We start from the raw sequence: 57,671 nt of genomic DNA on the forward strand, positions 1-57,671 counted from the left end.
CCCCTGCTCGCCGGGTCCCGTGCGCCGCCGCGAGCGGCTTCGCCGCTTCCGCGGCGTCGCCCCGGCGGGCTCGCTTCGCTCGCCTGTTCGCGAATCATGATCGGCGGCTCAGGCACGCGGCCCTCGCGCGGCGGCCGCTCTGCCGCAGCGCGAGGGGCCGCTCCGGCTACAGCGCCAGCAAGGTCGAGAGCTCGAGCTGGTTCGCCGTGTACGTGTCCGCGCCGGTCACCGTGGCGGTGTCCGTCACGTAGCGCGTCGCCTCGAGGCCGAGGCGCCAGCGCGAGGTGAGGTTCACGAGCGCGCCGGCGGAGAGCTGGCTGTTCCGCCGGATCGGGCTCGAGGTCGCGCTCGCGGCCGGGAGGGTCGCGTCGCGCGGGTCCTCCCGCCCGGCGCCGAGGAGGAGGGTGTACCCGGGCACGGGCGTCACGGCCGCCTGCGCCCACAGCCCGCGCGTCTCGACGTTCGACACGCGCGCCAGCGCGACGTCCGCGACGACGCCCTTCGCGTTCACGGCGTAGAGGATGTCGAGGTTCTCGCCCGCGAACGCGCCGCCCACGAGCTGCACGTAGGGGAGGTCGAGCTTCAGGTCGAGCGCGAGGGCGCGGCTCTCGGCGGTGACGTCCTTCGCGGCCCGGTCGGCGGTGGCCGCGAAGGAGTACTTCTCGCGCCCGGCGTGGCCGGACACCCCCAGCTCCGCCGTCGCCTTGCCGCCGGGCCGGTACACGCCCGCGACGCGCGCCTCCACGTTCGGCGTCCCCGAGCGTTCCCCCGCCGGCCCCGGCGCGCCGTTCGCCGCGTCGGCGGTGACGCCGGCGCGGTCGAGCGGCGCGAGCGCGCCCAGCTGGTAGACGACGCCGAACGTCCGCCCCAGATCCCCGGAGACGCGCACCTGCGGCGCGCGGCGGTAGAGGAAGCCCGCGCCCGCGAAGCGCGGCGTGGCGAGGTGCGAGAGGCTCTGCGCGAAGTACGGCCCGCCCACGATCCCCCAGGTCTGGCCGGCGAGCACGGTGAGGTTCGCGAGCTCGGGCCAGGCGGCGGAGACCCACGCGTGCCTGAGCCGCACGAGCGGCAGCGACGGATCGTCGGACCCGACGGTGTTTCCTCCCATGAAGTCGAGCTCCACGAGCGCCTTCAGCTTCGCGTTCGCGAGGAGGCCGTCGGAGGGGATGCCGACGTTGAGGCGCAGCCGGCTCTGGCGCACGCCCATGCCGAGCGCCGCCTCGCCGTCCGGACCGCCCCGCGCGAAGCGAGGCAGGTCGTTCGCGTTCAGCGCGCCGGAGCTCGCGTAGGTGTTGAGGAGGAGCCAGCCCGAGGTGTCGAGGGTGAGCTTCTGCGGCTCGTCGGGGAGGGCGGCGAGCGGTGAGGCGAGGAGCAGGGCGGCGGCGAGCAGCGGGGCGGGGCGCGTCATGGGTCCTTCTCCGCGGGGCAGGGGAAAGGATCGATGCTAGCGAGTCCCGAGTGGGACTCACAACCCTCCCGGGCTCGACCCGGGAATCACGCAGCGCGTCGAGTGGAGAGTGAAGCTCGGGCTGCGGTCCTTCGGGGTGATCCACGCGTGGTCTCGGTACCCACGTCACCGGACCGCTAGAGTGACGCGCGGTGTCAGCTCGCGTCGAGCCGGCGTGCTCGACGCGAAAAGACTCGGTCTCGCTCCCGTCATCGTGCGCGACGCGCCCGATGACGGGTGTCGAACAAGGAGGGGATCCCGTGACGAAGACCCACCTGCGACGCACCTCCCTCATCGCCGCGGTCGCGCTCGCGCTCTGGGCCCCGCCGAGCGGCGCCCGCGCCTCCGGCTTCCAGCTGGTGGAGCAGAACGGGAGCGGGCTCGGGAACGCCTACGCCGGCCAGGCCGCCGCGGCGGAGGACGCGAGCACCATCTTCTTCAACCCCGCCGGCCTGACCCGGGTGCCGGGCCTGCAGCTCGTGGCGGCGCTGGACTTCATCCGGCCTTCTCCCGACTTCACGGACAGCGGGAGCACGCGGGCCACGCCGCTGCAGCCTTCGCTGGGCGGCAACGGCGGCGACGGCGGCTCCCTGTCGCTCGTCCCGAGCGGCTACGTCTCGTTCGAGACCGTCCCCGGACTCATCTGGACGGGCCTCGGCGTGAGCGTCCCGTTCGGCCTCGAGACGAACTGGGACTCGGGGTGGGTGGGCCGCTTCCACGCCCTCAAGTCCTCGGTCGAGACCATCAACCTCAACCCCACGGTGGCGTGGAAGATCGCGCCGTGGCTGTCGGTCGGCGCCGGCGCGAACTACCAGCGGCTCGACGCCGAGCTGACGAACGCCGTGAACTACAGCGCCGCCGCCTTCGCGGCCGGCGGCGCCGCGGCGCTCGCCGCCGTCGCGGCCTCCGGCTGCGGCACCGCCGCGGGCGGCTGCGAGGGCGTCGCCAAGGTCTCGGGCGACACCTGGACCTGGGGCTGGAACGCCGGCGCGATGCTGGAGCTGCCGACGCAGACGCGCGTCGGGGTCTCGTACCGCTCGACGATGAAGCACCACGTGAAGGGAGACGTCTCCTTCAGCAACCGGCCGGCGCTGCTCGCCACCGGGCTGCCGAACGGCCCCGTCAAGACGACCATCGAGATGCCGGACACGGTCTCGGTGGCGGTCGCGCAGAAGGTCCTTCCCGCGCTCGAGCTGCTCGCAGACTTCACCTGGACGGGCTGGTCCTCTATCACGGACCTCTCCATCTACAGAAAGAGCGGCGCGCCGCTCTCGAGCACGCCCCTCGAGTTCGACGACAGCTGGCGCGTCGGGCTCGGCGCGAACTACCAGGCGACCCAGATGCTGAAGGTCCGGCTCGGCACCGCCTTCGACAAGACGCCGGTCCAGGACGAGTTCCGCACGCCGCGCCTGCCCGACGAGGATCGCTGGTGGGCGGCGGCCGGCCTCCAGTGGGCGTTCTCGAGGCAGGCGGCCATCGACGTCGGCGGCGCGTACCTGTTCATCAAGGAGGCGAGCAGCAACCTCCCGAACGTCGATCCGCGCCCGCCGACGGGCTTCCAGCCCTCGCCGCGCGGCGCGCTCGTCGGCTCGTACGACGCCAGCGTCTGGATTGCGAGCGCGCAGGCGCGTTACTCGTTCTGACCGCTCCTCTTGGGTGGCGCGCGTCCTGTCGAAGGGCGCGCGCCACGCGATCACGTGAGCGTCGGAGCCGCTCGCGCTCAGGTCTTTCCTCGCGACCGAGAGCCGAGAGCTCCCGTGCGCGCGCCGCCTCGCGTTCGCGCCGAGGATGACGCGGCGCGCCGGGCGCTCTTTCTTGACTTCACGTAGGCTGACGCGCAAATCGGTCCATTTGTCCCCGTAGCTTTCTCTACTCCCCGTCCGCGTCACGAGGAGACATCGATGTTCCATCGCCGCGCCACGATTCTGGCCGCCGCGGTTCTGGCGGCCGCCTGCACGCAGTCGGTCGAGCAGAACGGACCGCCCGACGTGCTGGTCTTCGCGTCCTTCTCTCCCCCCGCCATCCCGCTCCCCAACGACCTCGCCCTCCAGAGCGCCCCCACGCTGCCGGCAGGGCTCCAGAAGGAGCTGCTCCAGTCGTTCGTGGTGAAGGGCGGCTTCCCGAGCGACCAGGAGGTCGCGATCACCGTCCCGTTCCACACCTCCACCCGGAACGTCGACGACGGGACCTACTCGCGCTCGGCGACCCCCCCGAGCCTGGACCTCAAGACGGTGAACGAGAGCACCGTCGCGGTGCTGAAGATCACCGCCGGCGCCGCCGAGCGGATCCCCGTCGAGGTGGGCGGGTACGCGAACGGCGTGCTCGCCCTCCGCAAGGTCGCGGACGCCGCCGGCAGCCGCCGCTGGGCGCCGGGGCGCTACGTCGCCGCGCTGCGCGGCGGTGAGCACGGCGTGAAGACGACCGACGGCCGCGCCGTGGCGGCCGAAAGGCCCATCGCCCTCGTCGCGCAGGGCGTCGATCTCACGAGCCACGAGAACCAGCCGCCCGGGATCACGCCGGCGCAGGTGCAGCAGCTCAGCTCGCTCCAGGCGCTCTACGCGGGCTCCGTGGGGTGGAAGCCCGTCGAGACGCAGACGCCCTCCGGCCTCACCGTCCTCTGGCAGGCCTCGACCGTGCCGGGCCAGCTCTCCGCGTTCGCCGCGGTGGACACGGTCTTCCCCCACCAGGAGATCGCGAGCGTCCAGACCTTCGGGACGCAGCCCTCGACGGCGAGCCCGCTGACCGACAGCGGCTCGGGCCAGATCCCCTTCCCGTCCGACTTCCTCCTCGACCCCGCCTCCGGCAAGGTGCGCAACAACCCCGCCTTCGGGCCGGCGGCGGCCGGCCTCGCCACCCTCGACGGCTTCTCGACGACGGGCATGATGCTCGTCCCGCTGACGGCGCCGGTGAAGGCCGCGACCGTGAACGCGAACAGCGTCCTCGTCTTCGAGCTGCCCGCCGGCGGGACCCCCCGCCGCATGCGCGACGTCGCCGCCGCGCTCGGCGCCGGGGCGCCCGGCTCGGCGGAGTACCTCACGCAGCCGCCCGCGCTGAACCGCGACGTGCAGGGGACGAGCGTCACGACCGCGCTCGGGCTCCAGCCCGGAATTCCGGTCCCCACGCCGACGCCCGCCGGGATCGTCTACGTCCCGCCGCTCAAGCAGAAGACCCGCTATGCCGTCATCGTCACCGATCGCGTCAAGGACACGCAGGACGCGGCCCTCGTGCGCAGCACGCTCGCCGAGATCGTGTTCGGGTTCCAGAACCCCCTCGTCGTGGACGGCAAGTCGCAGATCCCCGGCGTGAGCGACGCTGACGCGGGCGGCCTGCAGGCGCTCCGGACCGGGCTCGCGCCGCTGCTCGACAACCTCGGCGCGCTCTCCGGCGACGCCTCGCTCACCCGCGACCACGTCGTCCTCGCCTACACGGTCACCACCCAGACCGTGACCGACGTGAGCGTCAAGCTCTCCGCGGCGCCGTACGATCCGAACGGCGACGGCAACATGGCGGACAACGCCGCGTTCACCACGGTGGCGGCGGCGCCCCTCGACCTCGCGAGCTTCGGCATCACGGCCGCGCAGCAGGCGGCGCTGTTCCCGAGCGTGGCCGCGTTCCTCGACGCCCGCTTCGTGAGCCTCGACGCCATCAACCCGGCGAACGGCGCGCTCAACCCCGACCCGAGCGCGTGGACGCCCGTCCAGCTCTCGGCGACGGTGGCCGTGCCGAAGTGCGGCGCGCCGCCCTGCGTCGCGCCCCTCGTCGTGTGGCACCACGGGCTGAACGGCGGGCGGCTGCAGATGCTGGGCGTCGCCGAGTCCCTCGCCGCGAAGGGCTTCGTGGTCATCGCCACGGACGCGCCCTACCACGGCGATCGCGCCTTCTGCTCGCAGAACTCCGACTGCACCACCGACGGCACCGCCGACGGCGTGTGCACGCCCGACGCCGCGCGCGCCGGCCAGGGTGACGCGGTCGCGCCGGGCACCTGCACGACGGGGCACCTGCGTCTCGGCAACGACTTCACCACCGAGGCCTCCGGGAACTACTTCATCTCGGGCAACTTCTTCCGCATCCGGGACGGCATCCGGCAGGACCTCTTCGACCACGCCGCCCTCATCCTCGCCGCCGCCCGGCCGCCGCCAGGAAGCGGCTTCCCGCAGCCGCAGGTGAACGCGCTCGCGGCCGCGCTCGCGGGCCACGGCGTCGGGATCGACCCGACGCGCGTCTACCTCGAGGGGCTCTCGCTCGGCGGGATCAACGGCACGGAGATCGCCGCCACGAACCCGCGCGTCTCGCGCGCGGTGCTCTCCTCGCCGGGCGGCACGCTCACCGACATCTTCACGAACGCCCCGGCGTTCAAGGCGGCGGTCGATCAGCTCTTCCTCTCGCTCGGCATCGACCGCTCGAAGATCGCGACCGATCCGGCGGTGGCGGCCCGCTACGTCCAGACGCTCATCCTGGCGAAGTGGATCCTCGACCCGGCCGACCCGATCAACTACGCCCAGCACGTCCAGACGAAGCTCCCGAGCCCGCTCGCCGCGCTCGGGCCGCTCGCCTCCTCGACCACGGCCACCTTCGGTCAGCTCTCGAAGTGCGACCCGGTGGTGCCGAACCGGACCACGGTCGTCGGCGGCGTCCCGCTCGCCTACGGAGACCTGCTCCTCGACCTCGGGGCCATCGACGCGACCCTCTACGACAGCCGCTCCGCCGCGGGCGGCTGCGTCGACCACGGGGTCATCCTCGACACCTTCGCGCCGCTCTTCGGCGGCACGTCCATCGGCGGTCCGGTGCGCGAGGACGCGGCCCGGTTCCTGCTCGACCGCACCCTTCCCGCTCCCGCCGTGACGCTCGACTGACGAGGAGACGCCACCCATGCGCAAGACGATCCTGACGGCCCTCCTCCTCGTCCCGTCGCTCGTGCTCGCGAGCGGCTACGAGGTCATCAACGTCAACCCGCGCGACCTCGCGCTCTCCTCGTCGGCCGTCGGCGCCCAGGTCGACGCCGGCGCCGCGTTCATCAACCCCGCCGCGCTCTCCAAGCTCGACGGGCCCGCCGTCTCGGTGGCGGGCTCGTTCCTCGACATCTGGACCGACTGGACCGCGCCGGCGGGGAGCACGAGCCTCACCGGCAGCTCCACGACGCGCTTCGAGCCGGTCACGCCCGTCAACGTCTACGCGGGCTTCGGCACGAAGCTCGCCGGGCGCGGCCTCGGCGTCGGCGTGGGCTTCGGGAGCCCGTTCGGCGGCAACCAGTTCTGGAAGGACGACTGGCAGGGGCGCGCGCGCATCATCGAGGTGCAGCGGCGCTTCTTCGGCACCTACCTCACCGCCGGCTACGAGGTCATCCCGCAGGTGCGGGTCGGCGGCGGGCTCGTCTGGTACTACGGGTTCGAGTACCTGAAGCAGGGCATCCAGCCCTTCCCGGACGCCTACGGCGAGCTCGACACCAAGGGCGGCGCGCTCACCTACGACGTCTCCGCCGAGATCCAGCCTCTGCTGTCCGTCCCGCTCACCATCGGCGTGGACTACAAGCACAAGGCGCACGCGACGCTGAAGGGCGACGGCAACTTCGAGGTGCCGCCGGCCCTCGAGGGCCCGGAGACGCAGGACCAGGGCGTCACGCACGACGTCACGATCCCGAACCTCCTCAACCTCGGCGTGGGCTACCGCGTGGCGAAGCCGCTCCTCGTCACGCTGCAGTGGTCCTGGTCGCGCTGGGTCGTGTACCGCGACGACACGTTCGTGGGCGACAAGGGGCTCACGCTCTCCGTGCCTCGCGACTACCGCAACGGCAACGTCATCCGCGGCGGCGTGGAGTGGGAGGTGAGCCCGACGCTCGCCCTCCGGCTCGGGCTCATGCGCGATCAGTCGGGCCTCCGCAAGACCACCTACTCGCCGACGCTCCCCGACTCGAACACGACGGGCGCCTCGACCGGCCTCACCTGGGCGTTCGGCAACCGCGGGCTGGCGGCGAACGCGGCGTTCTTCTACGGCCGGCGAGACAAGGTCACGCCGGAGGGGACGACCGCCTTCCCGGGCACGTTCCAGACCGACGTGGTCATCGTGTCCGCGGGCCTGTCGTGGAACACCAACCTGCACCTCGCGGGGCAGACGGCGCCGATGCCCTAGGGCGCCTTCAACGCTCAGCCGAAGACGAAGGGCGGCGGTGGAGACACCGTCGCCCTTCGCTTTTGCATGCGAGTCGCGGCTAGGCCTGCTCCGGCTCCTCGTTGTAGCGGCGCGCGGCGCGATCGCCGAGCGCGGTCAGGATCGAGCGCGCGAGGCCGCGGCGGAAGAGCTCACCCGGCAGCGCGATCGCCTCGCGGGCGCCCGGCTCGGCCGGCGGGAGGAGCCGGTTCACGACCCCCAGCGTGCGGACCACGGTGCCGGGGAAGAGCGCGTGGGCGATCCGGAGCGCCTTCGCGGGCACGCCCACCACCACGAAGCGCTCGTCGTTCTCGATCGCCCGCACGATCCGGCGCGCGGCGCGATCGGCGCTCGAGGTGACGAGCGGGAGCGACGCGGCGAGCGCGAACAGGCTCGCCTCCGCGTAGCGCTTCCCCTTCACGAGCGCGTGGCCGAAGGAGCCGGTGCGCATGAGCCCGGGGACGACCGTCACGACCCGCACCCCGTGGCGGATCGACTCCGCCGCGAGCGCCTCCGACCAGCCGCGCAGCGCGAACTTGGCCGCGTCGTAGGGCGCGAGGTGGGGGAGCCCCACCGCGGCGCCGATGGAGGTGACGTTCACGATCGTGCCGCGGCGCCGCTCCCGCATCCCGGGCAGCACCGCCTCGGCGGCGTGGAGCGCGCCCCAGAACATCACGTCCATCGCGCGGCGGTAGTCCTCGGTCTTCATCGTCTCGACGGGGCCGACCTGGATGATGCCGGCGTTGTTCACGAGCACGTCGATGGGGCCGAGGTTCTGCTCCACGTCGGCCACGAGCCCCTGGATCCCGTCCTCGTCGGTGACGTCGCAGGGGAGCGCGGTGACGTCGATCCCCTCGGCCGCCAGGCCGCCCCGGGCGCGCTCGAGCTCCTCCTCGTCCCGGGCGCAGATGACGACGCGCATGCCGCGCCGCCCCAGCTCGCGCGCGACGAGGAAGCCGAGCCCTCGCGAGCCGCCGGTGACGAACGCGATCTTCCCGGGCAGCCGGACGCGCCCGATGCGCCGCGAGAGGGCGAGCGCCGTGGCGCCACCCAGGATGGCCAGCGCGGTCCAGGTCTCGAGTCGCCGCACGTGGAATCTCCTCGGTCCGGCGGAAGCATGCGCACGGCGGGGCGGGGCGGCCGTCATCCCGCCGCCGGAATTGCCGGCCCGCGCGCACGTCGGGCAGGCGGCCACCGGGGCCCCCGGTCGAGCGGCGCCGTCCGGCGGGCGGCGATGGCGGAAGCGGGATAGCGTCTGTGGGTGACGCTCGAGCACCTCGTCCGCGCGCCGGCGCCCGCCCGCTCCCACCCGCCGCTCCTGCTCCTCCTGCACGGGCTCGGCTCGGACGAGCGGGACCTCTTCGCGCTCGCGCCGTGGCTCGACCGCCGCTTCCTCGTCGTGTCGGCGCGGGCGCCCTATGCCATGACGCCCTCCGGCTTCGCCTGGTACGTGCTCGACCGGAGCGCGACGCCCACCACGCTCGATCCGGCCGAGGTCGAGGCGAGCCGCGAGGCGCTCGCGGAGGCCGTCCCCGAGCTGTGCGGGGCGTACGGCGCGGATCCGGCGCGGGTGTTCTTGTTCGGGTTCTCGCAGGGCGCGGTGATGAGCTACGCGCTCGCCCTCGCGCGCCCCGAGCTCGTGCGCGGCCTCGTGGCCCACTCCGGCCGCGTGCTGCCGCAGAGCCTCTCCCGCGCCGCGCCCGCGCCCGCGCTCGCCCGGCTCGAGGCGCTCGTGCTGCACGGCAGGGACGACGCAGTCATCCCCGTGGAGCGCGGCCGCGAGGCGAGGGCGCTCCTCGCGCCGCTCCTCGGGACGCGCGTCGAGTACCGGGAGTATCCGATCGGCCACACGATCTCCGAGGAGAGCCTCGCAGACGCGAACGCCTGGCTCGCCGCCCGCGCGGGCGAGTGACGGCGCGGGCCGCCGGAGGGAGGGGCCGCCGGATCGACAGGCAGGCCCGCCCGTGCTCTCCTCCGCGCGTGCCTGCGCTCCCGGCGGCCCTCCGCTCCCGCGACTTCAGGAACCTCCTCTTCGGCCAGGTCGTCTCGACCACGGGCACGCAGATGCAGCACGTCGCCATCGTCTGGCAGCTCTACGTGCTCACCCGCTCGCCGCTCGCGCTCGGGCTCCTCGGCTTCTTCCGCGTCGCTCCGGTCATCGCCTTCGCGCTCGGCGGCGGGGTCGTGGCGGACGCGGTCGACCGCCGCCGGCTCATGCTCGTCACCCAGACGCTGCTCGCCTCGGTGTCCGTCACGCTCGCGGTGACGAGCCACCTCGGCCTCGCGACGCCCGGCCTCCTCTACGGCCTCGTGGCGGTCGGCGCGGCGGCCATCGCCTTCGACAACCCGGCGCGGCAGGCGCTCGTGCCGCTCCTCGTGCCGCCCGAGCACCTCTCCGGCGCGCTCTCGCTCGCGTTCACGGGCTGGCAGGTGGCGAACGTCGTGGGCCCCGCGCTCGGGGGCGTGCTCCTCGCCTGGGGCGGCGTGGTCACGCTGTACGCGCTCGACGCGGCCTCGTTCCTCGCCGTGATCGGCGCGCTCCTCGTCATGCGCCACCGCGCGCCGCCGCGCGCGACTCCGCTCGGGCTCGGCGCCGTGAAGGAGGGCCTCGCCTTCCTGCGCCGCGCCCCGGTCATCCGCACGACGATGCTGCTCGACTTCTTCGCGACGTTCTTCGGCGGCTCGATGCTGCTCATGCCCATCTTCGCGGACCAGCTCCTCCGCGTCGGCCCTCGCGGCCTCGGGGTCCTCTACGCCGCGCAGCCCGCCGGCGCGGCCCTCGCGGGCGCGTTCCTCGCCACCCGCTCGCTCCCGCGGCGCGAGGGGCGCGCGGTGCTGTGGGCGGTCGGCGCCTACGGCGGCGCCATCGCGGTGTTCGGCGCCTCGCGCTCCTTCCCGCTCTCGCTCGCTGCGCTGGCGGCGGCGGGCGCCGCCGACACGGTGAGCACCGTCATCCGCCAGACGCTTCGCCAGCTCCTCACCCCGGACGCGCTCCGCGGGCGGATGGGCTCCATCAACATGATCTTCTTCATGGGCGGGCCGCAGCTCGGCGAGGTGGAGGCGGGCGCGGTCGCGCGCGCGTTCGGGCCGCGCCTCTCGGTCGCCTCGGGCGGCCTCCTCTGCATCGCCGCCGCGCTCGTCACCGCGCTCGTGGCACCGGCACTGCGCCGCTACGAGCGCGGCTGAAGTGGCGCGGGCGCTCGGGCCAAGGGGCTGCGGCCCATGGAGCGCCCCACGTCGCGCGTCCGCTGCGCGCTCCCGCGCTTGAGGCCACTCGACGCGGCGCGGCCCGCCGAAGCCCGGCCCCCGGCGCTGCGCCGCCTTAAGGTTCGCGGGGTGCGGGAGACGGTGCGCTACGGCAGCCGGGCGGGGAGGGGCGTGCTCCTCGTGGCGATCCTCGGCTCGGGGCTCGCGTTCCTCGACTCGACCGTGGTGAACGTGATCCTCCCGGTCCTCGGCCGGGAGCTCGGCGCGGGCCTCTCGGCGCTGCAGTGGACGCTCGACGGCTACCTGCTCACCCTCTCCGCGCTCCTCCTCCCCGGCGGCGCCCTCGGCGATCGCTACGGGCGCCGCCGCGTGTTCACCATCGGGCTCGCCTGGTTCGCGGTCGCCTCGCTCCTCTGCGGCGTCGCCCCGAACGCCGGCGCGCTCGTCTTGTTCCGGGCGGTGCAGGGGGTGGGCGCGGCGCTGCTCGTGCCCGGGAGCCTCGCCCTGCTGCGGAGCTGCTTCGCGCCGGAGGAGCAGGGGCGCGCCATCGGGGCCTGGGCGGGCCTCTCCGGCGTGACGACCGCGTTCGGGCCGCTCCTCGGCGGCTGGCTCGCCGAGGCCGTGTCCTGGCGCGCCGTCTTCCTCGTGAACCTCCCGATCGCCGCGCTCGGCATCTGGGCGGCGGTGCGCTTCGTCCCGGAGTCCCGCGCGCCCGTGGCGCGCCGGCTCGACGTCGCGGGCGCGGTCCTCGCCGCCCTCGGGCTCGGCGCGGTCACCTACGCGCTCATCGAGGCGACCGGCGAGGGCGGCGGCGGACGGGTGACGGTGGCTGCGCTCGCGGGATCCCTCGCGCTCGTCGCGTTCGTCCTCGTGGAGCGCCGTCCGTCGGCCATGCTCCCCCTGTCGCTCTTCCGCTCCCTCCAGTTCACCGGGGCGAACGCGGCCACGCTCGCGCTCTACTTCGGGCTCGGCGGCGCGACCTTCCTCCTCATGCTCCAGCTCCAGCGGAGCCTGGGCTGGTCGCCGCTCGCCTCCGGCGCGGCGCTCCTCCCGCTCACCGCCTGCCTCCTCGTGCTCTCGCCGTGGTCGGGCCGGCTCGCGGGGCGCGTCGGGAACCGCCCGCTCATGGCGTCGGGCGCGCTCGTCGCGGGGCTCGGTCTCGCGCTCCTCGCCCGGGCCGTGCCGGGCGTGAGCTACCTCGGGGGCGTCCTCCCGGGCGTGGCGACGCTCGGCGTGGGGCTCGGCCTCGCGGTCGCCCCGCTCACCGCGGCGGCGCTCTCCGCCGTCGAGGCGGAGCGGGCTGGCGTCGCCTCGGGCGTGAACAACGCCGTCGCGCGCGCGGCCGGTCTCCTCGCCGTGGCGGTGCTGCCCCTCGCCGCCGGCATCGCCCCGGCGGACGTCGCCTCCGGCCAGCTCACAGAGGGTTTCCAGCGCGCCATGGCGATCTCCGCGGCCCTCTGCGGCGTGGGCGGCGCGCTCGCCTGGGCCACCGTCGAGCGCGGCCGGGGAGGAGCGCGCCCCCGCGCGCGGCGGGCCGCCGTGGTCCCGCGCGTCGCGGCCGGACGGCCGAGGTGAGCGCCGAGGAGGGCGCGCAGTATCCCGCCCGGCTCGCGCCGGCGCCCGCCCCCCTGTCCGGCGAGGGCCAGCGCCGCCGCACGAGGAGCCGGGCCGCACCCACGGGTCGGTCGATGACGTTCGGTGAAGCCTCCACGGAGGGTGTCGTGTTGTCCTCCGCGCGCGTTATCTCCACCCTTGGCGAGGCTCGAACGCTGGAGGGTTCATGCGCAGGCAGCTCCTCGTGTCGCGCGGCTGGCTGCAGGCCGCGCTGCTCGTCATGCTCGTCGGCTTCGGCATCCTCGGGGTGCTCGCCTACCGGACCTACACGGCGACGCCGCCCATCCCGGAGCGGGTCGTCGGCCCGGCGGGGCGGGTGGTCTTCACGCGGGACGACGTCCTCTCGGGGCAGGAGCTCTTCCTGGGACGGGGCCTCATGTCGTACGGCTCGGTCTTCGGCCACGGCGGCTACCTCGGGCCGGACTTCACCGCCGACTACCTCCGGCGCACCGCCCGCTTCATGGCGCGCCGCAACGGCGAGCCGGAGCGGGCGGGCGGCCCGAAGACCTGGGCCGAGCTGCAGACGAACCGCTACGACCCGGCGAGCGACACGCTCCGCTTCACCGAGGGTCAGGCGCTCGCCTTCGAGCACTACCGCGAAGAGCTCGCGGCGTTCTTCGCCCAGCCGAGCGCGCGGACCGGGCTCGCGCGAGACGTCGTCTCGGGGCCGGAGGACGTCCGGCTGCTCACCGCGTTCTTCGCCTGGAGCGCCTGGGCGGCCGCCGCCCGGCGCCCCGGCCAGGACTATTCGTACACCAACAACTGGCCGCCCGAGCCCCTCGTCCAGAACGTCCCGACTGGCCCGATGGTGGTGTGGAGCGTGCTCTCGCTCATCGCCCTCCTCGCGGGGACCGGGCTCCTCTTCGCCGCCTTCGGCCGCTGGCGGTTCCTCGGCTGGCAGGGGCGCGAGTCGCAGACCCTCACCTTCCGCCGCCCCGAGGAGGTGCCGCTCACGCCCTCGCAGCGCGCGACCGGCTGGTTCTTCCTCGTCATGGCGCTGCTCTTCCTCCTGCAGACGCTGGTGGGCGGGGCGACGCAGCACTACCGCGCCGAGCTCTCGAACTTCTTCGGCGTGGACCTCGCCGCGCTGCTCCCCTTCAACGTCGTGCGGAGCTGGCACCTGCAGCTCGCGATCTTCTGGGTGGCGACGAGCTACCTCGCCGCCGGCATCTTCCTCGCGCCCATGATCGCCGGGCGCGAGCCGCCCGGGCAGCGCGCGCTCGCCTTCGCGCTGCTCGGCGCGCTGGCGGTGGTGGTGGTGGGGAGCATGATCGGCGAGCTCGCCGGGATCCACGGCTGGACGCGGAGCATCTGGTTCGGGAACCAGGGCTTCGAGTACCTGGAGCTCGGCCGCTTCTGGCAGGTGCTGCTCATCCTCGGGCTCTTCGCCTGGGTGGCGATCCTGTTCCGGGCGCTGCGCCCCCGCCTCGCGCGCGAGCACCTCGGCAACATGCCCTGGCTGTTCTTCTTCGCCGCGCTCGCGATCCCCGCGTTCTATGCGGTCGGGCTGCTCGCCCACCCGCGCGGCCACTTCACGGTCACCGACTACTGGCGCTTCTGGGTGGTGCACCTGTGGGTCGAGGACTTCCTCGAGCTCTTCACCACGGTCGTCGTCGCCTACCTGTTCGTGCTGCTCGGGGTGGTCGCCGAGCGGATCGCGCTCCGGCTCATCTACCTCGAGATCATCCTCTACTCGGTGGGGGGCGTGGTCGGGACCATGCACCACGTCTACTTCTCGGGCGAGCCCGCGGAGCACATGGCGCTCGGCGCCTTCTTCTCCGCGGCGGAGGTCATCCCGCTCACCCTCCTCACCTTCGAGGCGTGGAGCTTCCTCTCCCTGGGCCGCGAGCAGCAGGCGGGCGCCGTGCGGTTCCCGCATCGCTGGGCCGTCGCGTTCCTCGCCTCGGTGGGGTTCTGGAACTTCGTCGGCGCCGGGATCTTCGGCTTCCTCATCAACCTGCCCATCGTGAGCTACTACCAGATCGGCACGGCCCTCACCGCGAACCACGGCCACGCGGCGATGATGGGCGTCTACGGCATGCTCGCGGTGGGGCTCGCGCTGTTCGGGCTCCGCTACCTCGTCCCGCCGGAGCGCTGGTCGGACCGGCTCGCGGCGGTGAGCTTCTGGTCGCTCAACGTCGGCCTGGGCTGGATGGTGTTCGCGACGCTCTTCCCCATCGGCGTCCTGCAGCTTCACCGCTCGGTCACGGTGGGCTACTGGGAGGCGCGCGCGCTGGAGTTCCTCACCGCGCGGCCGCTGACGTGGTTCGAGTGGGCGCGCCTCCCCGGCGATGCGCTCTTCATCGTGGGCGGCGTGCTCCCGGTCGTCATCCTCGCCTGGCGCGGCGTGCGCGCCCGGACGCGGCCGCTCCCCGCCGCGCTCCCCGAGAGCCCCCTCTTCACCGACGTCGCGGGGGGCCCGCCCGGCGGCGCGCCCGCGCCGGGGCACCCCGCGCCGGAGCGGCTCTAGCGAGCGACCCGCCTGGGAGGAGGCGACGTGGGGCGAAGACGCACCCCGTCGCCTCCCCGTATGAGAGGGAAGAGCCCGCCCGCTCGCCGGGTTGCCTAGCTGCGTGCCCGCTCGTCCGGTGACCGGCTTCGTCGCCGCCATCCTCGCCATCGTCGTGGCGGTGGGGGTGTACCTGGCGGTCGCGAAGTCGCGTCAGGAGAACGCCGCGCGCGCCGCCGAGTCGACCGACGCGGTGCTCGCCCTCGAGCGGCTGGACGCCGCCGTCCGCGAGGCCGAGAGCAGCCACCGCGGCTATCTGCTCGTGCGCGGCCCCGCCGAGCTCGCCCGGCACGAGCGGGCGGTGGCCGCGATCCGCGTCGAGCTCGCGTCGCTCACCCAGCGGGCGTCACGGGAGCCGCAGCGGCGCGCGCCCACCGACGCGCTCGTCGGGCGGGTCGATGCCGCGCTCGCGGCCATGGCCGAGGAGCGGCGCGCCCACGACGCCGCGCTCCTCACCGGCGCCTCCTGGCACCCCACCACCGACCCTCACCTCCTCGACGACATGGAGCACGCCCGCGGCGAGCTCGTGGCGCTCGAGGTCGGCGCGCTCGAGCAGCGCGAGCGCGCCTGGTCGGGCAAGACCGCCCTCGGCGACGCGGTGTTCCTCGTCGCGAACCTCGCGCTCGCCGCGGTGCTCCTGCTCGCCGCGCGGAGCGTCCGCCAGGCCCTGCGCGCGCACGAGGAGCGCGAGCGCGAGCGGCGCGTCGCCCTCGAGGTGCAGGCGCGGATCCTCGGCATCGTCGGCCACGACCTGCGCACGCCGCTGTCCGCCATCGAGGCCGGCGCGACGCTGCTCTCGCGACGGACGCTGCCGCCGGCGGAGGCGCGCACGCTCGCCCGCATCCTGTCGAGCTCGCGCCGCATGGCCCGGATGATCGGCGACCTGCTCGACTTCACGCGCGTGCGCGACGCCGGCGGCATCCCGCTCGCCCCGCGCGCGATGGACCTGCGCGAGGTCTGCCGCCCGGTGGTGGACGAGGCGGCGCTCCGGCACGGACCCGACGCGGTCGCGCTCTCCCTCGACGGGAACCTCTCCGGCGCGTGGGACCCCGACCGGCTCCAGCAGGCGATCGCGAACCTCGTCTCGAACGCGCTCCAGTACCAGCCGGCGGGCACGCCGGTGCGCCTGCGCGCCGCCGGCGAGGCCGACGCGGTGCGCGTGGAGGTCGAGAACGACGGCCCGCCCATCCCGCCCGAGGCGACGCGCGCCATCTTCGAGCCGTTCCGGCGCGGCGACGTCCGCCAGGCCGGCGCCGACGGGCTCGGCCTGGGGCTCTTCATCGTCCGGACCATCGTCGAGGCGCACGGCGGCCGGGTGGACGTCGCGTCGGGCCCGGGCCGCCCGACCCGCTTCACCGTCCGGCTGCCGCGCACCGGCGGGCTTCGCCCGGCGGTGTACAGCGCCGGCGCCCGGTGAAGCGGTCCCGCAGAGACGCCCGGACGCCTTTCGCCACGCAGCGCCGGGGCGACCTCGGAGACGGCGCTCGCGAGGCCACCGCGGCGGGCGCGAGGGCTCACCCCGCTCGCCGGCGCGTCGGAGCGTGGAGGGACGGTCCGGCCCGCAGCGGACCCGCCCGCGAGTCGGACGCGCGCGGCTCGATTTCGAGCACCTCGGCGAGGGGACGGCGGAGCGCCCGCGCGGCGGGGGGTGGCGCGACGGCGAGGCGGAACAGCATCGGCTCTCCCCGGCCCGAGGCCTCCGGGAAGACCGAGGCGAGGCGACCCCGCAGCGCGCGCAGCGTGGCGACCTCCGGCGGCGCGAGGCCCTCGCCGTCGCCGAGCTCGAGCCGCGCGAAGAGGTACGTGAGCGGCGTCATGGGCTGGAACGCGAGCCCGAGGGCAGTCGCCTGGAGCCACACGCGCTGCATGGCGCGGCCGCCCGCGAAGTAGGCCTCGCGCGTGCGGCCCGCCACGGACACGAGCCCCGCGGCGCTCGCCGCCGCCATGGCCTTCGCCGCCGGCTTCTCGAGCGCGCGCCCCCCGCCGAGCCGGCCGACGAGCTCCATGGCGGGCCAGGAGGACATCACGCGGAGACCGGCCAGGTCCGCGCCGGAGAGCTCGAGCGTGGCGACGTCCAGCCCGTCGCCCCTGCGCACCTCGTCGGCGCTCCAGCGCAGCTCGCCCATCATCTCGCGGTGCATGGTGCGGGAGAGGAAGCGGAGCCGGTCCCCGCGCCCCAGCACCTCGCCGAGCTCGCTGAGCCGCTCCGAGTCCTCGACGAGGTGCAGCGCCGCGCCGGAGACGTCCGCCGCGGCGCGGAGGAGCAGGTCGCGCGCCTCCCGGGCGAGCGGCGCGCGCGGGCCGAGCTTCCGGTTCGTGGCGCGGTCCGGGATCGCCGCCGCGAGGGAGAGGACGCTCGCCGGGGCCGGCGCGCGCGAGGCCGCGAAGCGGAGGTCGCACACGAGCGCGGGCTCGCGCGGATCCGGGGCGAGGTCGACCGCCATGTCGAGCCCCATCGCCGCCGAGGCGAGCGCGATGTTCTCCACGGCGGCGCCGAAGGCGAGCCAGCTCGCGAGGTCGCGGTAATCGAGGAAGGACCGGGAGCGGGCGGCGTCGTGGAGGAGGCGGAGGCGCTTGCCGTCCCACGAGAACCGCCACGGCTGGCAGTTCCCGCCCGAGGGCGCGAGCGTGGCGAGCTCCACGAGCGCCCGGATTCGCTGCGTGTCGAGCGCCGCGCCCGCCCGGACCGCCGCCGGGGCGACGGCCGCGGCCGGGGGCGCCGCACGCGCCTCCTCGAGCGTCGCGGCCGGAGCGGGCACAGGCTCCGCCAGGAGGGGCTGCACCGCCCCCGCCCCGTCGCGCACGAGCTCGCCGAGGTCCACGTAGAACCGCCCCGACGACCTGAGCTCGCCGAGCGCGATCCGGCGGGCGGTGTCGGTGACGACCGCCGCGCCGAGCGACACGGCCGAGGCGAGCTGCGGCCAGGTCTTGAGCGTCGCCTTCACCTCGACGAGCGAGGCCGCGAGGCGCGGCGAGATGGACCGCTCGCCGAGGATGCGGAGCACGATCGGCACCTTCTCGGAGGTGTCGAGCCCGCGGAGCTCCTCGGCGTCGAGCGCGCCGACGAGGCCGTGGAGGATGGGACGCTCGGGCTCGAGGTCGAAGCGCTCGACGTCGAGGAGGCCGCGGTCGCTCGTCTCCATGAGCACGGGGATGCGCAGCGCCCGCGCCGCCTCCCGGACCCGCACCTTCACGTAGAGGTCGTCGCACTCCTCCACGAGGAGGTCGAGCGGACGCCCGTCGGGCCGGAGGAACCGGTCCATGTTCGCATCGGTGATCCCGTCCAGGAACGGCCACACGCGCAGGTACGGGTCGAGCTCGGCGATGGCGCGCGCGGTGAGGACCGCCTTCGGGACCCCGAGCTCGTGGACGCCCGCGCGCAGCCGGTTCAAGTTCGAGAGGCTGAGCCGGTCGTGGTCCGCGAGGTAGAGCTCCCCGCCGACCTGCTCCATGGCGAGGGCGATGGCGCTCGCGCTCCCCACCGACAGGCCGACGACCCCGAGCCGGACCGCGCGGAGCCGCTCCTGCTCCTCGGAGGAGATCTTGTTCCGGTTCCGGCTCGAGCGTAGCTCCCGGAACTCGGGCTCCGGGAGCACACGCACCACCCGCCTGGACCACGGGTAGAGGAACCAGGTGCCGTGGTACGCGAGCGGCAGCCCCTGGAGATGGGCGCCCATCCGCTCGGAGAGCGCCTCCGGCCCGAGCTCGAGCGCCGGCTCGCGCGTCTCGAGGAGCTCGACGAGCTGCTCGCGGAGGGTGTCGTGGACCGTGAGGCCTTCCTCCACCACGCGCGCGGCGAGCCGCAGGCGCGCCGCCGGATCGCCGGCGGGGAACGCCTCCGGCCGCCAGGAGTCCGCCTCGGCGCCCGGGCGCAGGACCTCGTCCGGCTCGGGCGGCGGGCCTCCGGCGGCGGGCGCGGGGGGCGGGCGTCCTCGCAGTGAATGCACGCGGTCCAGAAGCTCGAACTGATGGTGGCTGGGCATGCGCTGTGCCTCCCGTTGGGTGTGCGAGCCAGTGTACGGCCGCGGCAGACGATTGGACGCCGTCACCGGGGACGGGACGTGGTAGACGAGGCGCGATGTGCGCGATCCGCAGGGATCTTCCCGACGCGTTCGACGACGTGCTCCTGCTCGTAGCCCCCGACGATGCGCACCGCCGCATGATCCGCGAGCGGCTCGCAGAGGTCAGGGGGAGCCCGCGACCGGGCCAGCCCGGCGCTCACCCGCGGTTCAAGCTCCTCACGGCCTCGAGCGGCGCCGAGTCGCTGAAGCGCGCTGCCGGGGCCACCATCGCCATGGTGAACCTCGAGCTGCCCAAGGGACCGGGGCTCGAGACGATCCGCGAGCTGCGCGAATCCCACGAGCGCCTCGCGATCCTGGCGTACGCGACGGCGGCGGGGGCCTCGGATGCCATGGCCGCCGTGATGGCGGGCGCGGACTTCTTCTTCGACTGCCACGACGAGTCGAGCGCCGCGCTCGGCCACGCCGTGGATCTCGCGGTCGAGCGCCGGCGGCTCACGCACACGATCGAGCAGAACGAGGCGGACGTGGAGGAGGCGCGTGGCAGGCTGGCGCAGCTCGCGGGGGAGCTCGTCGGCACGATGCCCGGGCTGTGGCCGCTCCGCTCGCGCGAGGACGTCCTGCCGTTCCGCGAGGCCGCGCGCCGCTATCTGCTCGCCGCGACCCGCTTCTTCGCCCGCGACCCCCGCGGCCTCGCGAAGGCGCTCGGGGTCTCCTACTTCTCGCTGCGCCGCCTCCTCGCGCGGTACGACGTCCCGTTCCCCGCCGCGCGGTCCCGCAAGTAACGTACACGCACGGTCTGGTGAAGCCGCACGCTGAGTGGTAGTGTGGGATCGTGCCGTTCTCGCAACCCATGTTGCGGTTTCCGCAACTTCAACTCAGGAGCTCCTCATGCCGCGTCTCGCCGACAAGTTCGCCCTGAACCTCAAGAGCGAACGTCTCCGCCGCAAGCTCTCGCAGGAGGCCCTGGCCGGGAAGGCGCGGCTCTCGGTGTCCTACATCTCGATGCTCGAGCGCGGGCAGCGGACGCCGCCGCTCGAGACGCTCGAGAGCCTCGCCAAGGCCCTGGCCGTCTCGCCGACGTCGCTGCTCGAGTAGTCGACCGCTCGCGCGCGGGCGGCGCGACCGCTTCAGCGGTCGACGCGCATCACGAACTCGGGGAAGAGGGCCGTGAGCGAGCTCGCGAGCTTCTTCTGCCACGGGACCGCGGCGCTCCCGAAGAGCGTGACCTGACAGCGCTTCTCGCGCGCGAGCAGCAGCACGTCTGCGAGCGCGCGGATGCCGGAGCTGTTCAGGAACACCACCTGCGAGAGATCGAGGGAGATCGCGGGGAGCTTCGTGAGCGAGGCGACGATGGGCTCGAACGCCCGCGCGTAGGCCTCGGGCGACTCGAGGCGCATCACCCCGCGCAAGAGCCAGGTCCCGGGCGACTGCCCCGCGTCCACCGAGTAGTCCGGGCGTGGCGCCTTCATCGCTGCTCCACCTCCGCCGCGCTCATGGCCACCCGCAGGCAGACCGTGGCTTTCCCTCCGGCGTCGGCGGGCTCCACGGTGGCCCCGACGGTCGCCCGGTAGTCTCGCGCGAGCAGCGCGAGGCCGAGGCCCCGCCGGTCCTGCAGCCGCTGCCGGAACACGGCGGTCGCGTCGTCGTGCGCGAGCACCGGGAGCAGCTCCTTCAGGCTCGCGACGTGCTTGTCGCTCGCCTCGTTCCGGATCTCGAGCAGCACGACCTCGCCGTGATTGCGGATCGAGGCGCGCGCCGGCGTCCGCGCGTCGGCGCTGAACTTGGCGGCGTTCTCGACGAGCTCGTTCATGACGGTCGAGAGGACGCTGCGTGCCGTCTCGCGCCGCTCGAACCCGTACACCATGTAGTCGGCCATGAAGTCGGCGATCATGCCGCATCGTCTCCACTCGGTCACCAGGTCTATCGGCACCACCTCCATCTCGATGGCGCTGAGCGGCTGGGCGGGGGCCTCGTGGAACGCGCCGAGGACGGTGAGGTTGCTCATCGCTCGTCTCCCAGCCACGGGCCGAGCGCGTGCTCGCCCGGAATGCGCAGGTCGCGGAAGGCGGCCGGTACGTCGAGGTGCGGGATGACGAGGTAGCTGTCCATCGGGTTCCGCTCCGACCGGTAGTGTTCGTGGACCTTGTAGTGGGGAAACGGCTTCAGGTGTCGCGTGCGGATCCCGTGCCGCTCGACCAGGCGCTTCATCGATCGCACGACGCAGAAGGTGACGAGCGGCGGTCGCGGGGCGTCGAGCTCTACGAACGCCCGCGCGTGGGCGAACGCGATGAACAGCGGGCCGAGCCCCGAGTTGAGCAGCCGCGGGGCGATGACGAGCTTCGTCAGCTCGCGCCGCTCGGCGGGCTCGTACTCTCCGTCCACGCCCGCCTCGCGCAGCCGGGCGCGGACCTCGTCGTCGTCCACCAGCCCGAAGCGCTCGACGTAGGTGTTCCGCACGTACAGCCCGGACACGGCCGCGAGCTCGTCGCGGACGAACCCCATCAGGAAGCGGTGCGGCCAGGGCTCGATCTTCCGGTCGAGGTCGTAGGTGTCGCTCGAGAACACCACGCCGTAGCGGCGGTGGTACACCTCGCCCACGAGCTGCCTGCAGCGCAGCACGTCGGCGGAGCGCGCGGCGATCTCGAGCCTCAGCTTCACGCCAGCGCTCCCTCGGGGCGCGCGCGCAGCATGAAGAACGCCACGTCGTCGGCGTAGCGCCGGCCCGTGAAGTCGTCGAGCTGCTCCACCAGCCGCCGGCGAATCTCGGACAGCGGCTCGGCGCCGCACGCGGACAAGAGCTCGCCCACGCGCTCGGCGCCGAACAGCCCGAGCTCGTGCCGGCCGAGGCGCGGCGCCTCGAACACCCCGTCGGTGGCGACGAACACCAGGTCTCCCGGCCTGAGCTCGAGGGTGGCGTCGCCGATGGTCTCGAGGGCCAGGTCCGGCGTGAAGCCGACGCCCAGCGGGAAGTGCTCGAGGGCGAGCGTCTGCACCTCGCGCGAGCGGGCGCGGTAAACGAGCAGGTCCGCGTGACACCCGCTCACCACGAGCCGCCCGTCCCGGTCGTCGCGCCGCATCGCCACGATCGTCATGTAGCGGCGGTCCTCGAGCTGGGCGAGGTTCCGCCACAGCACCCGGTTCACGAGCTGGTTCAGCTCGCGGGGGGTGATCTCGGGGCGGGCCTCGATGATCGACGAGAGCGCGCTGTGGGCCATGAGCGCGAGCAGCCCCGCGTGGAAGCCGTGGCCGACGACGTCCGCCGCGAAGAACCACTCGCTGCTCCCCGTCTTGAAGTGCTGCAGGTAGTCCCCGCCGACCGAGTCGGCCTGCCGCATGTGGCAGGCGAACTCCAGGCGATCGAGCCGGGCGTCCGTGGGCGCGAGCCGCGCCTGGAGGGTGCGCGCGATCTCGAGCTGGGCGGCGAGGCGCGCCTGGCGCTTCGTGACCATCTCGAGCAGCGCCGCGGGCGCGCTGATCGAGATCGCGAAGATCACCAGGAACGCCAGGGTGAACCCGACCGGCGCGAGCGCCTCCCGCTCGCGCAGGAAGACGAAGTCGAGGTTGTGGACCGAGAAGAGGATGCAGGAGAGCGCGAGCGCGCGCCCCTGCGCGTGGAGCGTGGACCAGCGGTCGCGGAAGACCTTGAAGCCGACCGCCACGGTGGGCGCGGCGACCGCGAGCGCTGTGGGCGCCGAGACGAGGACGAACGATCCTCCCGCCGCCGCGACGAGGGCCGAGGCGGCGAGTCCCGCCGCCAGCAGCAGGACGAGCCTGCGCCACGGCACCGTCACCTCGGCCACCGCGGCGAGGAGCTGGGCGAACGCCGCGTTGTTGATGAAGACCGAGGCGAAGCCGATGGTGACGATGAGGTGGTTGTGGGTGAGCGCGCTCTGGAGCAGCGCCGACAGGATGACCGTCGCCCACGCGACGAAGAGCATCCGGAACAGCGCGTCGCGCGTGCTCCGCCACAGCGCCGCCGCGAACACGGCGTTGAGGAGGGCCGCTCCCGCCAGGAGGACGAGGAGGTTCTGCACGACTTCGGAGCGCATTCCGGACTCGCGCAGTATGCCTCACCGACGGCGAACGCGGCAGGGGCTCACACCGGCTCTCGCCGGGCCCGGCGGCGAGGCAGGCGGGCCGACCGCCGCGCGGCGGTCGCCACGCAGGCTCGGCAGGTTCCGGTCGCACGCGGCAGGGAGGCGTCGACTCGTGGTCCGCGTGCGCAGCGCGCTCGCGGCAGCTCGCGCGATCCGCCGCGAGGGACGCCGCACCAACGGTCAAGGCCGGGAGGAGCCCACGCGTGCGACTCGCGCCGGGCAGAGCACGGCCTCACGCTCGTGCGTCTTCCACCAGGCTGCGCGCCGATCGCAGTCGCCCGAAAAGACTCACACTCGTCGTCAACGCCTGATCGCCTGTCTCGTGCGGTGAAGTTTCGCGCCCTGACGAACGAACCCTCGCGGGCTGATCCCGAATTCGGGTGAGGCGCTCTCCGGCAGAGTGGTCTGTCATCCGACCCCACTACAGCCATCCGAGCAGGCGCATGGAGGGGTACACGATGAGGCTACGCGTCGCGCTGTGTCTTTCGCTGCTGGCGGTCGTCTCCTGCGGTCGGCGAGCCGAGCCCGAGCGCTCCCACGAGGTCACCCGTCCTGTGGAGGGGGCCGTCCAGGTGAACGGCTACGCGCTCGACGTGAAGGGGAAGCCGCCCGCGCTCCCGGCCGAGCTCACGGCCGAGGAGGAGCGGGACCTCCCCGCCGTGGCCGGGATGACGCTCGACCCCGCCGCCGAGGTCGTAGAGGTCTCCGCTCCGGCCGCGTCGCCGGCCTCGCGCGGCGATCGCCACGCGGCCGCCGCCGCGAAGCGGAGGAAGTGGATCGTCCAGCTGGACGGCCCCATCCACGAGGCCGACAAGGCGCGGCTCGCCGCGGCCGGGGCGCGGATCGGCGACTACCTCCCCGGATTCGCCTTCGTCGTCTCGATGGACGACGACACGCGCGCGGGCGTCGCGAAGCTCTCGAAGGTCCGCGGAGTCGCGCGCTTCCAGCCGGCGTACAAGCTCTCCCGCGCGCTCAAGGACGAGCATGGCGCGGTCCGCAAGGACCTCGCGAAGTCCCTGCGGCTCCGCGTGCGCGTCGACGCCGCCGACGGTCTGCCGGCCCTCCTGTCCGAGGTCCTGCGTCAGAAGGGAACCGTGGTGCGGGTCGCCAGGGACGTCGCGCAGGTCGAGGTCCCGCCCGGCCTCATCGCCCAGCTCGCGCGGCTCGAGGAGGTCCTCTGGATCGAGGAGGCGCTGCCGGTGCAGCTCCTCAACGACACGTCGCGCTGGGTGATCCAGTCGTACGTCCCCGGCTCGACGCCGGTCTTCGGCGCCGGGCTCGACGGCGCGGGGCAGATCGTCGGCGTCGGCGACACCGGGCTCGACATGGACATGTGCTTCTTCCGCGACCCGAGCGGCGCGGCCGTCGGCCCCGCGCACCGCAAGGTCGCCGGCTACGTGGCGTCGGCGGACGCCTGGGACGGGAACTTCGGCCACGGCACGCACGTCTCCGGCACCGTGGCGGGGGACCAGCGGCCGGTCACGGGGCTCTCTACCGCAGGCGGCATGGCCCCGAACGCCCGGCTGTTCATGACGGATCTCACGCCGGGTGAAGCCAACTACCTCCTCGTGCCCGAGGACCTCGCCGATCTGTACGTCCGTCCCTACGACGCGGGCGCCCGCATCCACACGAACAGCTGGGGCTCCGGCGCGAACTGGTACGACGGGCTAGCGTGGAGCACCGACCGGTTCATGTGGGAGCACAAGGACCTCCTCGTCCTCTTCGCCAACGGGAACGCCGGTCCGACCGACCTCCGCGTCGGCTCCCCCGCCACCGCGAAGAACATCGTCAGCGTCGGCGCGACCGAGAACGGCGACCAGGCCGAGAACGTCGCCTACTTCTCGAGCAACGGCCCGGCCTGGGACGGCCGGCTCAAGCCGACCCTCACCGCGCCCGGCGTGAACATCGTCTCGGCCGACTCGGACGGCCTCCCCGACACCAACAACTGCGGCACCATCGCCTATAGCGGCACGTCGATGGCGACGCCCACCACGGCGGGCGCCGCCGCGCTCGTGCGCCAGTACTACGTGGACGGCTACTGGCCGTCGGGGCTGGCGAGCCCCGCCGACGCCTTCCTTCCCTCCGCGGCCCTCGTCAAGGCGACCCTCGTCAACAGCGCCCAGTCGATGAGCGGCCTCTACACGCGCGGTCCCATCCCCACCATCGCCCAGGGCTGGGGGCGCATCAACCTGTCGAACACCCTGCGCTTCGCGGGAGACTCGAGGTTCCTCGACGTGGCCGACGTCCAGCCGGGCGTCGCGACCGGCGACACCTTCACGAAGTCGCTCTTCGCGATCGGCGGCGCCCCGCTCAAGGTGACGCTCGTCTGGACGGACTACCCCGGCGCGCAGTACGCCGACGTCGAGCTCGTGAACGACCTCGACCTCGAGGTCGTCGCCCCGGACGGCGCGACGTACGCGGGGAACGCCTTCTCGGGCGGGGTCTCGGTCACTGGCGGCACGGCCGATCGGCTCAACGTGGAGGAGCAGTTCTATCTGCCCGATGCGGCCAGGGGCATCTACACGGTGCGGGTGAGGGGCTTCAACGTTCCGTCCGGCCCGCAGCCGTTCGCGCTGGTCGTCAGCGGGGCCGGCGGGATCTCCTCGCGGGGCTTCATCGGCCTGGACCGGGCGCGCTATGGCGCGACCACCCGCATCGAGGTGAAGGTCGGCGATCGCGACCTGAACGTCCGCCCGGACGTGTCCGACGAGGCGTACGTGACCGTCCGCAGCGACGCCGACCCCGCCGGCGAGTTCGTGTGGCTCACCGAGACCGGGCCGGACACCTCCATCTTCATGGGCACGCTGCCGACCGGCCCTGCCCCGGGGGTCGCCCATGACGGCATCCTCGCCGTGACCGAGGGCGGAACCCTCACCGCGACGTACGACGACGAGGACGACGGGACCGGCGCCCCCGCGACCACGAGCGCGACCGCCGTCGGCGATCTCACCCCGCCCGTCATCACGGGCGTCTCGGTGGCGGCGCTCGACCAGGGCAGCGCGAAGATCGCCTGGACGACGAGCGAGCCGGCCTCCGCGACGGTGCTCTACGGGAAGACACAGGCCCTCGGCGGCACGGCCGCGCTCCACTGGCTCGCGACCTCTCACGGGGTGGCCCTCGGCGCCCTCGAGGAGGGGGCGACCTACTTCTTCGCGGTGCAGTCCACCGACGAGGGCGGGAACGTCGCCGTCGACGACGGGGGCGGCACGCCGCGCACGTTCACGACTCCCGTCCTGCCGCCCGTGCTCGGCGTCTACTCCTCGCGGGGCGAGGTGACGCCGGAGGTGGAGACCGTCGTCTTCGGCACGGCCGTGGATCCCTCGGGCGTGGCGTCGCTCACCGTGAACGGCGCCGCCGTTCCGATCCGCGCCGCCGACGGCTACTTCGAGACCCTCGTCCCGCTCGCGCTCGGTGACAACTTCATCACCGTGGTGGCGACCGACGGGCGCGGACAATCGGCCACGACCACGCTCCTCGTCACCCGAAAGCCGCTCCCGGACCTCACCGTCACGTCCGTCACGACCCCTGACGTCGCGGGCCTCGGCATGGCGTTCCCCGTCACCTCGCAGGTCTGCAACATCGGCGGCGAGCTCACCGCCGAGTACTTCAGCGTCGTCTGGTTCGTCTCCGAGGACGACGTGCTCGGGCCGGGCGACGTCGCGCTCGGCTCCGCGAAACGCGTTTACTCTCAGCAAGGGTGCACCAACCTCGCGTACACGATCTCCGCGAACTGGGAGGGCTTCCTCGGTCGCCCTTACCACGTGGGCGTGGTCGCGTTCGCGAGCGACAGCGAGGCCAACGACGACAACAACTACAAGCTGGCGTCGAACGTGACCACGTTCGAGCCGCCCGACCTGACCGTGACGTCGATGTCCGCCCCCGAGCGCCTGGGGACCTCCACCCCGTTCTCGCTCACGACCAACGTCGCGAACCCGGGACGCGGAAAGGCCATCAACGTCATCGTGAACGTGTACCTGTCGACGGACGACACGATCACCACCGCCGACCGCATGCTGGGATGGCAGCAGGTCTATTTCCTCGATGGCGGCGCCTCCGCGAGCGTGACCACCTCCCTGTCGCTCCCGAGCGATCTCCCCGCGGGCTCCTACCGCCTCGGCGCGATCGTCGACGTGGTCGGCTACGTCCAGGAGTCGAACGAGGACAACAACGTGTTCGTCGGTCCACGCGTCGTCGTGGACGGCCCGGATCTCGAGGTCACGTCCGTGAGCGGCCCCGCGACGGTGCTCACCGGCGGGACCTTCACCGTGGAGGACACGGTCACCGCGCGCCCGACCGGCGGCGGCACCGGGCCGTTCAAGGTCGGCCTGTACCTCTCCGACGATCCCGTCGTCACCACCGCCGACCTGAAGATCGGCGAGCGCACCGTCCCCTCCCTCGCCTCCGGCGCCTCCTCGTCGGGGGCCACGGTGATGACCCTCCCCGTCACCTGGGCCGGCGGCGCCTACTACGTCGGGGCCATCGCGGACGTGGCGAGCGAGGTCCTGGAGCTCGACGAGGCGAACAACGCGGCCGCGGGGGGCGCGCTCACCGTGATCGGCCCCGATCTCGTGGCCACCTCCGTCTCCGCGCCCGCGTCCGGCGTCGTCGGCGAGACCCTCACCGTTTTCGACACGATCGCGGCGAGCGCCGCGGGCGGCGCGACGCCGCCGTTCGACGTGGGCTTCTACCTCTCCACCGACCCCGTGATCACGCCGTCGGACCTGCTCCTCGGCTGGCGCTCCGCCGCCGCGCTCGCGCCGGGCGCCTCGAGCTCCGCCTCGACGCCGGTCACCCTGCCGCTCGGGCTCGCGCCCGGCACGTACTACGTGGGCGTCATCGCCGATGACTTCACGTACTGCTTCGAGGACTACCTGTACAACTCCTACTGCTACGGCGGCGACGTCGCGAAGGAGCCCGACGGGACGAACAACGCTCGCGCGAGCGGGCCCATCGTCGTCGGCGGTACGGACCTCGTCCTCACCGAGGTGAGCGCGCCGGCCACCGCCGGCACGGGCCTGCCGCTCGTCGTCCACGACGCCGTCGCGGCGGTCGGCGGGGGGACGGGGGCGTTCAAGGTCGGCTACTACCTCTCGACGGACCCGACGATCACCACGGCGGATCGGTTCCTCGGCTACCGCGCGCTCGGCGGCCTCGCGCCGGGCGCCACGAGCAGCGCCGACACGAGCGTGACGGTGCCTGCGGGGCTCGCGCCGGGGACGTACTACGTGGGCGCGATCGCCGACTACGAGGGCCGCGTCGCGGAGGCGAGCGAGACGAACAACGCCCGCGCCGGCAACACCGTCGCCGTGGCCGGACCCGACCTCACCGTCTCCGCGCTGGCGGCGCCGCAGAGCGTCGGGACGGCGACCCCGTTCTCGGTCACGGCGACCGTCGCGAACCTCGGCTCCGGAGCGAGCCCAGCGACGATGGTGTCGATCTACCTCTCCACCGATCCCGTCATCACGACCTCCGACCTGCGGCTCGGCTACGGCACCTTCGCGATGCCGGCGCCGGGCGAGACGAGCTCGGCGACGCTCACGGTGAGCGTCCCGAGCTCCGTCGCCCAGGCGACCTACTACCTCGGCGCCATCCTCGACCCGTACGACCAGGTCAAGGAGGAGAGCGAGACGAACAACGCCTCCGCGGGCGCCGCCCTCACCCTCGTCCGTCCCGACCTCGCGCCGATCGCGGTCTCCGGGCCACCGGCCGCTCTCACCGGCGAGACCATCACCGTCAGCTACACGCTCTCGGCGCTCCCGACGGGCGCGGGCGCGACGAGCCCGCCGCTCGGGCTCTACCTGTCGAGTGACCTGTTCATCACGCCGCAGGACCTCTCGATCGGGACCGCGTACCCCGGCGACCTCGCGTCAGGCGCGTCGCGCTCGGGCACGGTCACGCTGACGATCCCGGCGGGCATCGCGGGCGGCACCTATCAGCTCGGCGCGTTCGCCGATCCGTACGGCACCACGCCCGAGAGCGACGAGGGGAACAACGGCCTCGCCGGCGGCACCATCGCGATCACCGGGCCCGACCTCGTGGCGACCGCGGTGTCCGGCCCGGCCTCCGCGGTGCGGGGGACCAGCATCCCGGTCGCGAACACGGTGGCCGCGAGCGCCGCGGGCGGCGCCGCCCCCGCGTTCCTCGTTGGCGTGTACCTCTCCTCCGATGCCAGCATCACCGCGTCGGATCTGCTGCTCGGGTACCGCAGCGTCGCTGGGCTCCAGCCGGGCGCGAGCTCGTCCGACACCACCCTCGTGGCGATCCCGCCGACGCTGGCGCCGGGGACGTACTACCTCGGCGTCCTCGCGGACGACTTCACCGTCTGCGAGTTCAACTGGTCCACTGATCAGTACGAGTGCCAGGGCGACCAGGCGAAGGAGCCCGACGGGGCGAACAACGCCCTCGCGGGCGGGGCGATCGTGATCAGCGCGCCCTAGCGGCCTTCGCGGCCCCGGCCACGCCGCTGGCCGGGGCCGGGGCCGGGGCAACCGCGGAGCCCGCGAGGAGCGCGGGTCGAGACGGCCGAGTGTCGCCACCCGGACGGCGCCGGCGAGGCGCGCCCCGCGAATCCCTCATCGCGAGGGCTCCTGGATGGCCACGGCGTGCGCCCCCGGAAGCGTGTTGTCGTCCCGCTCTCCGCATGAAAGCCTGCGACCCATGGTGCGGGGGTTCTCTCTCCGCGCTCTGCTTCGCTGCGGGGGTCCAATGCGCGCTTTCGCCGCCGGTCTTCTGTTCTTCTTCGCCGTCCCCCCGCTCGCGCAGGCGTCCGCACCGCAGCGGCCGGCGCCGGCGTCCACGGCGCCCACGGCGCCCACGGACGGCGCGCCGGCTGCGCCCGCGCCACAGCGGCTCTCGGCCGACGGCCCGAAGACGACCGTGGGCGGCAACCCGTTCCTGGCGCCTGCCGGCTGGTCGCTCGTGGTGCGCGGTCCGGCGACCGTCCTCGAAGCGCCCGAGGGAGACTCGTGGCTGGCGCTGGTCGACGTCGCGGCGTCGGATGCCGAAGCCGCGGTCGCGGCAGCCTGGAAGGCGTACAGGCCCGGCGCGCGGTGGCCGCTCAAGGTGGCGGCCGATCTTCCCGACAAGGACGGCTGGTCGAGGCGCCGCGACTTCGCCTACCAGACGTCGCCGAACGAGCGCCGGGTCGTGTTCGCGAGCGCCCGCTTCTCTGCGGGCGGCTGGACGGTGGTGATCGGCGACCTCTCGCAGCCGGTCGCCGAGAAGCGGCGCGGGCAGATCGTCCTGGTGCTCGGGCGGCTCCTACCGAAGGGCTATGCCCGCGAGAGCTTCGCGGGGAAGAAGGCCGAACCCATCGACGCCCCACGCCTGGCCGAGCTCCGCCGCTTCGTGGAGCGCGCCATGCAGGCGATGAAGGTGCCGGGGGTGGGGCTCGGCATCGTGCAGGGCGGCAAGGTCGTCTTCGCCGGCGGCCTCGGCGTCCGAAAGCTGGGCGACACGGCGCCGGTCGACGGCGACACCCTCTTCATGATCGCCTCGAACACCAAGGCGCTCACCACGCTGCTCCTCGCGAAGGAGGTGGACGAGAAGCGGCTCACCTGGACGACACCGGTCACGTCGGTGCTCCCCGGCTTCGCGCTGGGCGACGCTGACACGACACATCGGGTGCTGATCAGGCACCTCGTCTGCGCCTGCACCGGGATGCCCCGGCAGGACATGGAGTGGCTCCTCGAGTTCGGCGACCTCACACCCCGTAAGGCCCTCGCGGAGCTCGCCACCATGCAGCCCACCAGCCGCTTCGGCGAGCTGTTCCAGTATTCGAACCCCCTGGCGGCTGCGGCCGGGTTCACGGCGGGACACGTCCTTTTCCCGGGCATGGAGCTCGGTGCGGCCTACGACCGGGCCATGCAGGAGCAGGTCTTCGGGCCGCTCGGGATGACCGCCACGACGTTCGATTTCCGGCGCGCGCTGGCCGCGGCCCACGCCGACGCGCACGCGCCGGACGTGGACGGGAAGCCCGCGCTGGCGGTCATGGACGTCAACCGGTCGATCATCCCGCTTCGCCCGGCCGGCGCTGCCTGGAGCAGCGTGCGCGACCTCCTGCGCTACGTGCAGATGGAGCTCGACGAGGGGACGCTGCCGGGCGGCGCGCCCTACGTCGGGAAGGGTCCGCTCCTCGACCGGCGGACGCCGCAGGTGACGATCGGGAAGGACGTGACCTACGGGATGGGGCTCGCGGTGGACACCACCTACGGCGTCCCGGTGGTGCACCACGGGGGCGACATGATTGGCTACCACAGCGACATGATCTGGCTGCCCGGGCAGGCGGTGGGCGCGGTGATCCTGACCAACGGCGATCCCGGTTGGGCGCTCCGGGACGTGTTCCGCCGCAAGCTCCTGGAAGTGCTCTTCGACGGCAGACCCGAGGCCGACGCTCAGGCGACGGCCGCGGCGAAGACGTTCTTCGACGAGCTCGCCGCCGAGCGGAAGCTCCTCACCGTCCCCGCCGACGCGGCGGAGAGTGCCCGGCTCGCCCCGCGCTACGCGAGCACGGCGCTCGGGAGCATCGCGGTGAGCCGCAGCGGCGCCGCCACCGTCTTCGACTTCGGCGAGTGGCGGAGCGAGGTGGCCTCGCGCCGGAATCCGGACGGCACCATCTCGTTCCTGACGATCGCCCCCGGAGTGCAGGGGCTCGAGTTCGTGGTCGGACGGGGCGCCGGCGGGAAACGAGCGCTCACGGTGCGTGACGCGCAGCACGAGTACCCGTTCATGGAGGACTAGCGGTCGCGTGAGGGCTCGGAGGTCCCGCGGGCCAGCCAGTGGACCGCGCGCCGCCCCCGAAAACCAGAAGGCCCACCAGACCTCGCGGTCTGATGGGCCAGATGTTCGAGCGAAGATGAGTGTGCCTGGGGGCGGAATCGAACCACCGACACGGGGATTTTCAGTCCCCTGCTCTACCGACTGAGCTACCCAGGCGAACGGTCCGCGACGGGCCGGGGGGCCCACCGCGGGGAGCGTTCTACGATCGACCGGGGCCGGAAGGCAAATCGAAAACGCGGCCGCCGCCGGAGGGCCTGAGACGGCGGCGCGCGCCTACTCGGAGCGATCGGCTCGGGCGGCGGGCGACGGCTCGTCCAGCGGCCCGCCGCGCGCGGCGACCCGCGAGTTGTGCAGCGACGAGCGCGCCTGGCGCAGCGCGGGCGGCGGCGGCGCCATCCGCCGGGCGATGTCCTCGGCGTGCTGCTCGAGCGAGGCGCAGGCGATGGCCGTCACGCCCTCGTGCCGCTCGCGCATCTCCCGCCAGAAGCGGACCCGCGCCTGGTTCACCACGAGCCGGTCCTCGAGGTGATCGAAGGTCGCTTCGAGCTCCCGGCGCTCGGCGGCGAGCCGCGCGCGGTGGACCTCGAGCTCCCTCGACGGCCCGCAGGCGCCCGCGAGGGCGACGGCGGCGAGAAGCGCGAGCGTTCTCAAGCGGACCTCCCTCCAAGGGCCACCGGGCGTCGCGCCTCGGTCCGCAGGAACGTCTCCATGTCGGCGCCGGACCACATCCTCCGCGCGAGACGGCCCCGGGTGTGAGCCACGGGCGGAAGCCCGCTTCGCCGCGGCGGAAAAACCGCACGGGCCGTGCCGGGCGGGTCCCTCCCGGTTGGAGCGCGCCCCGGAATCGACGAGGCCCGCGCCGGGCGCGCACGGGCGCGACCGGGGAAACCATTCGTTTGGCGTGAAACGAACGAAGCGGCTGGGGACGCGGCCCGCCGCGCGGCCTAGACCTTCGGGATCGCCTTCAACACGGCGCGCCCGTCCTTCACCTCGACCTTGAAGTCGACGGACCTCGCCTTGAAGCGCGTCATGAGCTCCGGCACCTGCTTCGCGACGCTCCTCGCGACCGCCTCGTAGGTGAGGCGCGAGACATCCTCGTTGCACTGCTTCTTCGCGGCGACGTAGGCCTCGTAGAGCGCCCGGAGCTGGGCCTCGCCGACGCCGCCGGGCGCCGGGGTCCGCGACGCCGCCGGCTGCGGCGGGCGGGCGGGCACCGCGGGCGGGCTCGCGGCCGCGGCGGGCTCGACGGGCGCCGGGCCCGCGCCCTCGGCGGCCGCCTTCCCGCCCGCCTCCTGCGCGCGCTCGGCCTTGGCGCGAGCGTGCAGCCGCGCCTTGAAGAGATCGCGCTTGTAGGTCCCCTCCTCGCGCTCGCGCGCGCTGCGCATCCAGAGGCGCTCGTACGAGAGGTAGCGCGCGTGGAGCGCCTGGATGCGGAAGCGCAGCCCGGCGTTCCGCGTGAACGCGCCCTTCACCCGCGCCACGTTGCGCTTCAGCTCCTCGCGCCAGCGCACCGGCTCGCGCCGCTCGATGCCGAGGAAGTACTGCTCGTAGCGGGCCTTGAGGGTCTCGAGCTCCTCCTCGAGGCCCTGCACCGCCTCGGCGAGCTCGTCCTTGCCGCGGCGCGACCTCGAGAGCGGATCCTCGGCGCCCAGCGCGCCCTTCGCGAGCGGGGCTCCGGGACGTGCGGGCGGCTTCGGCGGGACGGGCACGCGCGGAGTCTATCGGCCGCGCGCGGAGGCGATCAACGTTCCCGCTACTGCGCGCCCGCCGCGGCGATCGCGGGGCGCTCCTTGCGCGCACCCACCCACACCGCGACGCCCACCGCGAGGATCAGGAACGACGTCCACTGGCCGGCGCCGAGTCCCAGGTAGACGCCGCGCTCCACGTCGCCGCGGAAGAGCTCGACGACCGTGCGCAGCACCGCGTAGGCGAGGAGCCAGCTCGCGAGCACCTGGCCGTGAAAGCGCTTGCGGGGCCGGATGACGAGGGCGAGGAGGAGGAACAGGGCGAGCTCGCCGAACGCCTCGTAGAGCTGGGTGGGGTGGAGCGGGAGCGTCGTCGCCCAGCCGGCGGCGAGGTAGTGCGCCGGCTCCGGGCGCTCGAGGAACGTCTTGTAGGCGAGCGACTCCGGCGGGAAGCGCACCGCCCAGGGCAGCGACGGATCCGCGAGCCCGCCCCAGCAGCACCCCGCGCAGAAGCAGCCGAGCCGGCCGAGGAAGTGGCCGAAGGCGACCGAGGTGATGAGCGTGTCGGCGTGGGCGAGGAACGGCATCCGGTGCCGGCGCATGTAGAGCGCGGCCGCGAGCGCCGCGCCGATGAAGCCGCCGTAGAAGACGAGGCCGCCCTCCCAGATCGCGAGGACGCGCGGGATCCGCCCGAGGGGCGTCGCGACGAAGGCGCTGCCTGAGCCGAAGTACGTGCCGGCGTTCACGAGGATGAAGTAGACGCGGCTCCCGGCGAGCGCGGCGACGAGCACCCAGAAGGCGAGGTCGGCGAGCCGCTCGGCGTCCTGGCCGACCCGGCGCGCCTCGCGCTGCGCGAGCCAGATGCCGATGACGAACGCCGCGGCGATGAGGAGGCCGTAGGCGTGGACGGGCAGCCGGAGCCCCCGGTCGAGGAGCCCCGCGCGCCAGAGGGCGAGCACCGCGGCGGCGAGCGCGAGGCTCGAGAGCCCGTCCGCGCGGAAGGCCTGGCCGACCGAGAGCGGCTCGTCCGCGCGCCGCGCCGCGCGGAGCCGCGACGCCGCGCGTCCGACGACGGAGATGACCAGCACCGCCAGCGCCACGAGCTTGCCGAGGCCCGCGGGGACGACGAGGTGGAGGAGGATGGGGTGCATTCGGATCCCTTCGGCGCGGGCCCGCGCCGGTGGCCCGCGCGCGGACGCACCGGCGCTAGGCGCCCGTGGACGCGCGCCGGTCGCCCTCGGCGGCGGCGCCGCTCGCCTGGGCCGCCTTGCCGGAGCCGGGGTGGAGGACCAGCATCGCCACGCCCACCACGATGAGCGAGTCGGCGACGTTGAAGGTCGGCCAGCGGATGTCCGGCCGGTTCCACCAGTACCACTCGACGAAGTCGATCACGTAGCCGCGGGCGAGCCGGTCGAGGAAGTTCCCCACCGCGCCGGAGAGCACGAGCGCGAGCGCGACCTGGAGGTAGCGCTGCTCGGGACGCAGCCTGCGGAAGTAGTAGAGGATGAAGGCCACTGCGCCGAGCGAGACGAGCGTGAAGAAGCCGTTGCGGAAGCGCTCCGAGTGCCCGCGGAAGAGCCCCCAGGCGGCGCCCGGGTTCTCCACGTAGTTCATGCGCCAGACCGGCCGCCACACGTAGTACGGCTCGGTCGAGATCTCCTCGAGGTGCTCGTGCTCGAGGAACCCCGCCACCCGCTCCCCGAGCGACTGCGCGCCGGTCCGGTCGAACAGGGTGGTGAGCCGCTCGACGGCCAGGTACTTCGTCCACTGGTCCACCGCGACGAGCGAGACGAAGAGGAGGGCGAGGAGCGCCCACTTGGAGAACGGCCGGCTCGCGCTCATCGCAGGGCGCCCGCGCACTTGCCGCAGAGGGTGGGGTGGGCCGGGTCGATGCCGCGATCGTCGGCGTAGATCCAGCACCGCTCGCACTTCTCGCCCGGCGCGCGCTCGACCTCGACGGCCGCGGGGCCGTCGGCGAGGGTCACCCGCGAGACGATGAGCAGCGTCGGCAGCTCGGCCTTCGCCTCCTCGAGGAGGGCGCGCGTCTCGCCCTCGGCGCGGATCGTCACGGCGGCCTCCAGGCTCTTCCCGATGAGCCCCGCCCGCCGCGCCTCCTCGAGCTTCTTCTGCACGGAGGCGCGGACCTCGAAGAGCTTCCCGTAGCGGGCCTCCAGCGCCTCCGCGTCCGCGGGGCGCGCGCGGGTGGGGAGCCCGGCGAGGAACACGCTCTCGGCGGGCTTGCCCGGCAGGTGCCCCCACGCCTCGCTCGCGGTGAACGACAGCACCGGCGCGAGGAGCCGCAGCACGTCCTGGCAGACGAGCCAGAGCGCGGTCTGCGCCGAGCGCCGGGGCTTGCCGTCCTTCTTCCAGGTGTAGAGCCGGTCCTTGATGATGTCGAAGTAGAGGGCGGACAGGTCCACCGCGCAGAGCTGCATCGTCGCGTGGTAGGCGAGGTGGAACTCGTACTCCTCGTACGCCGCCTTCACCTTCTCGTCCCAGGCGGCGAGCTTCGCGAGCGCCCAGCGGTCGAGCGGCTCGAGCTCCTCGAGCGGCACCGCGTCGCGGGCCGGGTCGAAGCCGTCGAGCGCGCCGAGCATGTAGCGCACCGTGTTGCGGATCTTGGTGTAGCCCTCGGCGAGGCCGGCCACGATCTCGGCGGAGATGCGCACGTCGTCGCGGTAGTCGGCGGCCGACACCCACAGGCGCAGGATGTCCGCGCCGTACCTCTTGATGATCTCCTCGGGCGCGACGGTGTTCCCGAGGCTCTTCGACATGGCCTTGCCCTGGCCGTCGAGCACGAAGCCGTGGGTGAGCACCCCGCGGTAGGGGGCCTGGCCGCGGATGGCGACCGAGGTGAGGAGCGAGGAGTGGAACCAGCCGCGGTGCTGGTCGGAGCCCTCGAGGTAGAGGTCCACCGGCACGCCGAAGCCGCGCTTCGCGGCCACCGCCGCCCAGGAGACGCCCGAGTCCCACCACACGTCGAGGATGTCCTGCTCTCGGCGGAACTCGGCCTTGCCGCACTTCGGGCAGGCCTCGCCCTGCGTGAAGTCGGCCGGGGCGTGGCGGTACCAGGCCTCGATGCCCTCCGCCTCGAACGCCTGCGCGACCCGCTCCATCACCGGCGGCGAGACGAGCGGCTCGGCGCAGCCCTCGCAGTAGAAGACCGGGATCGGCACGCCCCAGGTGCGCTGCCGGGACAGGCACCAGTCCGGGCGGTTCTCGATCATCCCGTAGATGCGCTCGCGCCCCCAGCGCGGGATCCACTGCACCCGGTCGATGGCGTCGAGCGCCTTCTTGCGCAGCCCGTCGTGCTCGAGGGAGAGGAACCACTGGTCGGTGGCGCGGAAGACCACCGGGTTGTGGCAGCGCCAGCAGTGCGGGTAGCTGTGGCGGAGGGTGGCCTTGGGGTCGGAGAGGAGGTGCCCCGAGGCCTGCAGGTCCGCCACGATCTCCGCGTTCGCCTCGAAGATCTTCTTGCCCGCGTACTTCCCCGCCTCCGCGGTGAAGCGGCCGGCGCCGTCCACCGGGTTCAGGACCTCGAGCCCGTAGGCGAGGCCGACCTGGTAGTCCTCGGCGCCGTGGCCGGGCGCGGTGTGCACGAGCCCGGTGCCGGCCTCGAGGGTCACGTGCTCGCCGAGGATCACCGGCGACTCGCGGTCCATGAACGGGTGGCGGTAGGTGAGCCCCTCGAGCGCCTTGCCGTCGAGGTAGGCGAGGATCCGCTCGGGGTGGACGAGGTGCGCGCTCGGCACGAGCCCGCCCCCGCCGGTCGCCGCGGCGTGCGCGTCGGGGGAGTGCGCGACGGGCACGTCCTTCACCGCGAGCTCTTCCGGCGCGCAGTCGGCGAGGAAGCGGGTGAGGAGGTCCTTCGCGACGACGAGCACGTGCCCGCGCAGCTCGTAGGCGACGTAGGTGAACTCGGGGTGCGCCGCGACCGCCAGGTTGGCGGGGAGCGTCCAGGGGGTGGTGGTCCAGATGACGAGGCGCGCCTTCTTCCCGGCGAGCTTCGCGTCGGGGAGCGGGGAGACGAGGTCGAAGGCCACGTAGATCGAGGGCGAGGTGTGGTCCTCGTACTCGACCTCCGCCTCGGCGAGCGCGGTGCGATCGGTGACGCACCAGTAGACCGGCTTCTTGCCGCGGAAGAGGAACCCCTTCTCCGCGGCGCGCGCCAGCGTCCGGACGATCTCCGCCTCGTACCCCTTCGACATGGTGGTGTACGGATCGTCCCAGCGGCCGAAGACGCCGAGCCGCTTGAACGACTCGCGCTGCCGCTCGATCCACTTCTGGGCGTAGGCGCGGCACGCCTCGATGATCTGGGCGCGGTCCATGTCGCGCTTCTTCGGCCCGAGCTCCTTGTCCACCTTGAGCTCGATGGGGAGCCCGTGGCAGTCCCAGCCCGGCACGTAGTCCGCCACCTCGCCCTTGAGGTTGCGGTACTTCACCACCACGTCCTTCAGGATCTTGTTGAGCGCGTGGCCGATGTGGATGTCGCCGTTCGCGTAGGGCGGCCCGTCGTGGAGCACGAAGCGCTTCGCGCCCGGCCGCTCCGCGTTCGAGGCGACGAGGCGCTGGAAGATCGTCTGCTCCTCCCAGCCGCGCAGGATCTCGGGCTCCCGCTGCGGCAGGTTCGCCTTCATCGGGAACGCGGTCTTCGGGAGGTTGACGGTGTCCTTGTAGTCCACGGCATTTTCCTCTGGGAAACCAGGGGTTCTAGCAGCGCGGCGGGAGTTTCTCAACGAACCGCTGCGCGCGGGCGCTCCATTGCGGGCCGGACGACGCGCCGCTAACCTTCCCCGCCTCATGCCGCCCCCCCGCAGGAACGGAGCGCGACCCCGCGCGCGCCGCCGTCGCGCGACCGCTCCAGGCGAGGGGCTCGGCGTCGCGATCCTCTCGCGCAACGCGAAGCTCTACTCGACGCGGAGGCTCGTGGAGGCCGCGACCGCGCTCGGCCACGCGCCGCGCGTGCTCGACACCCTCCGCTGCAACATGGTGCTCGGCCGCGACCGTCCGCGGATCTTCTACGGCGGCGAGGAGGTCCTCGCGACCGACCTCCACGTGGTCATCCCGCGCATCGGTGCCTCCATCACCGGCTACGGCCTCTCGGTGGTGAACCAGTTCGACATGATGGGCGTGCCGGTCCTCAACAACGCCATCCCCATCGCCCGCTCGCGCGACAAGCTCCGCGCGCTGCAGCTCCTCTCGCGCTTCGGCATCGACATCCCGCGCACGGTGATGTGCCGCTACCGCGACGAGGTCCCCCAGGCGGTGGAGATGGTGGGCGGCCTGCCCTGCATCATCAAGCTCATCCAGGGGACGCAGGGCGTGGGCGTCATGATCGCCCACACCTCCGCCGAGGTGGAGGGCATGCTCGACACGCTCTGGACGCTCGGCCAGGAGATCCTCCTGCAGGAGCTCGTGGCCGAGTCGCGCGGCAAGGACGTGCGGGCGCTCGTCGTGGGCGATCACGTGGTGGCCGCCATGCGGCGCACCGCGCGCGCGGGCGAGTTCCGCTCCAACATCCACCGCGGCGGCGTGGCCGAAGCGGTCGCGCTCGAGCGCGAGTTCGCCGAGGTGGCGGTGAAGGCCGCGCGCGTGATGGGGCTCGAGGTCGCCGGCGTCGACATGCTGGAGGCGCGCACCGGCCCGAAGATCATGGAGGTCAACTCCTCGCCCGGCTTCGAGGGGCTGGAGGCCGCCACCGGCGTGGACATCGCCACGGCCTACGTGTCGCACGCCGTCGAGTACGGCCACGCCCGCCACTCCGGCTACGTGGGCGGCCACCTCGTGTGAGTGGAGGTGGGGAGCGGCCAGGCGAGCAGGCCAGCCCGCGGACGCCCCTTCAACAAACGGATCGCGGCATCTAGAATCCGCGCAACCGTGCCACCTCGAACCCCGCCCGTCGAGCCCATCCCGCTCGTCCTGTACGAGGATCCGCTCTCTCCCTGGTGCCTCGTCGCCGAGAAGCGCATCGCCGCCGCGCTCGCCGACCTCGAGCGCACCTACGAGCCGCTCCGCCACGAGCCGTTCCCGCTGCGCCTCGAGCCGCGCGCGATGTCGCGGACCGAGCGTGAACGGCTCGCCCGCGCCGCGCGGCGCGCCGCGAAGGAGCCCGAGGCGCAGGGCATCACGCCCGACCTGTGGCTCTCGCAGGATCCGCCGCTCTCGTCCATCCCGCCCCTCGCCGCGCTCGCCGCCGCGCGGCTCCAGGGCGCCGGGAGCGAGGAGGCGCTCCGCACCGCGCTCCGCCAGGCGGCCCTCTTCCGCGGGGTGAACGTGTCGCGCCGGGACGTCCTCTACGAGCTCGCCGGGTGCGCCGGCCTCGACGTCTCGCGCTTCGCCTGCGCGCTCGCGACCCCCTCGACCGAGCGGCGCGTGCGCGCTCGCTACGAGGAGGCGGTGGACCGCGGCGTCGAGGTCGCGCCCGCCCTCGTCGTGGGCGAGGAGTGGCTCGTCGCCGGCCCGCGCTCCGCCGACGAGTACCGCGAGATCCTGGAGCGGTACGCGCGGGTGCGCCACGGCCTCCCGCTGGCGCGCGTCATTCACTGAGCGTTCCGCCGAGTGTGCCCGCGCCCGTGCGCGGCGGGCACGCCCACATCCCCCGCAGCCGCGGCGCGCCGCGCTCCCGCACGCTTTTCCGGTCGCGGGCTCGCCCGGCACGCGCGTTGCGACTACGCTCGCCGCGGGGTGCGCGAGGCGCCCCGGTGAATGCCGACGCCCGCCACGCGTCGATCGAGCGAGCCCTCGCGAAGGAGTTCCCCGATGAAGCGCCTCCTCCTCGCCGCCACCTTCGCCGCCCTCGCCACCGGGTGCGTCGTCGACACCGCGGCGAGCCGGCCGGTCTACTCACCTCCGCCGCCTCCTGCGCCCATGCCCGCGCCCGCGCCGCCCCGCGTCGCGGTGGTCTGGTACGAGGGCCAGCACTTCGTGCCCGACGCGTTCGGCGGCGGCTGGTGCTACGAGGAGGGACCGCACCGGCACGACTACGCCCCCGATCGCCTCGACGAGTACGACGTCTACGACGGCGCCTACTCCTACCGCGGCCCGTACGTGTTCTCGTACTACGGCGGGCACCCGGTGCCCGGTCGCGGCTGGTGCTACGTGCGCGGGCCGCACAACCACGAGTACTACCCGCCGAGCGGACCGGACTTCGCGTGGAACCGCGGTCGCGGCTTCGTGTTCCGCGGCGCGTGGCGCCCGAACCGCCCGCCGCCGCCGAGCTACTGGCCGGTGGTCGCGCCCGCCCGGCGTCCGGCGCCGCGTCCGGCCTACGACGATCGCCGGCCGGCCTACCCCGGCTACGACGACCGGCGCCCCGCTCCCGCGCCGCAGCCCGGCTACCCGGCGCCGCGTCCCGCCCCCTATCCCGCGCCTTCGTACCCGGCCCCGCGCCCCGCGCCGCTGCCCGCGCCGGCTCCCGCCCCGGCGCCGAGCTATCCGCCGTACCCGCAGCCGGACCGCCCCGGCCACTCCGAGGACGCCCCCGGTCACGGCAACCTCCCGCCCGGCCACGGCGGGACGCCGCCCGGGCATGCCTCCCCGGCGCCGGCTCCCTACCCGCAGCCGCCGGCTCCCGCGCCCTATCCGACGCAGGACCGCCCCGGCCGCTCCGACGACGCCCCCGGCCACGGCAACCTCCCGCCCGGCCACGGCGGGACGCCGCCCGGCCACGCCGCGCCGGCCTACCCGCAGGCGCCGGCTCCGGCTCCGACCCCGCCGGCGGGCCGGCCGGGCCGCGGCGACGACGATCGCGACCACGGCTCGACGCCCGGCCGCGCCGCCTCTCCCGCGCAGGCGCCGTCCTCGCCCGGCAACAGCGGCGCCGCCCCGGGCCACGGCGGCACTCCGCCCGGCCAGGCCGCGCCCGCCCCCGCCCCGAGCGGCCGTCCGGACCGCGCCGGCCCCCGCGGCAATGGCAACGGCAACGGCCGCGGGCAGGGCGGAGACAAGAAGGGCGACGACGACGAGAAGGACGGCCGGGGCAACGGCCGGCGCTGAAAGCCGGCATAGCACCGGGTGAAGGTCGAGACGCCTGGAGGCCGCCCGTCCGCGGGCGGCCCCTTCGCTTCCCGACATGGCATTTTCGCCCCCCCGCCGTGACCGCTGCGGCGACTTGCCGGGCCCGAGCGGGGTGATAGCGTGCCGCGTCATGAGCCCCTTCCTCACGGCCGCGATGCTCGTCTTCGCGCTCGCGTTCTTCGCGTTCACGATGCTCCAGAGGATCGCGCCGCTCCTCGCGCTCCGGCGCGACGACCGGCTCTCGCGGACCGGCGAGCGGCTCGCGACGCTCCTCCGCTTCGGCCTCGGCCAGAAGCGGCTCGTCGATCCGGAGGAGCGCGGCCCGGGCCTCCTCCACGTCGTCATCTTCGCGGCGTTCCTCGTGCTCGCGCTGCGCACGATCACGATGTTCGGGATGGGCTTCTCCGAGGGGTTCCACCTGCCGCTCCTCGCGCCGGAGGCCCCGTTCGGCCGCGTGTACGGCCTCGTGAAGGACCTCGTCCTGCTCGCGGCGCTGGTGGGCGTGGCCGGGTTCCTCTGGCGGCGGCTCGTCACGAAGCCGGACCGGGTGACGCTCTCGACCGAGGGCGTCGTGATCCTGCTCTTCATCGCCGGCCTCATGGTGACGGACCTCGTGTTCGAGGGGTCGGAGCTCCTCTCGCGCGGCGCGCCCGGCTCCGCGTGGGGACCGGCCGGCGCGCTCGGCCGCGCGCTCCTCGCGCCGCTCCCGGCGGGCCAGGCGCACGCGCTCGGCGTCCTCGCCTTCTGGCTGCACCTCGCCCTCATCCTCGTGTTCCTGAACGTCCTCCCGTTCGGGAAGCACTTCCACATCATCACCGGCCTCCCGAACGTCTTCTTCGCGCGGCTCCCCCCCGCCGTCGCGCTCCGCAAGCTCGACCTCGAGGCGGAGGACGCGAGCTTCGGGACCGCGACCGTGAAGGACCTGTCGTGGAAGGAGGCCTGGGACGTCTACAGCTGCACCGAGTGCGGGCGCTGCCAGACGCACTGCCCGACCTACGTCACCGGCAAGCCCCTCTCGCACAAGGAGGTGAACCGGTCGATCCGGCACCACCTCGCGGAGGTGGCCCCCGCGCTCACCGCCGCGGCCCGGGCAAAGGACCCTGCCGCGCGCGACGCCGCGCTCGCCGGGCTCCCGCCCATCACCTCGGTCATCCCGCCGGAGACGTTCTGGGCCTGCACCACCTGCGGCTGGTGCGAGACGGCCTGCCCGGTCCTCATCGAGAACATCCCGCGCCTCGTGGACATGCGCCGCCAGCAGGTGCTCGTCGAGTCGGCCTTCCCGGACGAGGCGGCCCGGGTGTTCAAGGGCATCGAGACGCAGGGGAACCCCTGGGGCATCGGCTCGAACAAGCGCACCGAGTGGTGCGAGGACCTCGACGTGCCGCGCGCCGCGGCCGGCGAGCCGTTCGAGTACCTGTTCTTCGTGGGCTGCGCCGGCGCGTTCGACGACCGCCAGAAGAAGGTCTCGCGCGCCATCGTGCGGATCCTCCGCGAGGCGAAGGTCTCGTTCGCCATCCTCGGCGAGGAGGAGACCTGCAACGGCGAGGCGGCCCGCCGCCTCGGCAACGAGTACCTGTTCCAGCTGCAGGCGCAGGCGAACGTGGACACGCTGAACGGCTACGGCGTGAAGAAGATCCTCGTCCAGTGCCCGCACTGCCTCAACACGATCAAGAACGAGCTGCCGCAGTTCGGCGGGCGCTACGAGGTCGTGCACCACGCCGAGCTCATCGCGAAGCTCGTGGCCGACGGGAGGCTCACGCCCGGCGCGGCCGAGGGGCTCGGGCCCGTCACCTTCCACGACCCGTGCTACCTCGCGCGCTGGAACGGCGTCACCGAGGCGCCGCGCGAGGCGCTCGGCGCCGTCGCGGGCGTGAAGCTCGTCGAGATGGAGCGCAACCGCCGGCAGGGCTTCTGCTGCGGCGCCGGCGGCGGCCGCTTCTGGCTCGAGGAGAAGCTCGGCACGCGGGTGAACCAGGACCGGGTGGAGGAGGCGGCCCGGACGCTCGGCGAGACCGGCGGCGTCATCGCCACCGGCTGCCCGTTCTGCCTCACCATGATGAAGGACGGCGTGAACGAGACCGGCCGCGAGGAGAAGCTGAAGGTCCTGGACGTCGCCGAGATCGTCGCGCTCGGGCTCCCGGCCGCGCGCGCGCCGCGCGAAGGGTAGGGGATTCGTGGAGCGGCTCCCCGCCCCGCCGCTCCCGCCGTTCCTCGCCCGGGCGCTCCCGTTCGAGCGCTCGGTGGTCGTCGCCGGCGGCCTCGCCCTGCACGTCATGGAGGCGGGTCCCGCCGGCGCGCCGGCGGTCGTGCTGCTCCACGGGAACCCGACCTGGAGCTTCCTCTGGCGCGAGGTGGCCCACGGGCTCCGCGACGCGCCGCTCCGCCTCGTCATGCCGGATCTCCCCGGCCTCGGCCTCTCCGAGAAGCCGCGCGACCCGCGCTTCCACACGCTCGAGAACCACGCCCGCGTGATGGGCGCCTTCCTCGACGCGGTCGTCCCCGGCCGCTTCGTCCTCGCCGTGCACGACTGGGGCGGCCCCATCGGCCTCGCCGCCCTCGCCGATCGGCCGGGCCGGCTCGCCGGGCTCGTCGTCACGAACACCGGCGTCGGACCCCCGCGCCCGGGCTCCCGCAAGACCGCCTTCCACCGCCTCGCGAACCTACCCGTCCTCCCCGCGCTCCTCTTCCGGCTCCTCGGCTTCCCGCAGAACGCGCTCCACCTCGCGCAGGCCGATCGCCGCTCGATCCGCGGAGACGTCGCGCGCGCCTACCGCTGGCCGCTGCGGCGGCTCCGCGATCGCACGGCGCCCCTCGCCCTCGCGCGGATGGTCCCGCTCCGCCCCGATCACCCCTCCGTCGCCGGCCTCGAGCGCGCGCTCGCCGTCGCGACCGCCTTCGACGGCCCGGCCGCGGTGGTGTGGGGCGAGCGCGATCCGGTGCTCGGCCGCGCCCTCCGCGGCGTCGCCTCGGCGCTGCCCCGGGCGCGCGTGACGCGCCTCTCCGCCGGCCACTACCCGCAGGAGGAGGCGCCGGGCCCCATCGCCGACGCCATCCGGGACGTGGCGCGGCGCGCGGGCTTCCTGCGCTGAGCGCGGACTCGTGGGCGGCCGTGCAGCCGGGCCTCGCGTCGCGGGAGCGTCGCGCGGAGCTCGCCGCCGGCTAGCGACCGCCCGCGCGCGGGAACGCCGCCGCCGCAGCGTCGAGCCGGCGCGTCACCTCGCGCTCGAACAGCTCGAGGTCGTTCCCGGAGCGCGGGTCCGCGCCCACGCAGGTGAGGATCTCGTCATAGGGCGACGGCGCGGCGCCCAGGGCCTCGTAGTCGATGCGGCGCGGCACCGGCTCCCCGTCCCTGCCCGGCCGGAACGCACCGAAGAGCCCCTCCGAGCCGGGGGCGAGCTCCTCCTTGAGGGCGAAGAGCCGCCGCAGCGCGGAGCGGAAGGGCGCGTGCTCGAGGTGGCGGAGCTCCACCCTCGCCCCGGTGCGCGCCGACACGCCCGCGAGCGCCGCGCGCAGGAACGGCACGTCCGTCACGACGAGCCCGTAGAGGTGGAAGTCGTCCGCGAGGGCGCGGTCGAGGAGCGCCGCCTCCTCCTCCGTGAGCCAGGCGTGGCTCGGGCAGAGGAACGCGTCGCAGGTGGTGACGTCGTAGACGCCGCAGTCGCGCAGGTCGGCGCCGCCGGTCGCGAGCGGGTGGGCGAGGCAGCCGACGCGCGTCTCCGCCGCGTCGAGGAAGCCGAGCAGCGGGCAGATCCGCACCGACGGGAACAGCGGCGCGGGCGAGTCGGCGGCGATGGCCGCCGCGGCGGCGCGGAACGCCGCGGGCGTCCGCGGCACGCGGGCGAGTGCGCGGCTGCGCCGGGAGAGCTCCGCGCGCAGGCCCTCGCGGGAGAGGTCGCGGCCGTTGTAGAGCCCGCAGCACGCGCCGCAGCTCGACCGCTCCGTCTGGCAGAGCCGCCGCACCGCGGCGTCACCCCTCCGAGCCGAGCGCGGCGCGGCAGCTCGAGCACAGGCCGGGGCCCTTGCGGTCCGAGTCGGCGGCGTCGCGGGAGACGAACATGGCGCAGCGGTAGTCCGCGCAGTGCGAGAGGCCGAGGAGGTGGCCGGTCGCGTGGACGGTCTCGACCTGCGCGCGCCGCCGGACCTCCGCGGGCGCCCCGTGCGAGAGCCGCGCGAGCGAGAAGATCGCCGCCCCCGCGTCGCGGTCGGCGTCGCCGATGACGTAGGGCGCGTCGGGGAGGAACAGATCGACGTCGGTGATCCCCACCACCGGGACCGGCCCGCTCCCGCCCGTGCGCAGCGAGGCGAGGCGGCGGAGGATCGAGGTGGCGTGGTACTGGCCGCGCGCCTCGTTGAACGCGTAGCGCGGTCGATCGAGCGAGGGGCCGTTCTTCGCGGCGACCCCGAGCACCTCGCGCAGCGCCTGGGCCGCCTCGGCGACGACCTTCGGGCTCACCTCGCCGAGCGGCACGAGGAGCACGTGGCTCGGGCGCGCCAGCGCCTTCAGCTCCGCGCGCGCGCTGCCCGGCCTCGGGCCGGAGTTGGCTGAGGCGGAAGGATTCGAACCTTCATACGCGGATCCAAAGTCCGCAGTCCTGCCGTTGGACGACGCCTCATCGTTGCGACGCACGGGCGGCCTGCTTTTCCTCGCTGCGCTTCCCCGGCGCGGGTTTCCTCTCGACGGCGCGGGCGGGAATCCTCCCGCGCGGCAGCGACCTACCAGCGTACCAGGGCACTCCCCCAGGTGAAACCCGCCCCGAACGCACAGAGCCCGACGAGGTCCCCGCGCGAGACCCCGCGCTCCTCGACGGCCTCGGCGAGCGCGATGGGGATGGAGCCGGCGGTGGTGTTCCCGTACTTCTGGATGTTGTTGAAGACCTGGGCGTCCTCGAGCTCGAGGCTGCGCTGCACCATCTGCGCGATGCGCAGGTTCGCCTGGTGCGGCACGAGCACCTTCAGGTCCTTCGGGGTCAGGCCGTGCTGGTCGAGGGCGCGCCGCACCACCTCCGGCATCTTGGAGATGGCGTGCTTGAAGACCTTCTGCCCCTCCATGTGCGGGTAGATCGCGCCCGACTCCATCTGCGCGACCTGCACGCGCGGGTGGTACTTGGAGCCCGGCGCGTCGGTCCAGAGGTCCTTCGCGAAGCGGCCGTCGGCGTGGAGGTGCACCGAGAGCACGCCGCGGCCCGGGTCGTCGGTCGCCTCGAGGAGGGCCGCGCCGGCGCCGTCGCCGAAGATCACCGCCACGTCCCGGCCGCGGGTCGACACGTCGAGGCCGGTGGAGTGGATCTCCGAGCCGACGAGCAGGATGCGGCGGTACACGCCGGCGCGGATCCAGGCGTCGGCGACGGAGAGCCCGTACAGGAAGCCCGAGCACTGGTTGCGGATGTCGAGCGCGGGCACGCCGGGGATGCCCAGCTTCGCGTTGAGGAAGCAGCCGTCGCCCGGGAACATGTGGTCGGGCGAGAGGGAGGCGTAGATGATCGCCTCGATGTCGCCCGCCTTCCAGCCGGCCTTGTCGAGCGCGCGCTTCGTGGCCTCGAAGGCGAGGTCGGAGTTCTCGGTCCCCTCGCGCACCCAGCGCCGCTCCCGGATCCCCGTCCGCTCCTGGATCCACGCGTCGGTGGTCTCCATGTGGCGGGTGAGCTCCTCGTTCGTGACGACGCGGTCGGGGACGAAGGTGCCGAGGGCGGCGAAGGCGGCGCGAGGCATCGCTTGGGTCCTTGCGGTGAGCGCCCCGCGCGAAAGGGGAGGAGCCCTTCGCGCGCGGGCGGCTGCTGTCAGATGTCGAGGTTCTGCACGTCGAGGGCGTGCTTCTCGATGAACTCGCGGCGCGGCTCGACCGCGTCGCCCATGAGCACGCTGAAGACCTCGTCCGCCTCGACGGTGTCGTCGACGCGGACCTGCAGGAGCGTGCGGCGGGTGGGGTCCATCGTCGTCTCCCAGAGCTGCTCGGGGTTCATCTCGCCGAGCCCCTTGTAACGCTGGATGGTCTGGCCCGCCGTGGCGCTCTTCTTGAGCGCCTCCACCGCGGCGAAGACGTCGTCGACCTCCTCCTCGCCCTCGCCGGTCTGGAGCCGGTGCGGGCCGGGGCCGATCTCCGCCACCGCCGCGTAGAGGCCGGCGAGCTCGCCCCACTCCGGGCCGGAGAGGTAGTCGAAGTCGATGCGCGTCGTGCGGGTGGCGCCCGACATGGTGGTCTGGAACACCAGCGCGTCGCAGCCGTGCTCCTCGTCGCGCTCGATCTTGGCGAGGCGCACCTCGAGCTCGGGGTGGAGCTTCTGCGCCCGGTCGTAGATCTTCTGGACCTGCTCCTTCACCTTCTCGTGGTGCTTCAGGAGCTCGAGGTCGAGGTCTCCGAGCTGGACCGCCGCGTCGACGATGCGGCTGTCGCGGCGCCGATCGACGCGGGCGAGGAGCGAGCGGTAGGCGAGCGCCTCCTGCGCGAGGCGCTTCAGGTCGTGCCCCCCCACCACGGTCTCGCCGGAGACCAGCTTCGCCTTGTCCGTGCCGAGGTGGAGCAGGAACTCGTCGAGCGCCGGCTCGTCCTTGAGGTAGCTCTCCTTCTTGCCCTTCTGCACGCGGTAGAGCGGCGGCTGGGCGATGTAGAGGTAGCCCCTCTCGACGAGCTCCGGCATCTGCCGGAAGAAGAAGGTGAGGAGCAGCGTCCGGATGTGCGAGCCGTCGACGTCCGCGTCCGTCATGATCACGATCTTGTGGTAGCGGATCTTGCCGGCGTCGTACTCCTCGGGCCCGATGCCGGTCCCGAGCGCGGTGATCATCGTCGCGATCTCGGCGGACGAGAGCATCTTGTCGAAGCGCGCCTTCTCGACGTTCAGGATCTTGCCCCGCAGGGGGAGGATGGCCTGGATGCGCCGGTCGCGGCCCTGCTTCGCCGAGCCGCCTGCGGAGTCGCCCTCCACTAGGAAGAGCTCGGACTCACGCGGGTCCTTGGACTGGCAGTCGGCGAGCTTCCCCGGCAGCGAGGCGCCGTCGAGCGCGCCCTTGCGGCGCACCGTCTCGCGCGCCTTGCGCGCGGCGATGCGCGCCCGGGTCGCCTCCGCCACCTTGCCGCAGACGCGCTTCGCGACGTTGGGGTTCTCCTCCAGGAACGCGCCGAGCCGCTCGTTGAGCATGGTCTCGACCATGCTCTTCGCCTCGGTGTTCGAGAGCTTCGTCTTCGTCTGACCCTCGAAGCTCGCGCCGGGCAGCCGGATGGAGATCACCGCCGCGAGCCCCTCGCGCATGTCGTCGCCGGAGGGCAGCTCGTCCTTCAGGTCCTTGAACAGGTTGTTCTTCTGCCCGTACGCGTTGATGGTGCGGGTGAGGGCGGTCTTGAAGCCGATGAGGTGGGTGCCGCCCTCGTGGTTGTGGATGTTGTTCGCGAAGGCGAAGACCTTCTCGTCGTAGCCGTCGTTCCACTGCAGGGCGATCTCGACGACGGCGGCGCCGCGCTCGGTCTCCACCTCCTGGCGGAGCGAGATGGGGGGCTGGAAGAGCACGTCGCGGCTCTTGTTCAGGTAGGCCACGAACTCGCGGATGCCGTCCTTGAACAGGAACTCGTGCTTCTTGCCGCTCCGCTCGTCGTCGATGGTGATCTTGAGGCCGGCGTTCAGGAAGGCGAGCTCGCGCAGGCGGCCGGAGAGCGTCTCGAAGGAGAAGTCGAACACCTCGAAGATGGTCGAGTCCGGCTTGAAGGTGATCTTCGTGCCGCGCCGCTGCGTCTCGCCGACGGCCGTGACCTTGCCCGCAGGAGTGCCGCGCTCGTAGCGCTGCTGCCAGACCTTGCCGTCGCGGTAGACCTCGGCCTTGAGCCACTCGGAGAGCGCGTTCACGCAGGTGACGCCGACGCCGTGGAGGCCGCCCGACACCTTGTACGCGTTCGACTCGAACTTGCCGCCGGCGTGGAGCTTCGTGAGCACCACGTCGAGCGTGTCCATCCCCTTCACCGTGGGATGAGGGCCGATGGGGATGCCGGAGCCGTTGTCGACGATGGTGATCGAGCGGTCGGCGTGGATGGTGACGTTGATCTCGTTCGCCCGCCCCGCCATCGCCTCGTCGACCGAGTTGTCGACGACCTCGTACACGAGGTGGTGGAGCCCGCGCTCCCCCACGTCGCCGATGTACATGTGCGGGCGCTTGCGGACCGCCTCCAGGCCCTCGAGCACCTTGATCGCGTCGGTTCCGTACTCCTCCACGCCGTTCGTCGGCTGAAGGCTCTTCTCGGCGGTTTCCAGGGGGGTTCCTCCGTCGTTTCCCCGAAGGGTTCCCGCAGCTTAGGCGAGACAGTGGGGTATAGCAGGCAAGGCGGCTGCTGGCAACGTTCCCTTCGTCAACTCAACTTCTCGAATCCACTCAGGAAACGAGCGGCGTGACCACCCCGCGCTCTACCCTATAGAAGGTCGTATCCGGGCCGGCCGCGGGCTCGAGCAGCCGCCGGTCGGTGGTGGTGAGGAACGCCTGCGCCGGCAGGGCAGCCAGGTAGGCGAGCAGGTAGCGGTTCTTGGCGGGATCGAGCTCGGACGACACGTCGTCGAGCAGGAGCAAGGGCGGCCGGCCGAGCGCCGACCGAAGATTCTCGATCTCGGCGATCTTGAGGGCGAGCACGAGGGCGCGCTGCTGTCCCTGGCTCGCGTAGGCGCGGGCGCCGCGGCCGTCGAGCGCGAGGACGAGCTCGTCCATGTGCGGGCCGGCGGAGGTGAAGCCGCGATCGCGATCGCGCTCGAGCCGCGCCCCGAGGGCCGCGTCGAGCGCTGCGGTGAGCTCCGCCTCGCTGCCCTCGCCGGAGAGGCCGGCCGAGGGCCGGTACGCGAAGCGCGCGTCCGGCGCGCCGGGGCCGGAGATCTCCCGGAAGGCGGCGCCCACCCGCGGCGCCAGCTCGTCGACGAGGGCCTGCCGGCGGCGCACGAGGCGCGCCCCGGCCCGCGCGAGCGGGGCGCGGAAGCTCGCCTCGACCTCGGCGACCCCGCCGCGCAGGGCGGCGTTCCGGGCGCGCAGGGCCCGCACGTAGTCGCGCGCCTCGCCGAGCACCGCCGGCCAGCGGTTGAAGGCGGCCCGGTCGAGGAAGCGGCGACGACCCTCCGGTCCGCCCTTCACGAGCAAGAGGTCGTCGGGCGCGAAGCAGACGGCGGCGAGCCCCTCGAAGTAGTCGTCGAGCCGCTCCTGCGGCTTTCCGTCGAGGAGCGCCACCCGTCCCCCGGCGGCGACCTGCACCGCCACCCGCCGCACGCCGCCCGGGCCGTCGAAGTCGCCCGCGACCTCACCCCGCTCGGCGCCGTGGCGGACGAGCTCCACGAGGCGCGCCGCCCGCAGCGGCTTCAGCGTGGTGAGGAAGTAGATGGCCTCGAGGAGGTTCGTCTTCCCCTGGCCGTTCTCGCCGAGGAGCACGGTCGCGCGCGGCGAGGGCGCGAGCACGACCTCGGCGAGGTTGCGGAAGTCCTTTACGGCGAGGGAGAGGAGCTTCACCCGGGACGTCAGATCCGCATCGGCATCACCACCGCGGTGAAGCCCTGATCCTTCTCGTCGCCGCCGTGGAGCACACCCGGGGAGAGGTCGTCCGCGAGCTCGAGCTGCACGTCGGCGCTCTTCACCACCGCGAGCACGTCCATGAGGTAGCGCGCGTTGAAGCCGATCTTGAGCGGCTCGCCCTCGTACTCGACCGGCACCTCCTCCTTGGCCTCGCCGAGGTCCGGGTTCTGCGAGAGCACCCGGAGCGTGCCCTTCCCGAGCTCGAGCTTCACCGCGTGGGCCTTGTCGGTGGAGAGGAGCGAGATGCGCCGCAGCGTCTCGAGGAGGCGGTCCCGCCCGACCCGGACCACCTTCTCGCCCTGCTTCGGGATGACCTGCCGGTAGTCCGGGAAGAGCCCCTCGATGAGCCGCATCGAGAGGATCACGCCCGGGCGGCGGAAGATGGCGCTGTTCTCGACGAAGCCGAGCTTCGTCTCGCCGGCCTCCGTGCCCCCCTCGACGGCCTCGGCGAGGAGCTTGCGCAGCTCCTGGAGCCCCTTCTTCGGCAGGATCACGCCGCGCTTCAGGCCGAACGTGCTGCTCGAGGGGCGCTCGGAGAGCGACAGGCGGTGCCCGTCCGTCGCGACCAGGCGGAGCACCTCGGGGCTCGGCTCGAAGTAGACGCCGTTCAGGTTGTAGCGGGTCTCGTCGTTCGAGACGGCGAAGAAGGTCCGCTCGATCATCTCGAGCAGCTCGTCCGGCTTCACGTCCGTGAAGGTGACCTTCTCGAAGCGGGGGAGGGCCGGGAAGTCCTCGGCGGGGAGGCCGACGATGCGGAACTCGGAGGGGCCGCTCCGCACCTCGAGGTAGTTGTTGTTCGCGCGCTTGAGGGTGACCTGCTGCTCGGGCAGGGCGCGCACGATCTCGTACAGGTGGCGGGCCGAGACGGCCAGGGCGCCTTCCTTCAGCACCTCGCAGCTCTCGCCGTGCTCGGACGAGACGGCGAGGTCGAGGTCGGTCGCCGAGACGACGAGCTGACCCTTCTTCGCCTCGAGGAGGACGTGGGAGAGGATCGGCATCGTGCTCTTCTTTTCCACGATGCCCTGGGAGCGCCCGAGCGCCTTCGAGAGCTCAGCGACTCCGATCTTCAGTTCCATGGGAAGATCCTCTTCTTGTGATCCTAGAAGTAACAGCAGGGGCCGAGTGGATGTGGATAAGGGCTCGGAACCCGCGAAACTCCTGGAGCTTTCGGCCTGGAAAACTCTCCGGATCCCTTTGGGTCGAGTTTGTGTAGCGCGGGCCGAGAAACGGTGTCAACAGCGGTCCACACCCCGTCCCCACGAGGATCGGTGCCGGATCCACAGATGATCCACAGCCTCGCGCCGAGCCCGGGAGGCGAGCCGAGCCGTCGCGGGCGCCCGGCGAGCGGACGCAAGGACGCGCGAGGCCGCCTGTAGCGGCCCGCGCGCGAACGGGAGCGGGGTCGAGGGCGTCGCGCGGCTCAGGGCGCGAGCTTCGCGGTGAGGACCTGCACGGCGGTGCGGACCGTCTCCTCGCTCTCCATGAGCGAGCGGATCCGCTCCACCGCGGCGATGACGGTGGTGTGGTCCTTCTTGTTGAAGCGCTCGGCGATGGACTGGAACTTCTCCTTGCCGAGCTCGCGGCAGAGGTACATCGCCACCTGGCGCGGCTGCGCGATCTTCTGCTCGCGCGAGGCGCTCGTGAGCTTCGCGACGGTGAGGCCGTAGTGCGCCGCCACCGCCTCCTGGATGCGCTCGATGGGCGGCTTGTAGCCCTCGGGCGGGATCACGTCGCCGAGCACGTCGCGCGCGAGCGGCACGGTGATGGGCTCGCTCTTCAAGGAGGCGAAGGCGGCGAGGCGCATGAGCGCGCCCTCGAGCTCGCGCACGTTCGAGCGGATGTGGCTGGCGAGGAGCTGGGTCACCTCGCCGGGCAGGTCGATCGACTCGACCTCTGCCTTCTTCTGGAGGATGGCGGCGCGCGTCTCGAACTCGGGCACCTCGATCTGGACGCGCATGCCCCACTCGAAGCGCGAGCAGAGCCGGGCGTCGAGCCCCTTCAGCTCCTTCGGGCTGCGATCGCTCGAGAGGACGATCTGCACGTGGTGATCGTGGAGCTCGTTGAAGGTGTGGAAGAACTCCTCCGCCGTCTTGTCCTTCCCGGCGAGGAACTGCACGTCGTCGACGAGCAGCGCGGCGCACTCGCGGTACTTGTGGCGGAACTCGTCCATCGTGCCCTTCGAGAGCGCGGCGACGAAGTCGTTCGTGTAGCGCTCCGAGGAGACGATGGCGACGCGCCCGCCCTGGTGCTTGTCGAGGATGGCGTGGGCGAGGGCGTGCAGGAGGTGGGTCTTGCCGAGCCCGGAGTCGCCGTGCAGGAAGAGCGGGTTCCAGGTGTGGCCGGGGTTCGCGGCCACGGCCTGGGCCGCGGCGAACGCGAAGCGGTTCGACTCGCCCACCACGAAGGTGTCGAAGGTGTAGCGCGGGTTCGGCCGCGAGTCGCGCGGGTCGGCCGCCTCCGCCGCGCGGGGCACCGGCGTGAGCGCCGGGCCGTCCGCGAGCGGCAGGGGCGTCGTCGCGAGGCGCGGCGCGGCGTCCACCACGAACGTGATCTGGACCGCCTGGCCGGCGAGGCCGGGCACGAACTCCTCGAAGAAGGAGCGGTAGTTGTCCTCGACGAAGTCCCGGTGGAAGCGGTCGGGCGCGGCGATCTGCAGCCGGCTCCCCTCGAGCGAGACGAGGTGGAGCGGCGCGAACCAGCGGTCGTACAGGTCAGGGCGCAGCCGGGAGCGCAGGAACGCGTCGAGGCGCGACCAGAGCTCGTCTGCCGGCGAGATCATCTTGGCGCTCGCGCGCGAGTCCATGCTGCTGTCCCCCGAGGTGCGCGCAACGGAACGAGGATCCCCCCTCCGACGCCCGGGCTTCCGGACGACGGCTCACTCGGCGCTCGTAGGGCGAGAGTGCAGGCGGCCTCGTGTTGCGTGGGGGCGGAAGTTAGCCAAGGTTCACCGAGAGGATCAAGGGCGTCGTGCGTGGTCGCGAAACGACGAGCTTTTCGCGTGACGGGGCGGTGACGGATCGCGCGAGGGTCCGGCGGAACGGGCCAAGTCTCTGGAAACCTTGACATCTCGCGACTGATCGGGGAGGTTGCCGCGCCATGAAGCGGACATATCAGCCGAAGAAGCAGCGCCGTAATCGCACGCACGGTTTCAGGAAGCGCATGAGCTCTCCGGGCGGGCAGAACGTGATCAAGAGCCGCCGCGCGAAGGGTCGCAAGCGCCTCACGCCGAGCACGCCGAAGAAGTAGCACTGCAGGTGAAGCTACCCAAGGCGGCGCGCCTGCGCCGCCGCCGCGAATTCCTCCTCGTCCAGCAGCGCGGTACGCGGCTCTACGCCGGAGACGTGCTCGTCCTGTCGCTCGACTCCGGCGGAGCCCGGCCGCGCATCGGGATCACGGTGTCGTCCAAGATCGCGAACGCGGTCGAGCGCAACCGGGTGAAGCGCTGGGTGCGGGAGGAGTTCCGCGCGATGCAGGGTGATCTGCCCGCGGTGGATTTCGTCGTGATCGCTCGCGCGGGCGCGCTCGCCGCGGGTAGGGACGGGATCCGCCTCGCGCTCGCGGCCGCGCGGACGCGGCTCGCCCCGAGGGGGAGCGCGTGATCCGGGGCGCCCTCGTGCTCCTCGTGCGCCTCTACCAGCGGCTCGTGTCGCCGCTGCTTCCGCCCGCCTGCCGCTTCTATCCGAGCTGCTCCGCCTACGCGGTGACGGCCCTCGAGCGCCACGGCGCGCTCAAGGGGTCGGCGCTCGCGGCGCGGCGGCTTCTCAAGTGCCATCCCTTCCATCCCGGCGGCATCGATCCGGTGCCGGAGTCCGAGAGGTAACCTTGGGTCCCGAGAACCGTCGTGTCCTCATCGCCACCGTCCTCTCCGTGGCGGTCCTCATCGTCTGGCAGTTCGTCTTCCCCTCCCCGAAGCCGAAGCCCGGCGCGCAGAAGCGTCCCGAGGCGGCCCAGACCGCGCCGGCGGCGCCCGCCCCGGCTGCCCCTGCCCCGGTGGCGCCTGCGGCGCCTGCCGTCCCGGAGAACACCCCCGAGGAGCTCGTGAAGCTCGCGGGCGACGGCTTCGAGGCGGTGCTCACGAGCCACGGCGGCGCGCTCAAGGAGGTCGTGCTCGAGGGCGAGAAGTACCGCCGCGACCACGAGGGGAAGCCGGTGCAGATCGACCTCGTGCGGGTGGCGAAGGATCAGCCCTACCCGCTCGCGGTCGTGGCCTCGCCGGAGCTGGGCGGCGCGCAGGACGCCGCGAGCGATCCGTCGGCGCGCGCGCCGATGCGGGTGGTCGCGAAGGACGCGCGCTCGGTGACCTTCGAGGGCCGCGCCGGCAACGCCACCGTCCGGAAGACCTTCCGCCTCACCGGCAAGTTCCACGAGCTCGCCCTCGATCTCGAGGTCCAGGGCGCCGCCGCGCCGGGCGCGGGGATCGTCGTCCTCTACCCCGGCTACATGCCGCCCAAGACGAAGTCCGGCGGCTTCTTCTCCGGGCCGCCGGTCGAGTTCATCCGCCCGGTGTGCCGCGCGGCGGACACGACCGAGCGCTTCAAGGTCGACGGCGACCAGGCCATCGAGAAGGTGGAGGGCACGGCGGCCTGGGTCGGGCTCGACCAGGGCTACTTCGTCTCGGCGATCTTCCCCGCCGAGCCGGCCGGGAGCTGCGTCTTCGCGAAGGGCACGGAGAAGGGCAGCGCGCTCGCCGCGCTCCGCCTGCCGTACGAGGGCGGCTCCCGCAAGTACGCGCTCACCGTGTACTCCGGCCCGAAGGACCTCGATCACCTGCGCGCCTACGGCCGCAACTTCGAGAGCGCCATCGACTACGGCACGATGGCCCGCCCGTTCGCGTTCTTCGCCCGCCTGCTCCTCTATGTGATGCGCTGGTTCGAGCGGCTGGTGGGGAACTGGGGCGTCGCGATCATCCTCCTCACGCTGCTCGTGAAGCTCCTGCTCTACCCGCTCACCGCGAAGTCGATGCAGTCGATGAACGAGATGCGGAAGCTGCAGCCGGAGATCGAGAAGCTCAAGGCCAAGCACGGCAACGACCGCGAGAAGCTGAACCTCGCGACGATGCAGCTCTACCAGCAGCACAAGGTGAACCCGCTCGGCGGCTGCCTGCCGATGCTCATCCAGCTGCCGATCTGGTTCGCCCTCTACGCGACGCTGCAGACCTCGGTCGAGCTCTACCGCGAGCCGTTCCTCTGGATCCACGACCTCACGATCAAGGACCCGTTCTTCGTCCTGCCGATCGCGATGGGCCTCTCGCAGTTCATCATGCAGCGCCTGTCGCCCCAGCCCGCCGACAACGCGCAGGCGAAGATGATGCTCTACTTCATGCCCGGCTTCTTCACGTTCCTCATGCTGAGCGTGCCGGCGGGCCTCACCCTCTACATCTTCGTGAACAACCTCCTGTCCATCGCGCAGCAGCAGTGGATGATGCGGCGCATGCCGGCCGTGCCGGCGCCCGCGAAGGCCAAGTAGTCCGGGGGGAGCCATGGACGAGACCAAGGGAACCCCGAGCCCGCCGCCGGCCGAGGCGCCGGAGAAGGTCGCCCGGGCGCGGGAGTTCTGCACAGGGCTCCTCGAGCGGCTCGGCGCGGCGGTGGACGTCGAGGTGAAGGAGACGGCCGAGCAGATCGGCGTCGCCCTGAACCCGCGCGCCGGGAACGCCGTCGAGCTCTCCTCGGCGCTCGTCGAGGCGGTCCAGTACCTCGTGAACCGCGTGGTGAACCCGCGCTCCGAGGGGCGCAAGTGGGTGAACCTCGAGGTGGGCGGGTTCGCCCAGGAGGGCGATCCCGCGGTGAAGGCCATGGCGGAGCGGCTCGCCGCGGCCGCGATCCGCACCGGCAAGGTGCTCGCCGTGGCGCCCATCAGCGCCCGCGAGCGCCGCCAGATCCACCTCGCCCTCGTCGAGCACGAGGGCGTCACCACCCGCAGCGAAGGCGAGGGCATCTTCCGCCAGCTGCTCGTGATCCCGGGCGGGCGGGGCGAGCGGTAGTGGCGCGTCCCCGCACGAAGGCGGAGCGGCTCTTCTCGGCCGCGGTGGTGCGGCGCTCGTTCGAGCTCCAGGACCGCGAGTACGCCGCCGGGTTCCGCTTCGTGTACGAGGGCGTGCTGCGCGACCTCGAGCTCGACGACGCCGAGGTCGACGCCTACCTCGCGGAGCACCGGGGCGAGGTCGAGGCGGCCATCGGCCGGCGCGGCGCGAAGAAGAAGTAGCGACGCCATGGACGCCGCCTTCCACGAGGCGCTGCGGCGCGGCATCGAGGCCTTCGGGCTGCCGGTCTCCGCCGAGGCGCTCCCCCGCCTCGAGCGCTTCGCCGACCGGCTCCTCGCCTGGAACCGGAAGGTGAACCTCACCACCATCACCGATCCCGCCGAGGTCGCCGAGAAGCACCTCGTCGACAGCCTGCTCCTGCTCCCCCTCCTCGGCGGCGCGCGCACGCTCCTCGACGTGGGCGCCGGCGCGGGGCTGCCGGGCGTGCCGCTCGCCTGCGCGCGGCCGGAGCTCGAGGTCACCTGCTGCGACTCGGTGGCGAAGAAGGTCGCGTTCGTGAAGGCGGTCTCCGCGGAGCTCGACCTCGCGGTCCGCGCCTTCGCGGTCCGCGCCGACGGCGACCCCGAGCGGGAGAAGCTCCCGCG

At 73.1% G+C, this 57,671-nt stretch carries 43 protein-coding genes and 2 tRNA genes (1 of these 45 running past the window's edge); 24 read left to right on the forward strand and 21 right to left on the reverse strand.

Annotated elements, in window-relative coordinates; all coding sequences use genetic code 11:
* Positions 1 to 166: 166 nt before the first annotated feature.
* The gene (locus tag MLV88_RS11690; RefSeq protein WP_243337556.1) at positions 167 to 1,408 is read right to left on the reverse strand and encodes a hypothetical protein; all 1,242 of its coding nucleotides are present in this window, start codon (positions 1,406 to 1,408) and stop codon (positions 167 to 169) included.
* A gap of 299 nt (positions 1,409 to 1,707) precedes the next feature.
* Here MLV88_RS11690 and MLV88_RS11695 point away from each other — a divergent pair, with 299 nt between their 5' ends.
* The 3 genes from MLV88_RS11695 (at position 1,708) to MLV88_RS11705 (ending at position 7,573) form a co-directional block, all read left to right on the forward strand.
* The gene (locus MLV88_RS11695; protein WP_243337557.1) at positions 1,708 to 3,090 is read left to right on the forward strand and encodes an OmpP1/FadL family transporter; all 1,383 of its coding nucleotides are present in this window, start codon (positions 1,708 to 1,710) and stop codon (positions 3,088 to 3,090) included.
* A gap of 258 nt (positions 3,091 to 3,348) precedes the next feature.
* Positions 3,349 to 6,300: an alpha/beta hydrolase family protein gene (locus MLV88_RS11700; RefSeq protein WP_243337558.1), complete on the forward strand. Its 2,952-nt coding sequence runs from the start codon at positions 3,349 to 3,351 to the stop codon at positions 6,298 to 6,300.
* Positions 6,301 to 6,316: 16 nt separating this feature from the next.
* On the forward strand, positions 6,317 to 7,573 hold the full coding sequence (locus tag MLV88_RS11705) for an OmpP1/FadL family transporter (RefSeq protein ID WP_242353985.1): 1,257 nt from the start codon (positions 6,317 to 6,319) through the stop codon (positions 7,571 to 7,573).
* Between the two features lie 79 nt (positions 7,574 to 7,652).
* Here MLV88_RS11705 and MLV88_RS11710 read toward each other — a convergent pair whose 3' ends face one another.
* Positions 7,653 to 8,681 (reverse strand): SDR family NAD(P)-dependent oxidoreductase, encoded by a 1,029-nt coding sequence (locus tag MLV88_RS11710; RefSeq protein WP_243337560.1) that lies wholly within the window; start codon positions 8,679 to 8,681, stop codon positions 7,653 to 7,655.
* Positions 8,682 to 8,852: 171 nt separating this feature from the next.
* On the opposite strand from MLV88_RS11710, the gene MLV88_RS11715 reads away from it, so the two are divergent.
* The 5 genes from MLV88_RS11715 (at position 8,853) to MLV88_RS11735 (ending at position 16,338) form a co-directional block, all read left to right on the forward strand.
* Positions 8,853 to 9,503, forward strand: coding sequence for an alpha/beta hydrolase (locus MLV88_RS11715; RefSeq protein ID WP_242334024.1), 651 nt, complete (start codon positions 8,853 to 8,855; stop codon positions 9,501 to 9,503).
* A 68-nt stretch (positions 9,504 to 9,571) separates the two neighbouring features.
* Entirely contained in the window at positions 9,572 to 10,777 is a 1,206-nt protein-coding gene (locus tag MLV88_RS11720) for an MFS transporter (RefSeq protein WP_242334027.1), read from the forward strand.
* Positions 10,778 to 10,927: 150 nt separating this feature from the next.
* Positions 10,928 to 12,373 (forward strand): DHA2 family efflux MFS transporter permease subunit, encoded by a 1,446-nt coding sequence (locus MLV88_RS11725; protein WP_242334031.1) that lies wholly within the window; start codon positions 10,928 to 10,930, stop codon positions 12,371 to 12,373.
* 205 nt (positions 12,374 to 12,578) lie between these two features.
* A complete protein-coding gene (locus MLV88_RS11730) occupies positions 12,579 to 14,882 on the forward strand; it encodes a nitric-oxide reductase large subunit (RefSeq protein ID WP_242334034.1) in 2,304 nt (767 codons plus the stop codon).
* Positions 14,883 to 14,985: 103 nt separating this feature from the next.
* Positions 14,986 to 16,338 carry a sensor histidine kinase gene (locus MLV88_RS11735; RefSeq protein WP_242334037.1) on the forward strand — a complete coding sequence of 451 codons (1,353 nt, stop codon included), beginning with the start codon at positions 14,986 to 14,988 and terminating at the stop codon, positions 16,336 to 16,338.
* Between the two features lie 97 nt (positions 16,339 to 16,435).
* Here MLV88_RS11735 and MLV88_RS11740 read toward each other — a convergent pair whose 3' ends face one another.
* Positions 16,436 to 18,904 (reverse strand): Rv1355c family protein, encoded by a 2,469-nt coding sequence (locus MLV88_RS11740; protein WP_242360623.1) that lies wholly within the window; start codon positions 18,902 to 18,904, stop codon positions 16,436 to 16,438.
* Positions 18,905 to 18,999: 95 nt separating this feature from the next.
* Here MLV88_RS11740 and MLV88_RS11745 point away from each other — a divergent pair, with 95 nt between their 5' ends.
* Together MLV88_RS11745 and MLV88_RS11750 are read left to right on the forward strand one after the other, a co-directional pair.
* Complete coding sequence (locus MLV88_RS11745) at positions 19,000 to 19,725, forward strand: response regulator (RefSeq protein ID WP_242353957.1); 726 nt, start codon at positions 19,000 to 19,002, stop codon at positions 19,723 to 19,725.
* A gap of 106 nt (positions 19,726 to 19,831) precedes the next feature.
* Positions 19,832 to 20,038, forward strand: a complete 207-nt coding sequence (locus tag MLV88_RS11750; RefSeq protein ID WP_242334044.1) for a helix-turn-helix domain-containing protein — start codon at positions 19,832 to 19,834, stop codon at positions 20,036 to 20,038.
* 32 nt (positions 20,039 to 20,070) lie between these two features.
* On the opposite strand, the gene MLV88_RS11755 is transcribed toward MLV88_RS11750, so the two are convergent.
* Genes MLV88_RS11755 through MLV88_RS11770 form a run of 4 tightly spaced genes read right to left on the reverse strand, consistent with a single transcriptional unit; the run spans position 20,071 to position 22,992 of the window.
* The gene (locus tag MLV88_RS11755; RefSeq protein WP_242334047.1) at positions 20,071 to 20,412 is read right to left on the reverse strand and encodes an STAS domain-containing protein; all 342 of its coding nucleotides are present in this window, start codon (positions 20,410 to 20,412) and stop codon (positions 20,071 to 20,073) included.
* Complete coding sequence (locus MLV88_RS11760; protein ID WP_242353946.1) at positions 20,409 to 20,948, reverse strand: slr1658 superfamily regulator; 540 nt, start codon at positions 20,946 to 20,948, stop codon at positions 20,409 to 20,411. Before MLV88_RS11760 ends, MLV88_RS11755 begins: the two co-directional genes overlap by 4 nt.
* Positions 20,945 to 21,601 carry a hypothetical protein gene (locus MLV88_RS11765; RefSeq protein WP_242334053.1) on the reverse strand — a complete coding sequence of 219 codons (657 nt, stop codon included), beginning with the start codon at positions 21,599 to 21,601 and terminating at the stop codon, positions 20,945 to 20,947. Before MLV88_RS11765 ends, MLV88_RS11760 begins: the two co-directional genes overlap by 4 nt.
* Entirely contained in the window at positions 21,598 to 22,992 is a 1,395-nt protein-coding gene (locus MLV88_RS11770; RefSeq protein WP_242353944.1) for a PP2C family protein-serine/threonine phosphatase, read from the reverse strand. Before MLV88_RS11770 ends, MLV88_RS11765 begins: the two co-directional genes overlap by 4 nt.
* 506 nt (positions 22,993 to 23,498) lie before the next feature.
* Between MLV88_RS11770 and MLV88_RS11775 the strand changes: the two genes are divergently transcribed.
* The gene (locus MLV88_RS11775) at positions 23,499 to 29,477 is read left to right on the forward strand and encodes a CARDB domain-containing protein (RefSeq protein ID WP_242353934.1); all 5,979 of its coding nucleotides are present in this window, start codon (positions 23,499 to 23,501) and stop codon (positions 29,475 to 29,477) included.
* Between the two features lie 268 nt (positions 29,478 to 29,745).
* A complete protein-coding gene (locus MLV88_RS11780) occupies positions 29,746 to 31,779 on the forward strand; it encodes a serine hydrolase domain-containing protein (RefSeq protein ID WP_243337561.1) in 2,034 nt (677 codons plus the stop codon).
* Positions 31,780 to 31,901: 122 nt separating this feature from the next.
* Here the strand turns inward: MLV88_RS11780 and MLV88_RS11785 are convergent.
* From MLV88_RS11785 to MLV88_RS11810, 6 genes are all read right to left on the reverse strand, one after another.
* A tRNA-Phe gene (locus tag MLV88_RS11785) sits at positions 31,902 to 31,974 on the reverse strand.
* A 117-nt stretch (positions 31,975 to 32,091) separates the two neighbouring features.
* Positions 32,092 to 32,469, reverse strand: coding sequence for a hypothetical protein (locus MLV88_RS11790; RefSeq protein ID WP_242334084.1), 378 nt, complete (start codon positions 32,467 to 32,469; stop codon positions 32,092 to 32,094).
* A gap of 293 nt (positions 32,470 to 32,762) precedes the next feature.
* The gene (locus MLV88_RS11795; protein WP_243337562.1) at positions 32,763 to 33,527 is read right to left on the reverse strand and encodes an MXAN_5187 C-terminal domain-containing protein; all 765 of its coding nucleotides are present in this window, start codon (positions 33,525 to 33,527) and stop codon (positions 32,763 to 32,765) included.
* A 44-nt stretch (positions 33,528 to 33,571) separates the two neighbouring features.
* Positions 33,572 to 34,654: a prolipoprotein diacylglyceryl transferase gene (gene lgt / locus MLV88_RS11800; RefSeq protein ID WP_242360652.1), complete on the reverse strand. Its 1,083-nt coding sequence runs from the start codon at positions 34,652 to 34,654 to the stop codon at positions 33,572 to 33,574.
* A 55-nt stretch (positions 34,655 to 34,709) separates the two neighbouring features.
* Positions 34,710 to 35,345 (reverse strand): signal peptidase II, encoded by a 636-nt coding sequence (lspA, locus tag MLV88_RS11805; protein WP_242360653.1) that lies wholly within the window; start codon positions 35,343 to 35,345, stop codon positions 34,710 to 34,712.
* On the reverse strand, positions 35,342 to 38,185 hold the full coding sequence (locus tag MLV88_RS11810) for an isoleucine--tRNA ligase (RefSeq protein WP_242360654.1): 2,844 nt from the start codon (positions 38,183 to 38,185) through the stop codon (positions 35,342 to 35,344). The genes lspA and MLV88_RS11810 overlap by 4 nt, the downstream gene beginning before the upstream one ends.
* A gap of 118 nt (positions 38,186 to 38,303) precedes the next feature.
* Between MLV88_RS11810 and MLV88_RS11815 the strand changes: the two genes are divergently transcribed.
* The 5 genes from MLV88_RS11815 (at position 38,304) to MLV88_RS11835 (ending at position 44,608) form a co-directional block, all read left to right on the forward strand.
* Complete coding sequence (locus MLV88_RS11815; RefSeq protein ID WP_242360655.1) at positions 38,304 to 39,293, forward strand: RimK family alpha-L-glutamate ligase; 990 nt, start codon at positions 38,304 to 38,306, stop codon at positions 39,291 to 39,293.
* Positions 39,294 to 39,380: 87 nt separating this feature from the next.
* On the forward strand, positions 39,381 to 40,049 hold the full coding sequence (locus tag MLV88_RS11820; RefSeq protein ID WP_242334103.1) for a DsbA family oxidoreductase: 669 nt from the start codon (positions 39,381 to 39,383) through the stop codon (positions 40,047 to 40,049).
* A 213-nt stretch (positions 40,050 to 40,262) separates the two neighbouring features.
* Complete coding sequence (locus tag MLV88_RS11825) at positions 40,263 to 41,498, forward strand: glycoside hydrolase family 71/99 protein (RefSeq protein WP_242360656.1); 1,236 nt, start codon at positions 40,263 to 40,265, stop codon at positions 41,496 to 41,498.
* A 151-nt stretch (positions 41,499 to 41,649) separates the two neighbouring features.
* On the forward strand, positions 41,650 to 43,686 hold the full coding sequence (locus MLV88_RS11830) for a heterodisulfide reductase-related iron-sulfur binding cluster (protein ID WP_242334109.1): 2,037 nt from the start codon (positions 41,650 to 41,652) through the stop codon (positions 43,684 to 43,686).
* Positions 43,687 to 43,693: 7 nt separating this feature from the next.
* Positions 43,694 to 44,608, forward strand: coding sequence for an alpha/beta fold hydrolase (locus MLV88_RS11835; protein ID WP_242371389.1), 915 nt, complete (start codon positions 43,694 to 43,696; stop codon positions 44,606 to 44,608).
* Positions 44,609 to 44,678: 70 nt separating this feature from the next.
* On the opposite strand, the gene MLV88_RS11840 is transcribed toward MLV88_RS11835, so the two are convergent.
* The 8 genes from MLV88_RS11840 to dnaA all read right to left on the reverse strand — a co-directional run bounded on the left by MLV88_RS11840 (position 44,679) and on the right by dnaA (position 53,847).
* Positions 44,679 to 45,479 carry a hypothetical protein gene (locus MLV88_RS11840; protein WP_242355146.1) on the reverse strand — a complete coding sequence of 267 codons (801 nt, stop codon included), beginning with the start codon at positions 45,477 to 45,479 and terminating at the stop codon, positions 44,679 to 44,681.
* A gap of 7 nt (positions 45,480 to 45,486) precedes the next feature.
* Positions 45,487 to 45,996 carry an archaemetzincin gene (locus MLV88_RS11845; protein WP_242355148.1) on the reverse strand — a complete coding sequence of 170 codons (510 nt, stop codon included), beginning with the start codon at positions 45,994 to 45,996 and terminating at the stop codon, positions 45,487 to 45,489.
* A 62-nt stretch (positions 45,997 to 46,058) separates the two neighbouring features.
* A tRNA-Gln gene (locus MLV88_RS11850) sits at positions 46,059 to 46,132 on the reverse strand.
* Positions 46,133 to 46,232: 100 nt separating this feature from the next.
* Complete coding sequence (locus MLV88_RS11855) at positions 46,233 to 47,228, reverse strand: 3-oxoacyl-ACP synthase III family protein (protein ID WP_242360658.1); 996 nt, start codon at positions 47,226 to 47,228, stop codon at positions 46,233 to 46,235.
* A gap of 68 nt (positions 47,229 to 47,296) precedes the next feature.
* The gene (gyrB, locus tag MLV88_RS11860; protein ID WP_308197129.1) at positions 47,297 to 49,714 is read right to left on the reverse strand and encodes a DNA topoisomerase (ATP-hydrolyzing) subunit B; all 2,418 of its coding nucleotides are present in this window, start codon (positions 49,712 to 49,714) and stop codon (positions 47,297 to 47,299) included.
* 157 nt (positions 49,715 to 49,871) lie between these two features.
* Positions 49,872 to 50,981 carry a DNA replication/repair protein RecF gene (gene recF, locus MLV88_RS11865; RefSeq protein WP_243337564.1) on the reverse strand — a complete coding sequence of 370 codons (1,110 nt, stop codon included), beginning with the start codon at positions 50,979 to 50,981 and terminating at the stop codon, positions 49,872 to 49,874.
* Between the two features lie 8 nt (positions 50,982 to 50,989).
* Positions 50,990 to 52,120: a DNA polymerase III subunit beta gene (gene dnaN, locus MLV88_RS11870; protein ID WP_242334124.1), complete on the reverse strand. Its 1,131-nt coding sequence runs from the start codon at positions 52,118 to 52,120 to the stop codon at positions 50,990 to 50,992.
* 344 nt (positions 52,121 to 52,464) lie between these two features.
* Complete coding sequence (gene dnaA / locus MLV88_RS11875; protein ID WP_242355156.1) at positions 52,465 to 53,847, reverse strand: chromosomal replication initiator protein DnaA; 1,383 nt, start codon at positions 53,845 to 53,847, stop codon at positions 52,465 to 52,467.
* Between the two features lie 293 nt (positions 53,848 to 54,140).
* Between dnaA and rpmH the strand changes: the two genes are divergently transcribed.
* The 7 genes in view from rpmH to rsmG are tightly spaced (at most 13 nt apart) and all read left to right on the forward strand, a layout consistent with a single transcriptional unit that may run on beyond the window.
* The gene (rpmH, locus tag MLV88_RS11880) at positions 54,141 to 54,290 is read left to right on the forward strand and encodes a 50S ribosomal protein L34 (RefSeq protein WP_242334129.1); all 150 of its coding nucleotides are present in this window, start codon (positions 54,141 to 54,143) and stop codon (positions 54,288 to 54,290) included.
* 8 nt (positions 54,291 to 54,298) lie between these two features.
* The gene (rnpA, locus tag MLV88_RS11885; protein WP_242334131.1) at positions 54,299 to 54,643 is read left to right on the forward strand and encodes a ribonuclease P protein component; all 345 of its coding nucleotides are present in this window, start codon (positions 54,299 to 54,301) and stop codon (positions 54,641 to 54,643) included.
* A complete protein-coding gene (gene yidD / locus MLV88_RS11890) occupies positions 54,640 to 54,864 on the forward strand; it encodes a membrane protein insertion efficiency factor YidD (protein ID WP_242334134.1) in 225 nt (74 codons plus the stop codon). Before rnpA ends, yidD begins: the two co-directional genes overlap by 4 nt.
* Positions 54,865 to 54,866: 2 nt before the next feature.
* Positions 54,867 to 56,510, forward strand: a complete 1,644-nt coding sequence (yidC, locus tag MLV88_RS11895) for a membrane protein insertase YidC (RefSeq protein ID WP_242360660.1) — start codon at positions 54,867 to 54,869, stop codon at positions 56,508 to 56,510.
* Positions 56,511 to 56,523: 13 nt separating this feature from the next.
* Positions 56,524 to 57,027, forward strand: a complete 504-nt coding sequence (locus tag MLV88_RS11900; RefSeq protein WP_242334140.1) for a R3H domain-containing nucleic acid-binding protein — start codon at positions 56,524 to 56,526, stop codon at positions 57,025 to 57,027.
* A complete protein-coding gene (locus MLV88_RS11905; protein ID WP_242334143.1) occupies positions 57,027 to 57,248 on the forward strand; it encodes a hypothetical protein in 222 nt (73 codons plus the stop codon). The genes MLV88_RS11900 and MLV88_RS11905 overlap by 1 nt, the downstream gene beginning before the upstream one ends.
* A 7-nt stretch (positions 57,249 to 57,255) precedes the next feature.
* A protein-coding gene (gene rsmG / locus MLV88_RS11910) for a 16S rRNA (guanine(527)-N(7))-methyltransferase RsmG (RefSeq protein ID WP_243337566.1) crosses the window boundary here: on the forward strand, positions 57,256 to 57,671 show its 5' portion. The gene runs 232 nt beyond the window's last position; 416 of the gene's 648 nt are visible here — the first part of the coding sequence; it begins with the start codon at positions 57,256 to 57,258; its stop codon lies beyond the right edge, outside the window.

The sequence above is a fragment of the Anaeromyxobacter soli genome, assembly GCF_022808855.1.
Taxonomy (GTDB): domain Bacteria; phylum Myxococcota; class Myxococcia; order Myxococcales; family Anaeromyxobacteraceae; genus Anaeromyxobacter; species Anaeromyxobacter soli.

Bases quoted from the DNA above. Each gene is read 5' to 3' on its own strand.
- MLV88_RS11855 (WP_242360658.1), bottom strand. From the start codon at position 47,228: ATGCCTCGCGCCGCCTTCGCCGCCCTCGGCACCTTCGTCCCCGACCGC.
- MLV88_RS11755 (WP_242334047.1), bottom strand. From the start codon at position 20,412: ATGAAGGCGCCACGCCCGGACTACTCGGTGGACGCGGGGCAGTCGCCC.
- MLV88_RS11730 (WP_242334034.1), top strand. From the start codon at position 12,579: ATGCGCAGGCAGCTCCTCGTGTCGCGCGGCTGGCTGCAGGCCGCGCTG.
- MLV88_RS11825 (WP_242360656.1), top strand. From the start codon at position 40,263: ATGAAGCGCCTCCTCCTCGCCGCCACCTTCGCCGCCCTCGCCACCGGG.
- MLV88_RS11740 (WP_242360623.1), bottom strand. From the start codon at position 18,904: ATGCCCAGCCACCATCAGTTCGAGCTTCTGGACCGCGTGCATTCACTG.
- MLV88_RS11690 (WP_243337556.1), bottom strand. From the start codon at position 1,408: ATGACGCGCCCCGCCCCGCTGCTCGCCGCCGCCCTGCTCCTCGCCTCA.
- MLV88_RS11705 (WP_242353985.1), top strand. From the start codon at position 6,317: ATGCGCAAGACGATCCTGACGGCCCTCCTCCTCGTCCCGTCGCTCGTG.
- lgt (WP_242360652.1), bottom strand. From the start codon at position 34,654: ATGCACCCCATCCTCCTCCACCTCGTCGTCCCCGCGGGCCTCGGCAAG.
- MLV88_RS11750 (WP_242334044.1), top strand. From the start codon at position 19,832: ATGCCGCGTCTCGCCGACAAGTTCGCCCTGAACCTCAAGAGCGAACGT.
- MLV88_RS11815 (WP_242360655.1), top strand. From the start codon at position 38,304: ATGCCGCCCCCCCGCAGGAACGGAGCGCGACCCCGCGCGCGCCGCCGT.
- dnaN (WP_242334124.1), bottom strand. From the start codon at position 52,120: ATGGAACTGAAGATCGGAGTCGCTGAGCTCTCGAAGGCGCTCGGGCGC.
- MLV88_RS11780 (WP_243337561.1), top strand. From the start codon at position 29,746: ATGCGCGCTTTCGCCGCCGGTCTTCTGTTCTTCTTCGCCGTCCCCCCG.
- MLV88_RS11770 (WP_242353944.1), bottom strand. From the start codon at position 22,992: ATGCGCTCCGAAGTCGTGCAGAACCTCCTCGTCCTCCTGGCGGGAGCG.
- MLV88_RS11775 (WP_242353934.1), top strand. From the start codon at position 23,499: ATGAGGCTACGCGTCGCGCTGTGTCTTTCGCTGCTGGCGGTCGTCTCC.
- rpmH (WP_242334129.1), top strand. From the start codon at position 54,141: ATGAAGCGGACATATCAGCCGAAGAAGCAGCGCCGTAATCGCACGCAC.
- lspA (WP_242360653.1), bottom strand. From the start codon at position 35,345: ATGAGCGCGAGCCGGCCGTTCTCCAAGTGGGCGCTCCTCGCCCTCCTC.
- dnaA (WP_242355156.1), bottom strand. From the start codon at position 53,847: ATGGACTCGCGCGCGAGCGCCAAGATGATCTCGCCGGCAGACGAGCTC.
- MLV88_RS11830 (WP_242334109.1), top strand. From the start codon at position 41,650: ATGAGCCCCTTCCTCACGGCCGCGATGCTCGTCTTCGCGCTCGCGTTC.
- MLV88_RS11745 (WP_242353957.1), top strand. From the start codon at position 19,000: ATGTGCGCGATCCGCAGGGATCTTCCCGACGCGTTCGACGACGTGCTC.
- MLV88_RS11760 (WP_242353946.1), bottom strand. From the start codon at position 20,948: ATGAGCAACCTCACCGTCCTCGGCGCGTTCCACGAGGCCCCCGCCCAG.
- MLV88_RS11900 (WP_242334140.1), top strand. From the start codon at position 56,524: ATGGACGAGACCAAGGGAACCCCGAGCCCGCCGCCGGCCGAGGCGCCG.
- MLV88_RS11700 (WP_243337558.1), top strand. From the start codon at position 3,349: ATGTTCCATCGCCGCGCCACGATTCTGGCCGCCGCGGTTCTGGCGGCC.